Genomic DNA, 57,671 nt, shown 5'->3' on the forward strand with positions numbered 1-57,671 from the left:
TACCGCCGGGTATTTGGCGAAGATCGGGCTGGCCGCGGCGTCTTCGATATCGCCCTCGATCGCCATCATGCCTTCGCGCCGGCTCTTGTTGAGGATCTCGTAGATCAGGCCCAGCACTTCTATATAGAAGGTGTGCGAGAAGCGCGAGCCGAACATGCTCAGCGACTTCTTGATCACGTGCATGGTCATGTAGCCGGGGTTGGCCTGCAGGAACGCACCAAAGGCGGCACCGCCGATGATCAGCACCTCGAAAGGCTGAATCAGGGCCGCGATCTTGCCGTGAGAAAGAACGTATCCGCCAAGCACGCTCGCGAATACGACAATGATGCCGATAATTTTAGCCATAGATTGGAAGCACTTACTGTCGTGGTCAGGGTCGGGGGCGGAAGTTCGTAAAACTCTTCTTCTACTTATCGGCAGTTCTGCGCCAGACTATAGCCAGTCAAGGCGAAAAGCCAGTTCGGCCACCTCCCAGCATGCCTAGTGAACTCACGTGCCAACTCAAATTCCAAAGACCCTAGACGCCTGGATCAAACTGCTCGACAGCGTGCAACTGCCGGTGCCGCTGGACAGTCACGAGCGGGTAAAAGCCGCCATCGGCGACAGCCGCCGCTCGCTGCGTGACATCGCCGATCTGATGCAGGACAGCCCCGCGCTGGTGCTCAGCGTGATGCGCGAAGCCAACCGGCATACCCACGCCAGCATGGCCGAGCCGGCCGAAAGCCTGGAAATCGCCCTCAACCGGCTTGGCCTCAAGCGCGCCGAAGAACTGCTGCTGCGCCTGCCCACCGCGCCGCCGGCGCAGATCCCCAAGGCCCTGCGCCACCTGCAGATGATCAGCCTGCATGCCAGCCAGCAGGCCAGCGGCCTGTTCGCCAGCCAACTGGCGCGGCTGTGGCAGGAGATCCACTGGGGCAGCCTGCTGTTCCTCTCGCCGTTGTGGACCCTGGCCCTGGCGCACCCCAAGCTGATCGAGGAATGGGAAGTGCGCGTGGTGCACCGCGGCGAGCCGGCCCTGCGCGTGGAGCGCGAACTGTTCGGTGTACCCCTGCTGGCGCTGTGCCGCGCCCTGGCCGACTACTGGCGCCTGCCCAACTGGGTTACCCAGGGCTACCACGTGCTCAGCGAAGAACGCCGCCTGCTGGTCAAGGTCATGCACATCGCCCGCCTGCACGACAACCCGCTGCGCCAGCAACAGCTGCTGGACGCCGACCCGGCCCTGCGCCGCTGGCTCAACCAGCCGGCCAACACCGTGCTGCTGGCCAACGGCCTGGCCCTGGCGGCGCAGCACGCCTGGGACTGCCCACACAGCCAGCGCTGGCAACGCCTGACCAGCCTGTACCTGCAGGTGCCGCTGAGCGACGTGCAGCAACAGGTGCACCAGCAGGCCGCCAACAGTGCGCGCATGCACGCCGACGACGACCTCTACCACCCCGCCGAATCGCTGATCTGGCCGACCGGCTCGCACTACGTGCACCGCCGCCTGCGGCCTGCCGACGTGCCCTCGACCGAATCGCTGGGGGCCTGGCGCAAATACTGCGCCGACCTGCTGGTGGAGCCCAGTGCATTCACCAACGCCATGCACCTGACCACCTACGCCCGCGATGCCCTGGTGGCCTGCGGCATGCAGCGGGTGATGATGCTGATGGCCGACAAGGGCATGACCCACCTGCGCGTGCACCAGATCGCCGGGCTGCCCGCCGAGGCCGGCGGCCTGGTGGTGCCGCTCGCCCAGAGCAAGCTGCTGCAACGCCTGCTGACCCAGTCGGCACAACTGCGCCTGACCCCGGACAACTATGCCCAGTTCGGTGCCCTGCTGCCCGGCACCCTGCGCGTGCTGTTCCGTGGCCAGCACCTGCTGCTGCGCTCGCTGTCGAGCAACGGCAAGGTGGTGATGGTGGTGCTGGCCGACCAGGGCGGCGGCCCGTTCTCGGAGATCAGCGTGCAGGCGTTCGGCAAGACCGCCCAGTGCATCGAGCGCGCCCTCACCGCCTTCAGCAACCGCAGCACCTGACCCATGCGCTACAATCGCCCACTCTGTTCCGATCTGGAGACTCTGGATGACTGACTTTTCCGGCTTGCCCCTGGTGATTGAACCCGCCGACCTGCAAGCCCGCCTGGATGCGCCGGGGCTGATCCTGGTCGACCTGACCAGCACGAAACGCTATGGCAGCGGGCACATTCCCGGTGCGCGCTTCGTCGACCCCAAGCGCACCCAGCTGGGCCAGCCACCGGCGCCCGGGCTGCTGCCGAGCCAAGGCGACCTGGAAAAGCTGTTCGGCGAGCTGGGGCACAACCCGGACGCCGTGTATGTGGTGTATGACGACGAAGGCGGCGGCTGGGCCGGGCGCTTCATCTGGTTGCTGGATGTGATCGGCCATACCCGCTATCACTACCTCGACGGTGGCGCGCTGGGCTGGACGGGCGAGCTCTCGACCGATGTGCCCGCGCCCGCTGCCGGCAGCGTCAGCCTGACCCTGCACGAAGCCCCCACCGCCACCCGCGAATACCTGCAAAGCCGCCTGGGCGCTGCCGACCTGGCGGTCTGGGATGCGCGCAGCCCGCAGGAGTACCGGGGTGAGAAAGTGCTGGCCGCCAAGGGCGGACACGTCCCGGGCGCGGTCAACTTCGAGTGGACGGCCGGCATGGACCAGAACGATCACCTGCGCATCCGCAAGGACATGCCCCAGATCCTCGAGCAGCTGGGCATCACCCGCGACAAGGAAGTGATTACCCACTGCCAGACCCACCACCGCTCCGGCTTCACCTATCTTGTGGCCAAACACCTGGGCTACCCACGGGTCAAGGCCTATGCCGGCTCATGGGGCGAATGGGGCAACCACCCCGACACGCCTGTAGAAGTTTAAGGAAATTCAATGAAATCCCGCTTGTTCATCATCAGCCAGTACCTGCTGCCCCACCACCTGCTGTCGCGCCTGGCCGGCTGCGTGGCCGAATGCCGCGTGAAATGGTTCAAGAATGCCTTCACCGCCTGGTTCGCCAAGCGCTACCAGGTCGACATGTCCCAGGCCCAGGTCGAAGACCTGACCGCCTACGAGCACTTCAACGCATTCTTCACCCGCGCGCTCAAGCCGGATGCACGCCCGCTGGACCAGACCCCGGGGGCGATCCTGTGCCCGGCCGACGGCGCTGTCAGCCAGCTGGGCCCGATCGAGCATGGCCGCATCTTCCAGGCCAAGGGCCACAGTTTCAGCGCCCTTGAGCTGCTGGGCGGCGACCCGGCCAATGCTGCGCCGTTCATGGGCGGCGAATTCGCCACCATCTACCTGTCGCCCAAGGACTACCACCGCGTGCACATGCCGCTGGCCGGTACCCTGCGCGAGATGATCTACGTGCCGGGCCGGCTGTTCTCGGTCAACCAGACCACCGCCGAAAACGTGCCGGAGCTGTTTGCGCGCAACGAGCGCGTGGTGTGCCTGTTCGATACCGAGCGCGGGCCGATGGCCGTGGTGCTGGTGGGCGCGATGATCGTGGCGTCGGTCGAGACGGTATGGGCCGGGCTGGTCACGCCGCCCAAGCGCGAGCTGAAGACCTTCCGCTACGACGAGGCAGCGCGTGCACCGATCCACCTGGAAAAAGGCGCCGAGCTGGGCCGCTTCAAGCTGGGTTCGACGGCTGTTGTGCTATTCGGGCCAGAGCAGGTGAAGTGGGCCGAATCGCTGGGTGCGGGGTCGGTGGTGAACATGGGCGAATGCCTGGGGTTGCCGGCGCAGCACGCCTGACCCAACAAAAAGCCCGCAGCGATGCGGGCTTTTTTGTGCCTGGCTGTCGGGCCTCATCGCGGGTCAAGCCCGCTCCCACAGGGGCTGCACGGCCTTCTGGAGCGATGGCAAACCTGTGGGAGCGGGCTTGACCCGCGATGGGCCGCGCAGCGGCCCCGCTTTCTCAGTCGCGACCGTCGCGATCCCTGAAGCCCAGCAGATACAGCACCCCATCCAGCCCCAGCGTCGAGATCGCCTGCTTGGCCGACTGCTTGACCAGCGGCTTGGCCCGGAACGCCACGCCCAGGCCGGCAATCGCCAGCATCGGCAGGTCGTTCGCACCGTCGCCCACGGCAATCGTCTGCTCCATCTGCAAGCCTTCCTTGCGTGCAAGCTCGGTCAACAGGTCAGCCTTGCGCTGCGCGTCGACAATCGGCTCCACGGCCACGCCGGTCACCTTGCCGTCCACCACTTCCAGCTCGTTGGCGAACACATAGTCGATACCCAGCTTGGCCTGCAGCTGCTTGGCAAAGTAGGTGAAGCCACCCGACAGGATCGCGGTCTTGTAGCCCAGGCGCTTGAGCTCGGCGAACAGCACCTCGGCGCCCTCGGTCAGGCGCAGCGAAGCACCGATCTCGTCCAGCACGTTGACGTCCAGGCCCTTGAGCAGCGCCAGGCGCTCCTTGAAGCTGGCACGAAAATCCAGCTCGCCACGCATGGCACGCTCGGTGATTTCCGACACCTGCTCGCCCACGCCTGCCGCCTTGGCCAGCTCGTCGATGACCTCGGCCTCGATCAGGGTGGAGTCCATGTCGAACACCGCCAGGCGACGGTTGCGGCGGAACAGCGAGTCCTGCTGGAAGGCGATGTCGACGTTCAGCTCCTGCGCCACGCTGAGGAACTCGGCACGCAGGGCCTGCGGGTCGGCCGGCTCGCCACGCACGGAGAACTCGATGCAGCCCTTGCCCTGGTCGGCCGGGGTGTCCAACGCGATACGACCCGACAGACGGTCGATATGGTCGATGTTCAACCCGTACTGGGCGGTGATGGAGCTCACCCGCTGCAACTGCTCGGCAGTGACCTTGCGCGTCAGCAGGGTCACGATGTGGCGGGCCTTGCCCTGGCCGTCGACCCACTGCTGGTAGTCCTGCTCGGAAACCGGGGTGAAGCGCACCTGCTGGTCCAGCTTGTACCCGGTGAAGAGGATGTCCTTGAGCACGGCGCTGGCCTGCTCGGTGCTGGGGATTTCCACCAGGATGCCGAACGACAGCGTGTCGTGGATGACCGCCTGGCCGATGTCGAGGATGTTCACCCCGCCCTGGGCGAGCACGCCGGTAATGGCCGCGGTGAGACCCGGACGGTCCTCGCCGGTGATGTTAATCAGAACGATTTCGCGCAAAACGGGCTCCGACACAGTGACAAAACGCGCATTCTACCCACTTTCGCAGACCATCGGGCGCAGTCGATACTTTGCCGGCCCATGCCCTGTCGCTATACTGCGCAGCACCTTCTCCGACATAAAGAGCCGCGCTCTGTGAACCGGCCCACGCCAGTTAAAACCGACAATTTCTTCCTGCTGATCTTCCGTGCCCTGCGCCAGCGCCGTGTGCCGTTGGCCTTGCGGATCGCCTGCCACAACGTGTTTCTGGTAGCGCTGGCGCTGGTCATCTACGCCGGGGTCATGGGCCTGCAGTTCAAGCAGGCCATGCACGAGCAGGCCGACGCCCTGGGTCAGAGCCTGACCACGCAGACCGCCACGTCTGCCACCGAACTGCTGGTGTCCAACGACATCCTCAGCCTCAACGTGCTGCTCGGCAACCTGGTGAAGAACCCGCTGGTGGCCCATGCCGCCATCTACAGCGTCGACAACCGGATCCTCGCCGAAGCCGGCCAGCGCCCGAAAAACGGCCTGCTGGGCGAGGTCGAGGGCCTGTATCAGACCAAGATCACCTTCCAGGACGTGACGGCCGGGCAACTGCGCATCAGCCTGGACATGAGCCAGTTCCAGCAGCCGCTGACCATCAGCCTGCAGAGCATGGGCATTCTGGCGGCGATCCTGCTGGCCCTGGCCCTGGCCTTGAGCCTGCGCCTGGGGCGCTTCATTTCGACGCCGCTGCTGCAACTGCGGGTGTGGCTGCGCGACCTGGATGCCTACACCCCAGCCACCGACCGCCAGGACGAGATCGGCGACCTGGCGCGCCAGCTGCATTCGCGCTTTGCCCCGCCACCGCCGGAGCCTGAAGCAGAGCCCGAGGAAGAAGACGACTACGAGGAACACGAAGCGCAGCCGGCCTTCCAGGTGCGCAACCTGCGCGAGCCGGCGCTGGAGCCCAAGCCGGCGCTGCCCAGGCCAGTAGCGCATGATGAAGACGACGACGAGGCGTTTGCCGACCTGCGCGACGACAGCGATGCCGCGCCGCAGGCTGTAGTACCCGCTGCGCCACGCGAGCCGCAGGCCAGTGCGGTGCTGGCGGTGCAACTGGGCTCCCAGGAGCAACTGCGCCGCCTGCCTCGGGCACGTCTGACCGAACTGCTGGACCGCTACCGCGACTGCCTCGACCAGGCCGCGTCGCTGTATGAAAGCGAAGTGCACACGCTCAACGATGGCAGCACGCTGCTGTTGTTCCACAGCTCGGAAAGCGGCGAGGACTACCTGACCAACGCCATCTGCTGTGGCGAACTGCTGCGTGCCCTGGGGCATGCGTTGCAGGTGGAAGTGGCCGACAGCGGGATTACCCTGCAATTGCAGCTGGGCCTGGCGCTGGGTGAAGACCTGCACGGCCTGAGCCAGATCGACCTGCTGCTGACCGACAAGGCCCAGGATGCCCTGGCGTTGTCGCAACACAGCCGCAACCTGCTGCTGGTGGAGCGCAAGGTCAGTGATGATGCGCTGATTCGCCAGCGTGCCCGCATCCGCCCGATTGCCAGCCCTGAAGGGGCGTGCTGTGTGGAGCGCCTGATGGAGCCGTATCCGTCGATGCTGGAGCGCCAGCTGGCACGGATGCACGAGCGCCAGATCAAGACCTGAGGCCCCGTAGGAGCCGGTTTCAACCGGCCACAAAAAAGCCCGCATCGCTGCGGGCTTTTTTGTGGCCGGTTAAAACCGGAACACTTCCATCTCGGTACGAATCGGTGTCGCCATCGGAATCTTCGGCTTCTCCGGCTCCTTGCGCACCTGCTGTACCGGCGTGGCCTTCTTCGGCTGTTCCTGCACGATCGGCGGCTGATTGGCCAACGGCTTCAACGCCACGCTCAGCTGCTCGGCCAGACGCTGCAGCAGTTGCCCCTGCGCCTGTACCTGCGCCGCCGAGCTGCCTTCATGGGGCTGCTCGAAATGCACGATGCGGTTGTCACGCACCTGGCCACGACGATCAAGCAAGCGCCACTGGGCATCGAGGATCGCCGGCTGGCCAACGCCCGAGTCCAGGCGCGTGATCGACAGCAGCACCTGCACATCCGGGTTGAACCCGGTGCTGGCCGGTGCCAGCACCACACGCTGGCTGTCCAGGCGCCAGGCCAGCTGGCGCACCAGCAACTGGTCGATGTCGGCCGACAGGCTGCCCGCCCAGCGACCATCGGTCGCCGCCGTCAGGCTGCCGTCACGCTGGCGTTGCAGCAGGGTTTCGCGTTGCAGGTAGTCGGCCACCGAGACCGGCCCCAGCACCACGGCCATGCCGTTGCTCTGGCCAGGTTGCCCCGGCTCGCCACTGTCGAGCTGATACAGCGCTACCGGCTGGTGCATGCTGCACCCGGCCAAGCCCAGCACGCCACTGAGCAGTAGAACAAATGGAAGGCGCAGAAAAGTCATCATCCCATCCAGGCGGCCGCCACACGGCTTGCCGCAGTGATACTCATGAATACGTCGGGCACGCAGCTACGCTGGCACCACAAGGGGCCTATCATCCGCGAAAGTTCCGTGCGACTCCAGTGTTTAAGCCGCAAACGGTCACTAAAATACCCGTTTGCGGCCACCAGGTCGCTTATTCGACGTTTTCCACCAGCAGCGCATCGACCCGCTGGAAGCCGCGCGGCAGCTTGTTGCCACGCCGCCCACGCTCGCCCTTGTAGTGCTCCAGGTCATCGCCCTTGAGCGACAGGGTACGCTTGCCGGCCTGCAATACAAGGGTCGAACCTTCGGGAATCACTGCCAGGTCGGTGACAAATTCTTCACGACTGGCCACGCGGTCGCCCGGAATGCCGATGATCTTGTTGCCCTTGCCCTTGCCCAGCTGTGGCAGGTCACTGATCTTGAACACCAGCAGGCGCCCTTCGGTGGTCACCGCCGCCAGCCAGTCCTGCTCGCGGTTGCCCACCGGGCGCGGCAGGATCACCTTGGCGTTGTTCGGCAGGCTCAACAGGGCCTTGCCGGCCTTGTTCTTGGCCTGCAGGTCTTCGCCCTTGACCACGAAGCCGTAGCCGGCATCGGAGGCAATCACGTACAGGCCGTCATCCTCGGGCATCAGCACGCACTCGAACGAAGCACCGGGCGGCGGGGTCAGGCGACCGGTCAGCGGTTCACCCTGGCCCCGTGCCGACGGCAGGGTATGCGCCGGCACCGAGTAGCTGCGGCCGGTGGAGTCGATGAACACCGCGTACTGGTTCGAGCGCCCCGCGGCTGCGGTCTTGAAGCCGTCGCCGGCCTTGTACGAGAGCCCGGTGGCATCGATGTCGTGGCCCTTGGCCGAACGTACCCAGCCCTTCTCGGACAGCACCACCGTGACCTTTTCGTTGGGCAGCAGGTCGTGCTCGGTCATCGCACGGGCTTCGGCGCGCTCGACGATCGGCGAGCGACGGTCGTCGCCATAGGTTTCGGCGTCCTGCAGCAGTTCGGTGCGCACCAGCTTCTTGAGCTTGGCTTCGCTGCCCAGCAGCGCCAGCAGCCTGGCCTGTTCCTTGAGCAGTTCGTCCTGCTCGTTGCGCAGCTTCATCTCTTCCAGACGGGCCAACTGGCGCAGGCGCGTGTCGAGAATGTAGTCGGCCTGGATCTCGCTCAATGCAAAGCGCTCGATCAACCTGGCCCGCGGGTGCTCCTCGGTACGGATGATGTGGATCACTTCATCCAGGTTGAGGTAGGCGATCAGCAAGCCGTCCAACAGGTGCAGGCGACGCTCCACCTTGTCCAGGCGGAACTGCAGGCGACGGCGCACGGTCTGCATGCGGAACTGCAGCCACTCGACCAGCAGCGTGCGCAGGTTCTTCAACTGCGGCTTGCCGTCCAGGCCGATGATGTTGATGTTGACCCGGTAGCTGGACTCAAGGTCGGTACTGGCGAACAGGTGCTGCATCAGCGCTTCGTGGTCGACGCGGCTGTGCACCGGGATGATCACGATGCGGCACGGGTTCTCGTGGTCCGATTCGTCACGCAGGTCGGCCACCTGCGGCGCCTTGGACGGCTTGGCCTGCATCATCGCGGCGATCTGTTCCAGCACCTTGGCGCCCGACACCTGGTGCGGCAGCGCGGTGACCACGATGTCGCCGTCCTCGATGTGGTACACGGCGCGCATGCGCACCGAGCCACGGCCGGTTTCGTAGATTTTCAGCAGGTCGGCGCGCGGGGTGATGATCTCTGCTTCGGTCGGGTAGTCCGGGCCCTGGATGTGCTCGCACAGCTGTTCGACCGTGGCCTTGGGCTCGTCGAGCAGGCGCACGCAGGCGGTGGCCACTTCGCGCAGGTTGTGCGGCGGCACGTCGGTGGCCATGCCCACGGCGATACCGGTGGTGCCATTGAGCAGGATGTTCGGCAAACGTGCCGGCAACACCAGGGGCTCGTCGAGGGTACCGTCGAAGTTCGGGCCCCAGTCCGCAGTGCCCTGCCCCAGCTCGCTGAGCAGCACCTCGGAATAGCGCGACAGGCGCGCTTCGGTGTAGCGCATGGCCGCGAAGGATTTGGGATCGTCCGGCGCACCCCAGTTGCCCTGGCCGTCGACCAGGGTGTAGCGATAGCTGAAGGGCTGCGCCATCAGCACCATGGCTTCATAGCAGGCCGAATCGCCATGCGGGTGGAACTTGCCGAGCACGTCACCGACGGTACGCGCCGATTTCTTGTGCTTGGAATCGGCGTCCAGGCCCAGTTCGCTCATGGCGTAGACGATGCGTCGCTGCACCGGCTTCAAACCGTCGCCGATATGCGGCAGCGCACGGTCCATGATCACGTACATGGAGTAGTTGAGGTAGGCCTGTTCGGTGAAGTCAGCCAGTGACCGGCGCTCTACGCCATCGAGGCTGAGATCAAGGGAGTCGCTCATGCGGGCCTCATCATTTCAAGGTCTGGCGCAGCAGCAAGGTGCCGCCGCGCTGGGTAAATTCGAGTCGTTTCAGGGCACTCATGCCCAGCAGTACCTGCTCGCCGTCCAGCCCCGGCACCACCAGGGCGCGTACGTCGCGCAGCAGAATATCGCCCAGTTGCAGGCTGTCGAGGCGGGTACGATAGCCCTCGGTACGACCATTGGCGGTACTAAGGGTCACGGGCGCACCACGCTCCAGGCTGAACTGCCGGGCCAGGCTCTCGGGGATCGCCACGTCGGTGGCGCCAGTATCCAGCAGAAAATGCACGGCCTGGCCGTTGATCAGACCGTCGGCCACAAAATGCCCCTGGCCATTGCCCAGCAGCCGCACCTCGACATAGCCATCGCCGTGCTGCGAGCTGATCTGGCTGTTGGGGTTGGCCTGGCGCTGTTCCCAGTCGCCGAAAAAGCGCGTGGCCAGGAACAGCCCGGCCGCCCACGCCAGCACCAGCATCACCCGGCCGGCACGCTTGCCCGGTGCCTGGCTCACGGCTTGGCGCTCCAGCCGCCCTGGGGCGCTGCAAAGCGCCACACGATCGGGCGGTTTTCGCCATCGGCGCGTCGACCGCCGTTGTTGTCCAGGCCTATCCAGGCACCCTTGGCATCGATCACCAGGGCCTCGGCCAGGCCGAACGGCTGCGAATACTGCCGCGATTCGATCAGGGCATCGGCAGCGAACGACCAGCAGCGCTCCACGCTTCCAGTGTCGGCATCACGCCGGCAGATACGGTAGGCGTTGCGCTCCAGGGTGAACAGCTTGCCTTCGAACAGCGCCAGGTCGGCAAAATCCCGGGGCCGCTCGCGGGCGTTGGGCATCTGCACCGGCTGCATCTCGGTGCCGGCCTCGCTGAGCAGCACGCAGCCATCACCGCAGTGCCAGGTGGTCTGCTGGCGATTGATCGAAATCAGCCCGCGGCGCTCGCGCTCGGCGGCCAGCCACAGGCGATCGCCGGCCGGGTTCACGGCGATGCCTTCGAACAATGCATTGAAGTGCAGCAGCATGCCGCTGGCGCGCGCCTGGCGGACCATGCTCGGGTCGATCTTCAGCCAGCTGGGGTCGCCTGCGACCGGTACCTTGAGCACCGCCACATGGGTTTCGCTGACCAGGTAGTGATTGCCTGCGGCATCGCAACTGATGCCTTCGAAATCCAGCTCGCCGCCGCGCACGTAGGACATTGCCCAGTTGCTCGAGCGCAGGCCCCAGGGCAGGCCGCTGTCCGGCACCGGCGGCACCTCCAGGCGAATACCTTCGGCCTGCCACACCGTCTGGGTGGTGTCCAGGCGGTACAGCAGGTCGTCGTCGCGGTCCGAGACGGTCCAGAGCTCGCCGTTGCACAGGGCCAGCCCCGACAGGTTGCCGCCACGCATGCCCTCTACCGGATGCTCGCTCTGCATCGCCAGCTCCGGCCAGGTTTCGGCCAGCGCCGGCACGCCCAGCAGTGACAACAGCGCTGCCAGGCACCGAGCGATCAAGCCAGTACCTCGGCCAGGTTGCCTTTGGACTCCAGCCAGCTCTTGCGGTCGCCCGCACGTTTCTTGGCCAGCAGCATGTCCATGATCTCGCGGGTGCCTTCGAGGTCTTCCAGGGTCAACTGCACCAGGCGCCGGGTGTTCGGGTCCATGGTGGTTTCACGCAGCTGCGGCGGGTTCATCTCGCCCAGGCCCTTGAATCGGGTGACCTGCGGCTTGCCGCGCTTCTTCTCGGCCACCAGGCGGTCGAGGATGCCGTCGCGCTCGGCCTCGTCCAGGGCGTAGTAGATCTCCTTGCCCAGGTCGATGCGGTACAGCGGCGGCATCGCCACGTACACGTGGCCGGCCTCCACCAGCGGGCGGAAGTGCTGCACGAACAGGGCGCAGAGCAAGGTGGCGATGTGCAGGCCGTCGGAGTCGGCGTCGGCCAGGATGCAGATCTTGCCGTAGCGCAGCTGGCTCATGTCGGTGGCACCGGGGTCGACGCCGATGGCCACCGCGATGTTGTGCACTTCCTGACTGGCCAGCACTTCGCCGCCGTCGACTTCCCAGGTGTTGAGGATCTTGCCGCGCAGCGGCAGGATGGCCTGGAACTCCTTGTCGCGCGCCTGCTTGGCCGAACCACCGGCCGAGTCACCCTCGACCAGGAACAGCTCGGCGCGCATCGGGTCCTGCCCGGCGCAGTCGGCCAGCTTGCCCGGCAGTGCCGGGCCCTGGGTCACGCGCTTGCGCTCGACCTTCTTGCTCGCCTTGAGCCGGCGCCCGGCGTTGTTGATCGCCAGTTCCGCCAGTTGCATGCCCACTTCGGGGTGGGCGTTGAGCCACAGGCTGAAGGCATCCTTGACCACGCCGGAAACGAATGCGGCGGCCTCGCGGGACGACAGGCGCTCCTTGGTCTGGCCGGAGAACTGCGGCTCCTGCATCTTCATCGAGAGCACGAAGCTGATGCGCTCCCACACGTCCTCGGGGGCCAGCTTGACCCCGCGCGGCAGCAGGTTGCGGAACTCGCAGAACTCGCGCATGGCATCGAGCAGGCCCTGGCGCAGGCCGTTGACGTGGGTGCCGCCCTGGGCGGTGGGGATCAGGTTGACGTAGCTTTCCTGCACGCTGTCGCCGCCTTCGGGCAGCCACAGCAAGGCCCAGTCCACGGCCTCCTTGTTGCCCGCCAGGCTGCCGCAGAACGGCGCATCGGGCAGGCGCAGGAACTCGCTTACCGAGTCTTCGAGGTACGAGCGCAGGCCGTCCTCGTAATGCCACTCGACCTTCTCGCCGGTGCCTTTGTCCTCGAAGCTGACCAGCAGCCCCGGGCACAGTACGGCCTTGGCCTTGAGCACATGCTTGAGGCGGCTGATGGAAAACTTGGGCGAGTCGAAATACTTGGGATCGGGCGCGAAGTACACGCTGGTACCGGTGTTGCGCTTGCCGACGGTACCGATCACTTCGAGCTCGGTGGCCTTGAAGCCGTCGGCGAAGGTCATCTGGTACTCGTTGCCGTCGCGCTTGACCCGTACCCGTACCTGGTTGGACAGGGCGTTGACCACCGAGATGCCCACCCCGTGCAGGCCGCCGGAGAACTGGTAGTTCTTGTTGGAAAACTTGCCGCCGGCGTGCAGCTTGGTGAGGATCAGCTCGACGCCCGACACGCCCTCTTCGGGGTGGATGTCCACGGGCATGCCGCGACCGTCGTCGGACACTTCCAGCGAATGGTCTGCATGCAGGATGACCTGCACGGTGCGGGCGTGGCCGGCCAGCGCTTCGTCGACGCTGTTGTCGATGACTTCCTGGGCCAGGTGATTGGGCCGGCTGGTGTCGGTGTACATGCCCGGGCGCTTGCGCACCGGGTCAAGGCCGGAGAGGACTTCGATGGCGTCTGCGTTATAGGCGCTAGCGCTGGGATTGGCCATGGGTTCTCGTCGTCAGTCGTAGGTGAAAATAATCAGTCAAAGTACAGAAAAATCGAACGCCTGGTACACCTGCGGTGCAATGCCGGCAAAGCTCAGCATGGCCGGCAGGTGCTGCGCGAAGCCCTGGAAGCTGTGGTCGCCACCGGCCTCGATGCGTAGCGCACAGGCCCGATAGAAGGCCTGGGCACGGCGGTAGTCCAGGGTTTCATCGCCCGTCTGCAGCCATACCTGAAAGCGCTCGGGGTCGCTCGGTGCGGGCACTTCCAGCTCGGCCAGGGCCTGCACGTGGTCCAGTGTCAGCTCCCAGGTTTCCCCGGTGTAGAAATTCTGCTGCGGGCCCAGGTAGCCGTCGAACAGCTGGTGCGGATTGACGGCCGGGTTGATCAGCAGGGCCTTGAGCCCGTGGCGCTGGGCCAGGTGGGTGGCATAGTAGCCCCCGAGCGAGCTGCCGACCAGCAATGGCGAACCCAGCTCGGCGATGGCACGTTCAAGCTGCGCCACGGCCTGGCGCGGATGGTTGTCCAGCAGGGGCACGCGCAGCTGCCCGGCCAGCCCCAACTGCTGCATCACACTGCTCAGCTGGCTGGCCTTGGTCGAACTGGGCGCACTGTTGAACCCGTGGATATAAAGAATCGAACCCGACATGATCGCCCCCGATGCCCATGCAACGCCCGTCGCAACGAGCACAAAAGACGCGCAGTTTAGCCTGTTCGAGAAGCCTTGAGCGGCAACTTTCAAACATCAGGTTGCAACCGGGCGGTGATACTCGGGTTCACTTGCAGCTTGCAGCGCTCAGTACCCATTGCTGCCGTAATCGACGGTGAAGGCAAAGTCGGTCACGCGCGAGACCCCGGTCTCGAGCCTGCCGTCGTCATGCAGGCGCAGCCAGCGATACCCCGGGGCCTGGTCGCCCACCTTGAAGTCTTCACTGCCCGGCTCGAACTGAATGCAGGTGGAAGGCGAAGCGAGCAGACGCACACCGTCACGCAGCTGGTCCCACTCCTGATGGATATGCCCCCAGAGCAGCGCGCGCACCTGTGGATAACCCTTGAGCAGGTCGAACAGCGCATCGGCGTTGCGCAGCCCGATGGGCGCCATCCAGGCGCAATCGATGGAAACCGGCTGGTGATGGAAGCAGATCAGGCAATGGCGCTGCGGTGCGGCCTCCAGGGCCTGCCTGAGCAGTTGCAGCTGATCGTCTGCCAGCAGCCCCGGCACCGAGCCGCACACGGCCGAGTTGAGCATGATCACCCGCCAGGCGCCGGCATCCACCACCGGCTCGAGCAGCGCGCTGCCGCGTGCCACCTGCGCCATGGGGAACGGTTCGTCGTGATTGCCGGCCAGCCAGCGGGCTGGGGCCGGAATCCTGCCGCTGAGGGCCAGAAACTGCAGATAGGATTCGACGCTGCCATCCTGCGACAGGTCGCCGGTGGCCAGCACCAGGTCGACCACCGGCTGTTCGTCGAGTACCCGCTCGACCACACGGCGCAGGCTGTCGCGGGTATTCATGCCCAGCAGCGTGCCTTCGGCTTCGGCGAACAGATGACTGTCGGAGAGCTGCACCAGCAGCACCGAGGCGTCACGGGAAGGGATGATCGAGTGCGGCAAGGCCGTCTCCTTGGGCGGATTCTGCACGATTATGGTGGGAATGCAGGCAACGGCAAACCCCGCGCCCACGACACCGGTCACATTTTCAGCGAACCGCTTCCAGTTCGTGGCCGCAGGCCAGGCAATGGCTCAGCCACTCGCCCAGGAACAGATTGAGCTGGGCCTTTTCGTCCGGCTGGTGCATGGCCGCATTGGGGTATGGGTAGACACTGCGAAAGCGCCGCGCATGCTCGGCACTGACCACCTCGGCCATGCGCGCGTCGTGGTACACCTGCACCTCCAGCTGCGGCACCGGCAGCCACGGCAGGCTGTGCTCCTGGCGCACGCGCAGGGTGGTGGTGTAAGGGCAGGCCAGCACCACGTCGAGCACCAGCACGCCGAGCATCTGGTCACCCTGGGTCATGCCGATGCGGCGCGAGCTCTGGGTGGTGCGCATGTCGGGCAACAGGCGCATCAGGCGCGCATAGTTGGCCTCGCAGGCAGCCTGCAAGCCGACCAGATCGACCCGGTAGCGCTCGCGCAACAGATTCACGACCACAGCCCCCTGACTTCATCACGGTTCAACGCCAGCCATTGCAGGGCAATGATGCTCGCGGCATTGGCAATGCGCCCATCGCGCACGGCCTGCAACGCATCCTCGAACGCCCAGGCCTTCACGCGAATGTCTTCGCCCTCTTCTTCCAGCCCGTGCAGGCCGCCCGCGCCGTCGCTGTGGCAACGCCCCAGGTACAGGTGCACGAATTCATCGCTGCCGCCGGGCGACGGAAAGTACTTGGTCATCGGCCACAGCGCACTGAATGTCAGCCCAGCTTCCTCCTGCGCCTCGCGGTGCGCAACCTCCTCGGGCTGTTCGTCCTTGTCGATCAGACCGGCGACCAGTTCCACCAGCCAGGGGTTGTCGACCTTGCCCATGGCGCCGACACGAAACTGCTCGATCAGCACCACTTCGTCACGCTGCGGATCGTAGGGCAGCACGCACACTGCGTCGTGGCGCACGAACAGCTCACGGCTGATCTCGCGGCCCATGCCGCCGGCAAACAGCTCGTGGCGCAGGTGCAGCCGGTCGAGCCGGTAAAAGCCCTTGAAGCAGTTTTCGCGCCGCACGATCTGTACGTCGGTCGGCATGGCCTTTGGCTTGTCTGTCATGGATACCTCGTTACCCCATTACCACGTCGCGCCATCCTAACCTGCACACTGCGCGGTTTCACCCCTTTAAAACAATCGTGCGGGCTGCGAGGATAGGCGCAGCCTTTCTTGTCAGCTTAGTGGCGAACCGACGGCATTGCCGACGGTCCAAGCCCGATTACCGTTGCACTACAAGGATCATCATGTCACTTGCGAAATTAGCCTGCGTGACCGCCCTGGCCTTGACCCTGGGCGCCTGCCAGAGCCTGTTCCAGCCCAACATGCGCGTGCCGCTCGAGGTCAAGCGCGACAGGTGGGAGCACATCAAGCCGGGCTGCACCGCAGCCGACTGCCCGCTGGTGAACATCGACACGGTGCACTTCCCCACCAACCCCAAGCTCGATGCGATCGTCGAGCGCAGCCTGCTCAAGCTCACCAGCGATGGCGAGGGCGCACCGTTGCCGGCCTCGCTCAAGTCCTACGAGGACAGCTACCTGCAATCGGCCCAGAGCCGCAACAGCAGCTACCTGCAGGCCAAGGTACGCGAGCAGCATGACGGCTTGGTGATCATCGAGTTGTCCAGCTACCTGGACACCGGCGGCGCGCACGGCATGCCGGGGCGCGGCTTCATCAACTATTCGCGCCAGCAGGACAAGGTGCTGACCCTGCAGGACATGCTGGTGCCGGGCCAGGAGGCGACCTTCTGGAAGACCGTCGAAGAGGCCCACAAGGGCTGGCTGATCAGCACCGGCATGGACAAGGACGCCGAGTTCGTGAAGAACTGGCCGTTCCAGAAGTCACCGCACGTCGCCCTGACCTACGGCGCGGTGGTGGTGAAGTACGAGGTGTATGCCATCGCCCCGTACTCCATGGGCCACATCGAGCTCAAGATCCCCTACCCGCGCCTGAACGGCGTGATCAGGCCCGAGCTGTTTCCCGGCCGCGGTTGAAGCCCAGCAAAAGATGCAGCGCCCCTGCCAGCAGCAAGGCTGGCAGGGTGGCGCCAACGTCTGCGGCGTAATGCGCCAGCACATGGTAGGTCGCCACGCCACAGGCCCACGCCACCAGCGCCCCGTAGTGCAGGCCGTCGACCACACCCGGCAGGCGACGCCGGCGCAGCACGTAGTGGTCGCTCAGCACCACACCGAACAGCGGCGCGAACACCGAGCCGATCAGCAGCAGGAAGTTCTCGTACTGGCCCAGCGGCGCGAAGCAGGCGATCAGGGTGCACACCACGCCGATCACCAGTGCCAGGTGCTCGACCTTCACGCCTGACAGCAGGCTGCTGGACACCGCCGCCGAGTGGATGTCGGCAAAGGCCTTTTCCGACTCGTCGAGCAGCACCAGCAACAGCGGGATGCCAAAGCCTGCGCCGGCCAGCGCCAGCAGCAGGGTGCTGGCTTCGCCATCGGTGGCGAAGGCCAGGATGTAGGCCACCCCCAGGCTCATCATCCACAGGTTGCCGATGAAGTAGCCCAGTGCGGTACCCACGAACACCTGCCCCGAATGCCTGCCGAAGCGCGAGTAGTCGGCAATCAGCGGCAGCCACGACAGCGGCATGGCGATGGCGATGTCAAAGCCCACCCCCAGCGACATCGAGCCGTCCCCGGCGCGCGCCCACAGGGCAGCCAGGTCGGCCTTGGCGAACAGGTTCCAGGTCAGCCACAGGCAGGCGCCCAGCAGCAGCCAGATGCCCCATTTGCGCAAAATGCGGCGCACGAAGGTCAGCGGGCCGGCCACCGCCAGCGCGGTGGCCAGGGCGCCGAAGCACAGTGCCCACAGCAGCGGGCTGACCCACAGGCTGTCGGCGCCGAAGGCCCGCGCACCCAGCAGGCTGGCGGCGTCGCGCATCACGATGATTTCGAACGCGCCCCAGCCAACCAGTTGCAGCAGGTTGAGAATGGCCGGCAGCGCCACGCCGTGGCGGCCCAGGCTCAGGCGCAGGGTGCCCATGGCCGACAGGCCGGTGTCGCTGCCGATGACGCCGGCGGCGGCCAGCAGCAGAACGCCGACCAGCGTGCCGAGGGTGATGGCCAGCAGCGCTCCGGACAGGCCCAGGCCGGGGCCGAGCAAGGCGCCGGTCTGCAGCACCATCAGGCCGATGCCGAGGGAGAACCACAGGGAGAACAGGTCCCGCGCGCCGAAGACGCGCTGGCTGTCGGGAATGGGGGAATCGGGGGAGTAGTGGCTGGGTGTGCTCACGATGAAGACTCGGCAGGAAATGTGGGTTGGATGGAAGGCCCTTTCGCGGGTCAAGCCCGCTCCCACGGGGTATCGCTGATCTCTAGGGCAGCGGCATACCTGTGGGAGCGGGCTTGACCCGCGATGCTTTCAGACCTTCTGGTACAACTGGCTGCCTTCCTGGCGGAACCGCTCGGCCTGCTCGCGCATGCCCTCTTCTACCGCCACCTCGACCGGCTGGTTGGCGGCGTATTCACGCACTTCCTGGGTGATCTTCATCGAGCAGAACTTCGGCCCGCACATCGAGCAGAAGTGCGCGACCTTGGCCGAATCCTTGGGCAGGGTCTCGTCGTGGAACGAGCGTGCGGTGTCCGGGTCCAGGCCCAGGTTGAACTGGTCTTCCCAGCGGAACTCGAACCGCGCCTTGCTCAAGGCGTTGTCGCGGATCTGCGCGCCCGGGTGCCCCTTGGCCAGGTCCGCCGCGTGCGCGGCGATCTTGTAGGTGATGATGCCGGTCTTGACGTCGTCCTTGTTCGGCAGCCCCAGGTGCTCCTTGGGCGTCACGTAGCAAAGCATCGCGCAACCGAACCAGCCGATCATCGCCGCACCGATGCCCGAGGTGATGTGGTCGTACCCCGGCGCGATGTCGGTGGTCAGCGGGCCCAGGGTGTAGAACGGCGCCTCGTCGCAGCACTCGAGCTGCTTGTCCATGTTCTCCTTGATCAACTGCATCGGCACGTGGCCGGGGCCTTCGATCATGCACTGCACGTCATGCTTCCAGGCGATCTTGGTCAGCTCGCCCAGGGTCTCCAGCTCGCCGAACTGCGCCGCGTCGTTGGCGTCGGCGATCGAGCCCGGACGCAGGCCGTCGCCCAGCGAGAAGCTGACGTCGTAGGCCTTCATGATTTCGCAGATTTCGTCGAAATGGGTGTAGAGGAAGTTTTCCTTGTGATGCGCCAGGCACCACTTGGCCATGATCGAGCCGCCGCGGCTGACGATGCCGGTCACGCGCTTGGCGGTCAGCGGCACGTAGCGCAGCAGCACGCCGGCATGGATGGTGAAGTAGTCCACGCCCTGCTCGGCCTGTTCGATCAGGGTGTCGCGAAACAGCTCCCAGGTCAGGTCCTCGGCCACGCCGTTGACCTTCTCCAGTGCCTGGTAGATCGGCACCGTACCGATCGGCACCGGCGAGTTGCGGATGATCCACTCGCGGGTTTCATGGATGTGCTTGCCGGTGGACAGGTCCATTACCGTGTCCGAGCCCCAGCGGATGCCCCAGGTCAGCTTGGCCACTTCTTCCTCGATGGAGGAGCCCAGCGCGCTGTTGCCGATGTTGCCGTTGACCTTCACCAGGAAATTGCGGCCGATGATCATCGGCTCCAGCTCCACATGGTTGATGTTGGCCGGAATGATCGCGCGGCCGCGAGCGACTTCCTCGCGCACGAATTCGGCGGTGATCTCCTTGGGGATGCTTGCGCCGAAGCTGTGCCCGGCGTGCTGCTGGTCGAGCAGGCCGGCGGCGCGGGCCTCCTGCAGCTTCATGTTCTCGCGGATGGCCACGTACTCCATCTCGGCGGTGATGATGCCCTGGCGCGCGTAGTGCATCTGGCTGACGTTGGCGCCGGCCTTGGCCCGGCGCGGGTTGCGCACGTGGGCAAAGCGCAGCTTGGTCAGTTCCACGTCGTTCAGGCGCATCTGGCCGAAACTGGAGGACAGCCCGGCCAGGCGCTCGGTGTCGCCGCGCGCGTCGATCCAGGCCGAGCGCACATCGCCCAGGCCCTTGCGCACGTCGATCTGCACGGTAGGATCGGTGTAGGGGCCGGAGGTGTCGTACACCAGCACCGGCGCGTTGGCTTCGCCGCCGAAATCGGTGGGGGTGTCGTCCAGGCTGATTTCGCGCATCGGCACCTGGATATCGGGGCGCGAGCCCTGCACGTAGATCTTGCGCGAACGGGTGAACGGCTGCACGGACTGCTCGTCGACCTTGGCCGATTCACTCAGGTGCGCGGGGTATTTTTGTTTTTGGCTCATCACAGGCTCTCCAGACGGGTTGGCAGTCGGAGTGAACCTGAAAGGCACGGGCGCACCAGGGCTGGTGCTGTGCCGAAAACGGAAGATGCCACACCAGCCAAAAAGCTGAAATGACAATCCCGCAGCCGACACAAGAGGGCTCGCGGGAGACGAGCAATCTTGTTCCCTACGCAGGCGCTAACCTGATCAGGTTCAACGGGATCCGGAATTATCCGATCTCAGCCTCAACGCAAGGCACCCCGACAAGAACGCGCCCAGCATAGACCGGTGCGACGCGAAACGCCAACAGTCCAAGCACAAGCATGATAAAAGGCGCAAATAGCGGATTGTTGCAAAATGCCTGCGCAACTACACTCATCGGTTCAGAAATACTCAACCGTTCAAGGACTGCCCTATGCTGCGCAAACTTTCACTGGCCCTCGCCGTGTCGTGTGCTACCAACGGAATGGCCTGGGCAGCAGAACCGCCCCTGTCGGTACGCACCGATCTGGTCAGCGTGTATCAGGAAGCGGTGAACAACAACGCCGACCTGGCCGCTGCCCGCGCCGACTACGGCGCCCGCAAGGAAGTGGTGCCCCAGGCCCGTGCCGGCCTGCTGCCCAACCTCTCGGCCGGCGCCGAGATGATGAACAGCCGTACGAAGATCGATCACCCCTCGATCACCGCCAACCGCAGCGGCAACTCCTGGCAGGCCACCCTGGCCCAGCCGATCTTCCGCGCCGACCGCTGGTTCCAGTTGCAGGCAGCCGAAGCGGTGAACGAACAGGCGGCGCTGGAGCTGTCGGCCACCGAACAGAACCTGATTCTGCAAAGTGCCGAGAACTACTTCGCCGTGCTGCGCGCCCAGGACACCCTGGCTTCGACCAAGGCCGAAGAAGCCGCGTTCAAGCGCCAGCTCGACCAGAGCAACGAGCGCTTCGATGTAGGCCTGTCGGACAAGACCGACGTGCTGCAGTCCCAGGCCAGCTACGACACCGCACGCGCCAACCGCATCGTCGCGCAGCGCCAGGTGGACGACGCCTTCGAGGCACTGGTGACCCTGACCAACCGCGACTACAACTCGGTGCAGGGCATCGTGCACACCCTGCCGGTGCAGGTACCCACGCCCAATGACGCCAAGGCCTGGGTAGAAACCGCCGCAAAGCAGAACCTGAACCTGCAGGCCACCAACTACGCGGTCAACGCGGCCGAGGAAACCCTGCGCCAGCGCAAGGCCGGGCACGCGCCGACGGTGGACGCGGTGGCGCGCTACCAGAAGGGTGACAACGACAGCCTGGGCTTCAGCAACCCCAACCTGACGGGCCAGAACTACCGCGGCGACGTGGAGCAGACCAGCATCGGCCTGCAGCTGAACATCCCGATCTACAGTGGCGGGCTGACCAGCTCGCAGGTGCGCGAGGCGTACCAGCGCCTGAGCCAGAGCGAACAGCAGCGCGAGAGCCTGCGTCGCCAGGTGGTGGAAAACACCCGCAACCTGCACCGCGCGGTGAACACCGACGTGGAGCAGGTGCAGGCGCGCAAGCAGTCGATCATTTCCAACCAGAGTGCGCTGGAAGCGACCGAAATCGGTTACCAGGTGGGTACGCGCAACATCGTCGACGTGCTGGATGCACAGCGCCAGCTGTACACCTCGGTGCGCGACTACAACAACACCCGGTATGACTACATCCTCGACAACCTGCGCCTGAAGCAGGCCGCCGGGACCTTGAGCCCGCAAGACCTGAATGACCTGGGTCGCTACCTCAAGCCCGACTACAACCCGGACAAGGACTTCCTGCCGCCGGACCTGGCCAAGGCGGCGCAAGCCAATTTCGAAAGGCCCTGAAACAGCTTCGCCGGCAAGGCCGGCTCCTACAGGTGTTGCGCACCCCGTGTAGGAGCCGACCTTGCCGGCGAACAGGCCTCACGCCTTGAGCAGATTCCCCAGCCCATCCAGCAGGCGCTTCAACGCCCCCTGATTGGCCCGCATCACCCCGACCCCTGCCTCGCCCATCTTCAGTGCATCACTGGGTAGCTCGATCAGGCGCCGCACCTCGGCCGCCAGCCCCTGGGCATCATCCACTTCGCACAACGCCCCCGCCTCGCGCAGCATTGCCGCGATCTCGAGAAAGTTGAACAGATGCGGCCCACTCAGCACTGGCCTGGCCAGTGCAGCCGGCTCCAGCAGATTGTGCCCGCCGTTGGGCACCAGGCTGCCGCCGACGAACGCGATGTCCGCCAGCGCATACAGAAACAGCAGCTCGCCCATGGTATCGCCCAGCAATACCTGGCAATCCGCCGTCACCGGCGCCCCGCCAGAGCGGCGCACCGTGGAAAACTGCGCTGCGCACAGCCCATGCACCGCGTTGAAGCGCTCCGGATGGCGCGGTACCAGCATCAGCAGCGCGTCCGAATGGTGCGCCAGCAACTGCCGATGCGCTGCCAGGATCACCTCGTCCTCGCCCTCATGGGTGCTTGCGGCAATCCACACCGGCCGTTGCAGCGCCTGCCACTCTTCACGCAGCGCCCTGGCGCGCACCGGCAGCTGCGCATCGATGGTCAGGTCGAACTTGATCGAGCCGGTCACCTGCACGCACTCGGGCCGCGCACCGAGCTGGCGAAAACGCTCGGCCTCGGTTTCGGTCTGCACCGCGATCAGACTCATCTCGGCCAGCATCGGCCGGGTCAACCCGGCAAAACGCGCATAGCCCCTGGCCGAACGCGCCGACAACCGCGCATTGGCCAGCGCCACCGGTATGCCACGTCGGGCGCACTGATGGATATGGTTGGGCCACAGCTCGGTCTCCATGATCACCGCCAGTTGCGGGCGTGCACGCTCCAGAAACCGCGCCGCCGCCCACGGCAGGTCGTACGGCAGGTAGCAGTGCTGGATGCGTGGCTCGTTTGCGAACAGCGCCTGGATGCGCTCGGAACCGGTGGGCGTCATGCAGGTGATGGTGATCGGCAACTGTGGATAACGTTGCAGCAGGGCACGCACCATCGGCGCGGCGGCGATGCTCTCGCCCACCGACACCGCATGCACCCAGATGCCCCCCGGCTGCAGGGGCGGCAGCTTCAGGCCGAAGCGCTCGGCGATGCGCCGGGCATAGGCCGGCGCCTTGCGCGAGCGCAGGTACAGGCGCAGCGCGACCAGCGGCAGGCCCAGGTGAAACAGCAGGGTATATAGGGTTCTGTTCATGGCGCCGAAGTGTACTAGCCAATGGCGCACAAATGCACTGCGAAGCGCTCGGCCAGCCAGCGCGCGGCCGGCCCCAGCGGCTCGTCGCGGCGCCACGCCAACTCCACCACCAGCGCCGGCGGGCGCCACTCGCTGGCAAGCTCCACCATCTGCTGCTGGTAGGCCGGGTATTGCACCACATGGCGCGGCAGCCAGGCCCAGCCCAGCCCGCGCATGAGCATCTCGGCCATCACGTAGAAGCTGTCGGCGCGCCAGATCTGCGGGCTGATCGGTTCGCCGCCAGGGTAGCCGCTCTGCTGGGGCGTGATCAGCAACTGACGGTGCTGCGCCAGCTGCTGGCGATTGACGCTGGCCAGTTGCGCCAGCGGGTGATGCACCGCGCACACGGTGACCATCTCCACGCTGCCCAGCGCCTGGCGCTCCAGCGCTGCAGGCATGTGCTCGTGGTGAAACATCAGGCCCAGGTCGGCACGGCGCTCCAGCAGCTTGCGCGCCACATCGCCCTGGGCCCCGCTGGCCACCTGGATTTCCAGCAGCGGGTACTGCACGGCCAGCTCGTCGAGGCTGTCGAGCACCGGCTGGAAGGGCATGGCCTCATCCTGCGCCAGGCGCAGTTGCGCCTCCTGCCCGCGCATCAGCGCCTGCGCCCGGCCGTCCAGGCGCTCGCACTGGCGCAGCAGCTCGCGTGCCTCCTCGAGCAACGCCTGGCCGGCATCGGTCAGGCGCGGCTGACGCCCGCTGCTACGCTCGAACAGCGTGACCCCAAGGTCGGCCTCGAACAACGCGATGGCGTTGCTGACCGCCGACTGGGCCTTGCGCTGCTCACGCGCCACCGCCGAGAACGAGCGCAGTTCGGCGACCCGCACGAAGGTGCGCAGCTGTTCGAGGTTCCATTGACCGTGCATGCCAGCCTATCTCCAGAATAGATAGGTAATGACTTTACCCCATTGCGCCATCCTCTAGAATGCGCGACCAGAACAGAGGACTACCATGAACGCCTATACCTACCTGGCCATCGCCATCTGCGCCGAAGTCATTGCCACCGCCTCGATGAAGGCGGTCAAGGGCCTGAGTACGCCGCTGCCCCTGCTTCTGATGGTGTGCGGCTACATCGTGGCGTTCTGGATGCTGACCCTGGTGGTGCGCAGCATTCCGGTAGGCATTGCCTACGCCATCTGGTCGGGCCTGGGCATCGTGCTGATCAGCATCGCGGCGCTGGTGATCTACGGGCAGAAACTGGATGTGCCGGCCATGCTCGGCATGGCCATGATCGTCGGCGGCGTGGTGGTGATCCAGGTGTTCTCCAAAACCACCGGGCATTGATGAGCGACAGGGTACGAAACCTCACAGGCTGTATACTGCGCTCCTGTCTTTGCTTGTGAGGTGCGTGCATGTCATCCGTTATTTCCACCGACGTGCTGATCGTCGGCGCAGGGGTCGCAGGCCTCTGGCTCAATGCCCGCCTGCGCCGCCTGGGCTACTCGACGGTGCTGGTGGAACGCGCCAGCCTCGGTGGCGAGCAGACCCTCAAGTCCCAGGGGATCATCCACGGTGGTGCCAAGTACGCCCTGCACGGTGCGCTCACCGGCGCCTCCGAGGCCATTGCCGACATGCCGCGGCGCTGGCGCGAGGCCCTAGCCGGCAACGGCGAACTGGACCTGAGCGGCGTGCGCCTGCTGTCCGAGGCGCACTACCTGTGGTCGCCCGGCACCCTGGCCGGCAACCTCACCAGCTTCTTCGCCAGCAAGGCGGTACGCGGCCGGGTCGACCAGGTCAAGGGCGACCAGTTGCCCCCTGCCCTGCAGGACCGTGCCTTCAAGGGCAAGGTGTACCGCCTGGCCGAACTGGTGGTGGACGTGCCGAGCCTGCTCGCGCGCCTGGCAGAGCTGGCCGGCGACAGCCTGCTGGCCGGTGAACATATCGAACCGCTGCATGAAGGTGACGAACTGGTCGGCTTGCGTGTCGATGGCCGCGATATCCGCGCCCAGCGCGTGGTGCTCAGCGCCGGTGCCGGCAATGCCGCGCTGCTGCAAAGCCTGGGCCTGAGCCAGCCGGCCATGCAGCGCCGACCGCTGCACATGGTCATGGCCAAGGGCCCGAGCCTCAAGCCGCTGTACGCCCACTGCCTGGGCGGTGGGCCCAAGCCGCGCATCACCGTGACCACCCACCCGGCCGCCGACGGCCAGTGGGTGTGGTACCTGGGCGGCGACCTGGCCGAAGCCGAGGGCGTTGCCCGCGAACCCGAAGCGCAGATCGCTGCCGCCCGCAAGGAGGTCGCGGGGCTGCTGCCCTGGGTCGACCTCAGTCAGGTGCAGTGGGCCACCGTGCGTGTCGACCGCGCCGAACCCGCGCAATCGGGCCTGGTGCGCCCCGACAACGCCTTCCTCGCCGACCAGCAGCGCCTGCTGGTGGGCTGGCCGACCAAGCTGGCCCTGGCACCGGACTTCGCTGACCGCGTGCTGAACAGCCTGGAACGTGACGATATCAAGCCAGGCAATCTGCCTGCCCTGCCGCCCCTGCCAAAACCGCCCCTGGCACAACCGGTATGGGAGCAACTGCTGCCATGAGCCTGCCGACCCTGCACCCCTATCACCGCCCGCTGGGCAGCACCGGCCTGAGCGTTTCCCCGCTGGGGCTGGGCACGGTCAAGCTGGGCCGCGACCAGGGCGTCAAATACCCCAACGGCTTCACCATCCCCGACGACGACGAGGCCCGCCTGCTGCTGCGCCAGGCCCGTGAGCTGGGCATCAACCTGATCGACACCGCACCGGCCTATGGCCGCAGCGAAGAGCGGCTGGGCCCATTGCTGCGCGGCCAGCGCCACGACTGGGTGATCGTCAGCAAGGTCGGCGAAGAGTTCGACGACGGCCACTCGCACTTCGACTTCAGCGCCGCCCACACGCGCCGCTCGGTGGAACGCAGCCTCCAACGCCTTGAAACAGATTGTATCGATCTTGTACTGGTGCATTCCGACGGCAACGATCTGCGCATTCTGCAGCAGGAAGCGGTGTACGAAACCCTGGCCCGACTCAAGCAGGAAGGCAAGATTCGCGGCTTCGGGCTGTCCGGCAAAACCGTCGAAGGGGGGCTGCAGGCCCTGCAAACAGGCGATTGCGCGATGGTTACCTACAACCTCGACGAGCAGGGCGAACGCCCGGTGCTGGACTATGCTGCCGAACACGGCAAGGCCATCCTGGTGAAAAAGGCCCTGGCCAGCGGTCATGCCTGCCTGGCCCCGGGCGTCGACCCGGTCCGGGCCAGCTTCGAGCTGCTGTTTGCCCACCCCGGGGTGAGCAGTGCTATTGTCGGCACCATCAATCCCGTGCACCTGGCCCACAACGTGGGCGTGGTCGCCAAGATCCTGAGCCAGCGCTGAGCCGCCGTCGCGGCCGACCCCAACGCAAGAAGGAGCCGAGATGCCGCGCACGCTGATCCGCAAGAACCCCAGCAACTTCAAGACCCTGCCCTTGCATGTGGAAGCCGGCCCCGAGGGCCTGAGCTACCAGAGCATCGGCATGCCGCTGAACTTTGCCCAGACCCTGCAGCGGCGCAAGGCCATCCAGGTGGCCGACCCCGAGCGTTTCGCCGTGGAGCTGGCCAACCTGGGCGTTTCGGTGCGCCTCACCCTGCAGTGGCAGAACCGCGACTACTGGGTACTGGTGCGCCAGCGCCGCCAGGACCGCGGTGATGTGGTGCTCAAGCTGATCTCCGGTTACGTGCCCGCTCAGGAGCTGAACCTGCCCTTGCACACGGCCGTGCAGGAAGTGGCCGAGGAATGCCTGCTGGAGACCCCGGAAGGCTGGCTTGGCGGGCGTTTCAACGACACCTGGTTGCCGGCGCCGTACGCCGACGCGCTGCATTACCGTGAAGCGATGCCCTTCGTGCTGACCCCTCACTCGGGGGCCGCGCGACCGGTGCGCTGTGGCAACCAGCCGCTGATAGAGCGACCGCGAGCCTATGTCCACCTGCCCACGGCGTCACTGCAACTGATTTATGACCTGCGCCTGCAAGTGCCCAGGGAAGCCAAATCATTGAGCCTGTTCCATGTGGACGAGCGCCTTGAGGGCGACCAACTGGTGGCACGCCTCAACCGCAGCCGGCCAGACTTGTACCTGATGCCGCTGGAAGACGGTCAGCCGCAGGCCGAGCTGTACACCCTGAAGAAGGACCGATTGGTGCCGGCGAGTACACGTGGTATCTACCTGGCCGAAAGCTTTGCCCGACAGGATGGCTGGCTGGTGCGTGAAGAGCGGATTCGCTGGAAGGACTGGCTGAGGCAGCAGGGGCTGGTGGCGCCCAGGCCGGACTCGAAACTTAAAAGGCTGACGGGCAAGGCCCGCCAGCTGTTGGGGCTGGCGTTACAGAAGTAGGACGTTTTTGCAGGCCCTAATTGCGGGTCAAACCACTCAGTTCTTGCGGATTTTCTCCACGATCGCCGTGGTCGAGCTGTTTTCCACCAGCCCCAACACCTTCACCGTACCGCCATAGGCCTTGACGATATCGGCGCCCACCACCTGATCGATGCCGTAGTCGCCACCCTTGACCAGCACGTCGGGCTTGACCTCGGCAAGCAGGTTTTCCGGGGTGCCTTCGGAGAAGCTGATGACCCAGTCCACTGCCCCCAGCCCCGCCAGCACCGCCATGCGCCGGTCGACACTGTTGATCGGGCGACCCGGCCCCTTCAGGCGACTGACCGAAGCATCGTCATTGACCGCCACGATCAACCGGTCGCCCTGCGCACGCGCCTGCTCCAGGTAGGTCACGTGCCCGGCATGCAGAATGTCGAAGCAGCCATTGGTGAACACGATCTTCTCGTTGTGCGCCCGCGCATCGTCGATGGCCAGCAGCAACTGCTCAAGGCTCAGCACCCCGCGCTCGGAGCCTTCTTCGCGCTGGATGGCGCGGCGCAGTTCCGGCGCGCTGATGGCCGCCGTACCCAGCTTGCCGACCACGATGCCGGCGGCCAGGTTGGCCAGACCGACCGCATGGGGCAGCTCCTCACCGGCGGCGATCGCCGCCGCCAGGGTGGAGATCACGGTATCGCCGGCACCGGTCACATCGAACACTTCACGCGCCCGTGCCGGCAGGTGCATGGCCGGATGGCCCGGGCGCAGCAAGGTCATGCCGTGCTCGCCTCGGGTCACCAGCAAGGCGCCCAGTTCCAGCTCGCGCATCAGCTCGCCGCCCTTGCTGACCAGTTCGGTCTCGTCGGCGCAATGCCCGACGATGGCCTCGAACTCGCCCAGATTCGGCGTGATGACGCTGGCGCCGCGGTAGATCGAGAAATCCTTGCCCTTGGGGTCGGCCAGCACCGGAATGCCCTTGGCTCGCGCGGCCTGGATCAGGCTCTGGTGGTTCTTCAATGCGCCTTTGCCGTAGTCGGACAGCACCAGCACCTTCACCCCTTCGAGCAGGGCGTCGACTTCGGCGCCCAGCGACAGCGGGTCGGTGGCAAAGGGTTCTTCGAAATCGATGCGCAGCAATTGCTGGTGACGGCTCATGACCCGCAGCTTGACGATGGTCGGCTGATGGGCGATGCGCTGGAAGATCGAACGCACCCCCGCTGCCTGCAGGCTGTTGGCCAGGCTGTCGGCGGCCTCGTCCTGGCCGGTGACGCCCACCAGCGAGGCCGGCGCACCCAGCGCGGCAATGTTCAGCGCAACGTTGGCTGCACCACCCGGACGGTCCTCGATCTGCTCGACCTTGACCACTGGTACCGGGGCTTCAGGTGAAATGCGAGAGGTACCGCCATGCCAGTAGCGGTCGAGCATGACATCCCCGACCACCAGTACCGGAGCTTGATCGAAACGCGGCATGGACAACTTCATGGGCAACCCATATAGACAAAATGAACAGGGGCGGGATATTAGCACAGCCCTGGCACCGGCCTGTTCGGCGCCGGTAACCTGCTGTGACAACCAGGGCGCAGAACGCGCCCTGGCAGGGTGACTCAGGTGATGTCGGCCTTGGCCGGCTCATCCAGGCCCATGGCGTGCAGGCGCGCGTAATAGCCGTTTTCGGCCAGCAACTGGCTATGCGTGCCACGCTCGACGATGCGCCCCTGATCCATCACCAGGATCAGGTCGGCCTTCTCGATGGTCGACAGGCGGTGCGCGATCACCAGGGTGGTACGGCCTTTCATCACCTGGTCCAGGGCGGCCTGGATGTGCCGCTCCGACTCGGTGTCGAGGGCCGAGGTGGCCTCGTCCAGAATCAGCAGCGGTGCATTCTTGAGCAGGGCCCTGGCGATCGCCAGACGCTGGCGCTGGCCGCCGGACAGCAGCACGCCGTTCTCGCCGACCTCGGTGTCCAGCCCTTGAGGCAACTGATCGATGAACTCCTTGGCATAGGCATCGGCTGCCGCAGCCTCGATCTGCTCGCGCGGCGCACCGGCCAGGTCACCGTAGGCGATGTTGTTGGCCACGGTGTCGTTGAACAGGGTCACATGCTGGGTCACCTGGGCAATGTGCCGACGCAGGTTACGCAGGCGGTACTGCTCCACCTCCACGCCATCGAGCAGGATCTCGCCCTCGGCATGCGGATAGAAACGCGGTATCAGGCTGGCCAGGGTCGACTTGCCACTGCCCGAACGCCCAACCAGCGCCACCATCTGACCCGGCTCGGCGGTGAAGCTGATGTCATCGAGCACGCGGCGCTCGCTACCCGGGTAGGTGAAGCTCAGGTGACGTACATCCAGGCGCCCGGTAACCCGGTCGCGCTCGACGGTTCCGTGGTCGACTTCCGGCTCCACATCCAGCTGCTCGAAGATGCTCTCGGCCCCCGACACACCCTTCTGGATGGTCGAGCTGACTTCCGACAGCTGGCGGATCGGCTTGGGCAGCAGGCCGGCCGCGGTAATGTAGGCCACCAGGTCGCCGGCGGTGGAGTCGCCGCGCAGGTACAGCACCAGGAACATCAGCACGGCCATGGCCGAGTAGATCACCAGTTGCAGCATCGGTGTGTATACCGCGCTGGTCTTGGTCATGCGCAGCTGCTTCTCGGTGTTGCTCTGGCTGGCATCGGCGAAGCGCTGCTGCTCGTAGTTCTCGCCCCCGAAACTGCGCACCACGCGATAGCCCTGGATGGTCTCGGACGCGACATGCGTCACATCGCCCATGGCCACTTGGATCTTCTTGCTCTGCTTGCGGAATTTCTTGCTCGAACTGCTGACCATCAGCGCGATCAGCGGCAGGATCGCCAGCATCACGATAGTCAGCTTCCAGTTCATCCACAGCAGATAGCCGAACAGGAACACCACAGTCAGGCCTTCGCGGATCACAACCTTGATTGCATCGGTGGCGGCGCCGGTGACCATGGTCACGTTGAAGGTGATGCGCGAAATCAGGTGTCCGGAGTTGTGGCTGTCGAAATAGCGGTTGGGCAGTACCAGCAGCTTGTTGAACAACTCCACCCGCAGGTCGTGTACCAGGCCCAGGGAAACCTTGGCCAGAAAGAAGTTGCCCAGAAACGAGCCCAGGCCCTGCCAGGCGGCGATCAGCACGATCAGCAGCGGCACGGCCTGCAACAGTTGGAGGTCACGCAGGTAAGGCACGTTGGGGAACAACACCGCTTCGGGATTGCTCAGCCCATCGACGAAATACTTGAGGATGCCCGCCAGCATGGGCTGGGTCGAGGCGAATATCACGAAGCCGAGGATACTCAGCAGGAAAATGCCAATGTAGGGCTTTACGTAGGTCAACAGTCGGAAATAGATCTTCAGACTGGAGCTCTGCTGCGCCGTGCGCGGTGTTTCAGCCATCTTCGAGCTCACTGTTCAGGTTGAACGATCGATTTTATCACAGCCTGCCGATTGGGCACGCGCCCGGTCCGGCATGCTGGCGTGGTGCATTGGTGAAGTTTTCGGCATTATGCCCTGTCTTTCCTGCTCGCTACTTCGACAAGGCCATCTACATGCAATGCTCCCGGCTCCCTCAGGCCGACCTCAACCAACTGATCGTCGGTGCCCAGATACTGGAAGCTGACAGCTACGGTGCGAAAGTCTACCTGCTAGAGAACGGCAATATCCTTAAACTTTTCCGGCGCAAGCGCCTGCTGTCGTCGGCGTTGCTGCGGCCCTACTCCCGCCGCTTCATCGACAACGCCGCCAGGCTGGAGCAGTTGGGCATTCCGACTCTGCGTGTATTGGCGCATTACCGCCTGGAAAAGCCCGGCATGACGGCGGTGCTGTACCACCCCCTGCCCGGCCAGACGCTGAGCCAGCTCAGCCGCAAGGAAGGTTTCAGCTGGCAGCAGGCACTGCCGGACATGGTCCGCCTGGTACGGACCCTGCATCGATCGGGGGTGTATTTTCGCTCGCTGCACCTGGGCAACATCGTGGTGACGCCCGACCAGCAGTGGGGGCTGATCGATGTGGCGGACATGCGTTTTCTGCGCGGGCCGCTGAGCCGGCGCATGATCAAGCGCAACATACAGCACTTTGGCCGCTACCTGTCACGTGAAAAACTCGACGGGAGCTTCCCCCTCGCCGAGCTGGAGCAGGCTCTACTGACTCCCTGAGTCAGGCTTGACCGCCCACATTTCCCGCAGGGTTCGACTGAAGCACTCCCAGGCTTGCTCCGGGGCCAGCGAGCGGTGCTGCGCCTGGGCAACGGCGGTTGCCGGCAGGCTGGCGCAACGCTCGATGGCAGCGGCCCACTCCTGCACGTCACCGACCCGTGCGTAAAGACCGCTATCACCCAACTGTTCATGGAACACCGGCAGGTCACTGCACAGTACCGGCACGCCGGCAATGACTGCCTCCTGCAGTACCAGGCCCAGGCCCTCGGCCCGGGAAGGCACGAGCAACCAGTCGAACGCTTGGTACAGGCGGCCCAGAATGTCACAATGCCCTGTCAGCGATACCTTGCCCTGCAGACCCAGCGCCTGGATCTTTTGCTGCAGCAATGGCCGCTCGGGGCCTTCGCCGAGAATGACCAGGCGCAGATCGGGTTGCGTCCGGCTAGCGGCGGCAAATGCATCGATCAGGTAGTCGAACCCCTTGTCCATGACCAGGCGACCGACAGCCCCCATGATCCGCACACCGGGCTCCCTCAACCCCATGACCTCGCGCGCTTGCTGTGCTGTCAGTTGCTCGTCACAAAAACGGGTAGGTTCCAACGCGGTACGCAAGGCCGTCACCTTCAGGCCCAGCTCGGCCTGCAATGACGCCGCCAGCGTGGCCGACACCGCCACCAGTGACAGCTGCGCCGGCTTGAACCCGCACAACAGCGCCACATCCCTGGGGTGCAAACGGGTCTTGCCGTGAAACACCACAGTAGCCTTCACCTCAGGCAACCCCCTGAGAACAGGCAGTATCAGGCGCGATACCCCCAGCCCATCGAGCAGCAATGCGTCGGCTTGGGCTTCGATCAACGCCTTGCGTAGACGAGCGCGTAACCAAGGCTGCAGCAGCCCCCATACATGACGGCCCTTTATCAGGCGTTGCGGCAAGTTCCATTCTCGAGACGGCCCAGGAACACACGCCGCCCCCTGACCTTGCAACAGCCAGCTGTTCACGGAAATCTCAGGAGGCACCAATGAAAGGATCTGCTGATGGACCTTGTGCACCGAGACGAACGGCGAGCCACCAGCCCACATGATATTGATGACGTTCACTGGCCAGCCCACCTTGATTCACATATTACTGAAAAGACAGAAAACAACTCACAAAAAAAGAAGAGCAAGGCCCACTCCCACCACCAACCCCACTATTACCGCCAACGTCAACCGCACACGCTCGCGCTGCTTGCGACGTACCTTGCGCAGCCGCTCCTCAGGCACCGTGACATGATTGCCGAATCCGGTGTGCAGCACCGCATCGCCTTCAAGGGTCACAGCGGTCAGCTCAAGTTCGGCATACCGCTTTGAAAGCGACTTCTCGCCGCTATGCGCAGCGAAAGGTGCACATAGATGATAGTCACTCAGGCGTCGCAGCCCAGGGTTCAGCGAGAAAGACTGCCACTCGGGCTTGTCCGAGAGCAGCGGGTAGCAAGGGACCCCAGCGATGATCTCGCGCTCGCCCAGGTGAATGTAGGGGCTGTTGACATTGAGGTCGTAGACGAAATTGCGCAGCCATACCTGCAGCAGTTTCGGCCGCGCCTCGAGAATCACCTGCGAATCTTCGACGAAGGCCGGGCGATAGAACCGCCAGTCATCTTCGCAATGAAAGATGTACGGGGTTTTGACATGACCGTAAGCCAGATCGATCGACGCCAGCTGCCCAAGCTTGGGCTTGTTCACGAACACCGTGCAGTAAGGCTTCCAGTGCTCCGGAATGGCGTCGTGCACGGCCTCGTCACCGCTGTCTTCGGTGATGAAAACCTCACGGATAGGCGCTGTGTTGAACTGATCGAAACTGTCCAGCGTCAGCTTGAGCAGATCGAACCGCCCACAGCTGGTCACTACCAGCGTCACATCACTCTTTTCACTAAATTGCACAGCAACCCCCGGTAAATGCGTCCATGCAGTTGCAACCTCTCCAGTCCGTTCAGGCTGCACGCCCAGTGGAGTCAGACCCCCAGTTTCAGACGCAGACGCTGCCAAGCGCTCAGTGGTGGGTGAGGACGGAGTACCGGCTGCAACTGCTCGACAATACTGCGCCCGACCTGGGCGAAACTGAAACGTGAAACCGCCAGATCACGGCCGTTGGTGGCGATACGCTGCACCAGGGCCTCGTCGGCACGCAGGACCTTCAACTTGGCCTGCAACTGGGCAATGCTGCCATACAGTACGACGTTGTGCATGTCCTGCAAACCCAGCGCACGATTCTCCGCCTCGCCCTGGTCGAACGCCAGCAGCACGCAACCGCAGGCCATGGCCTCGAAGTTCTTGATCATGTACTCACCCATGCCGACGTCGGCGCTGACGAAGAAACGAATGCGGTTGAGCGTGTCGCAATACTCGGCACCCGAATTGGTACGGGTCACCACCAGGTTCTCGACTTGCCCCAGCTCGTCGAGCAACGCCTTGCGGCCGCTGTAGGCCACACTGTTGGTGCTGCCGACGAAGGCAAGTTCCATGTCCCGCTCGCGCCCCTGGTCGGCCAGCAACTGCTGGTCGTAGCCCTTGGGCACGAACACCGCGTCGAAGCCTTCCTGGCGCAGACGCTCGCTGACCATGTAACCCGAGCTGATCACCCGGGCCCAGGGCAGCTTGCGGTAATGCGCGCTGAACTTGCCGGTGTACTTGCACGGAATGTAGTTCTGGTAGGCATCGTGCTCCAGAATGACCAGATTGGGCACGGTACGGATGAAACCGACCTGACGGATCTCCTGCTTGAAGCGCAGGAAGAAGATGATGCGGTCGTACCGGGTGACGTCCACCTCGCGGCGAAAATACCCGCGCAGGTCGCGCTGTTCGGCACTGCTCAACCAGCGCAGGTCGCATTCGCAATGGGCCGCAACCCCTTCGTACAGCCGGTCAAGAATGGCCCGCTGTTCCTTCTGCACCAGAAATAGAACTTTCATTGTCTTCCTTGCGGCGCTCGGGCCACAGCTATGCATTCATGCACCGGGTTCAGAGGTCCCGGCGCCAGAACAATTCGTGTCGACGTACCGCCTTGCGGAAGAACTCGTTCTCACCGTAAGGCGAAGGCTGACGCCCGGCCAGCCAACGTTGCAGCAGGCGACGCAGGCGACGCTTGAAGGGTGCACGCGGCTGCAGGTCATGCATCATGCCCAGGGCCATGGCCTTGTCGCGCTGGGTGTCCAGCGTCAGGCTCAGGCTGTAGGGCGCCCAGGCCTGGCCAGGCTCGACCTGCGGCGGCAAGGCAATGCCGGAACCGCTGTCACCCATCGGCCAGCGATCGTTGTCATGCAGGTGGTTGGCGTAGTACAGCACGCTCTCGGGCTGCCATTGCAGGCCGTGCAACGCTTCGAGCACGGCGGCCTGGGCACACAGGTGGTCCGGATGCGGGTCCAGGGTCGGGTGCGGCATCACCAGCACCTGTGGGCGCGCCTGCATGATCAGTGCACGCAGGTCGGCCAGCAGGTTGTTCCAGGTGGGCGCGCCGTCCTGGTCGCCCGGCAGCGACAGGGCGTTGAGCTGGCGGAACAGCCGCGTATCGCTCAGGTCGGCTTCGCGTGAGGCGACGGGCTGATCCGGTGCGGCCTGCATGGCGGGCAACTGCAGGCAGAAATAGCCCAGTTGCACGCACTGCGCTTCTGGCACACCGGCCCAGCGCGGTACGGCGATACTGTCCCACGCGCGCAAGCGGCCCTTCAGGCGTGCGGCCTGCGCAGGCTCCAGGCCCATCTGCTGGTAATGCTCGGCCTCGATCTCGCCGGCCGTAAGCGTCACGACCCACGCCTCTTCGGCCTGGCTGTACAGCCCGTAGGCGGCCAGTTCCGCATCGTCGGCGTGGGGCGCAATCACCATCACCCGGCGCTGGCGCAGGTCGCTGGCGCGCACCACGATCAGCGACGCAGCCTCGACCACCCGGCAGCAACGCCCGCGGATGCGCAGAGTGCCGGCCAGCAGCGCCGGCGCCTGCCCGGTCAGATTGAGGTAGCGCAGTCCGTCGACCCCGCGCTCCAAGCCCTGCAGGTCCGCCTCCCCCTCGCCCGACACCTCGACGCCAGGGTCGCGAAAACGCCCCAGCAGCGAGCTTTTGACACGCACCTGCAGCACCAGCGTCTCATCGCCCGACAGGCTCAATGATGCCGGCGCACGCAGCACCAGGCCATCCAGCGACACCGGCACGCGCTCGCAGGGTTCAGGGAACTCGTACAGATAATCATCACCTGGCGAATAGAACAGGTGATCGGCAAACCATGCCTCGTGAGCCACCCACAACAGCGGCAACAGCATCAGCGCCAGCCACCATTTCACCAGCACGCCCAGGGCGATCAGCACCACCAGAGCGACCAGCAGGCCCACGCGCTTGTTGCGCCGATGGCGCCTGAGCAACTGCTGCTTGCGGCTCACACCTGAAACACCGGCACGGGGTTGCACCATCGGTCCTTGTACTCGCGATCGGCGCGGCCGAAGGAGAACCGCAGCGGCTTGTTCAGCGCACGCGCGGCTTCCCAGGCGCTCTGGGTGTTGAGAAAGCTCAGCACGCTGCCCGGGCTGAACGCACGCGTCTCGGGGTCGACGCCGCCGTTGACGTACTCGACGCTGACCCACTCGGGAGCCTCGACGCGGTACACCAGCTGGATCGCGATCGGCTTGTCTTCCAGAAACAGCACCGAGCCGATCAGCAACGCGCGCAGGCGTTCGACCATCTCGGCCATGCGCTCGGCACCGGTGGCCGCAAAGCCCCAGCGGCGCTGGAACAGGTCGCAATACATCGACGCGATCTCGGCACTGGTGAACTCGGTGATGGCCCGCACCTGCCCGCCCGCCTCTTCCAGCAAACGCAGTTCACGGCGCTGGTTGTAGCGAAACTTCTTCGATAGTTCTTCGGGCTGGCGTGCCATGGCCAGGGCTTCGGGCTGCGCCTTGAGGCCGCTGAAACGGCCCTGGTTGAGCTCGGACAGGTAGCGCCCGGCATGGCGCAGCGGCGCCTGTGCATCGGCAGCGGCCGGCAGAATCAGCTCGGCATTGCCCAGGTCGAACAGGCCCTTCTTGCCCCGGCGCTTGAGCACGTCCTTGGACAGTGCCAGGTAGCGGTCCCAGGTGGGTATGGCCGCCTTCAGTTCGTCACCCTGGTACCAGCCCAGGTAACGCACCGGAATATCGGCCATCTCGGCCAGTTGCGCGAGCACCAGCGGGTGGGTCGCCACACTGCCGCCAAAGCGCTGCCAGGCGTCGGCGTAGGCCGGCGCATCGATCACGCGCCAGCCGCGCTCACGCCAGCCTTGTACATAATTGAGCATCAGGCCTGCCCCGTCAGTTCGACAACCTGGGGAAGGTGCCAGAAAGTCTCGCGCACGGCCGTGTCGGAGAAGCGTTCGCGCAGGCGCTCGAGCATGCGCTCGGCACAGGCCTGGCGTTGCGCCTGGTCCAGCTCGGCCAGGTGTTGCAGGCCTTGCGCCAGACGCTCGGCATCCCCGAGCGGGAACAGGATGCCGACACCTTCGACCACTTCCTTGGCGCCACCGCAGGCGGTGGCCAGCAACGGCACGCCGGCCACCATCGCTTCGAGCAGCACCATGCCGAAAGGCTCGTGGTCCGAGCTCAGGGCAAACACGTCGAAGGCACTGAAATAGCGCCGTGCATCCGGTACCTGGCCGAGAAAGTCCACCTGTGCGGCAATCCCCAGCGCCTCGGCCTGCGCCTTGAGCGCGTGCTCCAGGCGGCCGGTGCCCAGCACCGCCAGGCGGGCGCCTGCCGGCAGTGCCGGCAGCGCCTGGGCAAACCCGCGCAGCAAGGTGGCCTGGTCCTTGTCCGGGTGCAGCCGGCCGACGTTGCCGACGATCCATGCCTTCGCATCCAGGCCCAGGGCCTGGCGCGCCTGCGCGGCGGGCACCAGGCTGGCCTGCAGGGCGTCGATGTCGATGCGGTTGTACAGCGTCTGGATACGCTCGGCCGGCCACTTGGGCAGGCACTGGCGCATGTCGTCGCGCACCGCGTCCGACACCCCGAGCAGGCTCAGGCGTTTGCTGAACAGGTTGGCGAACAGCTGGCGGGTACGCCGCTGGTAGTCGCCAAAGGCGTGGTGCACGCCGATCACCGGCAGGCGGGTGGCCAGCAGGGCGATGTAGATAGGCTTGAAGCGATGGGCGATGCAGAAGCTGAATCGGCGCGACGCGGCAATGCGGCGCAGTTCGCGAATCGCGCCCAGCTTCAAGCCACGAATGGCCTTGGAGCTGAACTCGAGAAACAGCACTTCATCGCTCGCACAGCCCGCCGCCACCTGCGGATCGGCGGCGCCGGTGAGAAACACCGTGGTGACGCGGTAGCCCTTGCCCGCGAACAGGCTGGCGTACTGACGGGCGCAATCGAGAAACGGCCCGTCATAGCCGTGGCAAAACTGCAGGACGTGCCGTTCAGCCAACGCTGTCATAAGCTTTCGCGCCGTCCTTGACCACCAGGATGTCTTCCATGATCAGGTACTGCAGGTCCGAGCCGAAGAACATGTTCAGGGCATCGGTCGGCGAGCAGATCATCGGTTCGCCACGACGGTTGAGCGAGGTATTGAGCGACACGCCGTTGCCGGTCAGCGTCTCCAGCGCCTTCATCATGTCGTAGTAGCGCGGGTTGTACTCGCGCTTGAGCACCTGGGCCCGCGAGGTGCCATCTTCGTGGACCACTTCCGGCACGCGGGTCTTCCACTCTTCAGCCACTTCGAAGGTGAAGGTCATGAACGGGGCCGGGTGATCGATCTTGATCATCTGCGGCGCCACGGTGTCGAGCATCGAAGGGCAGAAAGGCCTCCAGCGCTCGCGGAACTTGATCTGGTGGTTGATGCGGTCGGCCACGCCCGGCACGCTCGGGCAGCCGATGATCGAACGTCCGCCCAAGGCCCGCGGGCCGAACTCCATGCGGCCCTGGAACCAGGCCACCGGGTTGCCGTCGACCATGATCCGGGCGATCTGCTCGGGCATGTTGTCCAGCTTGCGCCAGGTCGGCTTGTGTTCGTGACGGGCGCAGGCGGCGATCACGTCCTCGTTGCTGTACGCCGGGCCGAGGTAGACGTGTTCCATCTTCTCGACCGGTACGCCACGGGCGTGGGACACATAGGCGGCAGCACCGACTGCGGTGCCGGCGTCGCCCGAGGCGGGCTGCACGAACAGCTCCTTCACGTCGGGACGGGCGATGATCTTCTGGTTCAGCTTGACGTTCAGCGCGCAGCCGCCGGCAAAGGCCAGCTTGCCGGTTTCCTTGAGCACGTCACCCAGGTAGTAGTCGATCATCTGCAGCGCGAGCTTCTCGAACAGCGCCTGCATGCTGGCCGCATAGTGGATGTACGGCTCGTCGGCGATGTCGCCTTCGCGCTTGGGGCCCAGCCACTCGATCAGCTTGGGCGAGAAGTAGAAACCCTTGCCCTTCTCTTTATAGCGGCGCAGGCCGATGACGTTGGCGTAGTCGGTGTTGATCTCCAGCTCGCCGTTTTCGAAGCTGGCCAGGCGCGAGAAGTCATACTTGCTGGCGTCGCCGTACGGCGCCATGCCCATGACCTTGAACTCGCCGTCGAGCATTTCGAAGCCCAGGAACTCGGTGATCGCGCCATACAGGCCGCCGAGGGAGTCCGGGTCGAAGAATTCCTTGATCTTGTGGATCTTGCCGTTTTCGCCGTAGCCGAAGAACGTGGTGGCGTACTCACCCTTGCCGTCGATGCCCAGGATCGCGGTCTTTTCCTTGAAACCCGAGCAGTGGTAGGCGCTGGAGGCGTGGGCCAGGTGGTGCTCGACCGGTTCGATCTTGATCTTTTTCGGATCGAAGCCCAGTTGCTCCAGGCACCAGACGATCTTGTTGCGGTAGCGCTTGTAGCGACGGTTGCCCATCAGCAGCGCGTCGAGGGCGCGATCCGGGGCGTACCAGTAACGCTTGGCGTAGTGCCAGCGGGCCTTGCCGAACAGGCTGATGGGGGCGAACGGAATCGCTACCACATCGACATCGGACGGCTTGATGCCGGCCTGTTCGAGGCAGAACTTCGCCGATTCGTAGGGCATGCGGTTCTTTGCATGTTTGTCGCGCACGAAGCGCTCTTCTTCAGCGGCGGCAATCAGCTTGCCGTCGATGTACAGGGCCGCGGAAGGATCATGGCTAAGGGCGCCGGACAGGCCAAGAATCGTCAATGCCAAGGGTCTAGCCTCTTCAAATCTGTAGATGTGCGCCCCGGCCTCATGGGCGGGTGGCAGCGAAAGGGCGGGATTATAGCGTAAAGCGTGGTACGGAGTGCAGGGCGCACTGCTGGCGTGGAACCCATCGCGGGTCAAGCCCGCTCCCACAAGGACATCATTGCCTCTGTGGGAGCGGGCTTGACCCGCGATAGGCCAACACATTCACAACACCCTACTCGGCAATCAGCCAGTCCATGCGCCAGCTGCCCTGGGTCTGCCCCAGCACCTGGGCCAGCCACGGCAGCAGTGCGCGCAGCTCTTCTTCCAGGCCCCATGGCGGGTTGGCGATCGCCAGGCCAGAGCCGTTCAAGCCCTGCGGGCTGTCCTGCGGGTGCACGTACAGCTCCACCCGCAGCAGCTTCGGCGCACCGGTGCTGGTCAGGTCCTGATAGAAACGCACCAGCTGGCGCTGGTCCTTGATCGGGTACCAGATGGCCGCGACCGTCTGGCGCATGCGGCCAATCGTCTCCTTCATCGCCACCGTGCAGCGCTTGAGCTCGTCGGCCTGCTCGAAGGGCGGGTCGATCAGCATCACCGCGCGCTTCTCCTGCACCGGCAGCAAGGCCCTCGGCACGTGCCAGCCCTCGCCCAGGTGCACCGCCACGCGTGGGTCCTTCTTCATGTTTTCCTTGAGCAGGCGCCCGTCTTCGGGGTGCTTCTCGTTGAGCAGCACGCGGTCCTGCTGGCGCGCCAGGCGCCGTGCCAGCTCGGGCGACCCCGGGTAGTAGCGCAGCTCGCCGTCGGGGTTCATCTTGCGCAGGATGCGCAGGTAATCGGCCGTCACCTCGGGCAGGTCGTCGCGCCCCCAGAGCCGGCCGATGCCTTCCAGCCACTCGCCGGTGCGGGTCGCCTGGTCGCCCTGCAGGTCATACAGGCCAAGGCCGGCGTGGGTGTCGAGGTAGGCGAACGGCTGCTCCTTGCGCGACATCAGCGCAATCAGCCGGGTCAATACGAGGTGTTTGAACACGTCGGCGTGGTTGCCGGCGTGAAAGGCGTGACGATAGTTCATGGCAACTCCTGCAAGGCCCGGAAGTTTACCCTGTCAGGCCCGCGCCGTCAGGTGACAGCCACCAGAATGACAACGGCCCGACCTCCAGAAGAGGCCGGGCCGTTGCCGGGCAGCATGATGCAGCCGTGTTACTTGTCGGCGTGGAACGCCGCTTCAGCGGTTTCGAAACGCTTGACCATCGCAGCCGACGGGCTGCCCGCCTTGCTCACGAAGTAGATCGCCAGCGATGCGAACAGGAAGCCCGGGATGATTTCGTACAGGCCCATGGTGTCGAACTGCTTCCACAGGATCACGGTCACCGCGCCCACCACGATACCGGCCAGTGCGCCGTCGCGGGTCATGCCCTTCCACAGTACCGAAATCAGCACCACCGGGCCGAAGGCGGCACCGAAGCCGGCCCAGGCGTAGGCCACCAGGCCCAGCACGCGGTTGTCCGGGTTGGCGGCCAGCGCGATGGCGATCAGCGCAACCGCCAGCACCATCAGGCGACCGACCCATACCAGCTCGACCTGCGAGGCGTTCTTGCGCAGGAAGGTCTTGTAGAAGTCTTCGGTCAGGGCGCTGGAGCACACCAGCAGCTGGCAGCTCAGGGTACTCATCACTGCTGCCAGGATGGCCGACAGCAGCACACCGGCAATCCACGGGTTGAACAGGATCTTGGCCAGTTCGATGAACACGCGCTCGTGGTTCTCGGTGACCGGGCCGGCCACTTCAGGGTGCGCCGAGAAGTAGGCGATGCCGAAGAAGCCCACGGCCACGGTACCGGCCAGGCACAGGATCATCCAGGTCATGGAGATGCGACGGGCATTGGCGATCGATTTCACCGAGTCTGCCGCCATGAAGCGCGCCAGGATGTGCGGCTGGCCGAAGTAGCCCAGGCCCCAGCCCATCAGCGAGATGATGCCGATGAAGGTGGCGCCCTTGAACATGTCGAAGTTGCCCGCGCCCTGGGCTTCGATGGCCAGGAAGGTGGTGTCGAAGCCGCCGGTGGCGATCAGCACGATCACCGGGGTCAGGATCAGCGCGAAGATCATCAGCGTGGCCTGCACGGTGTCGGTCCAGCTCACCGCCAGGAAGCCACCGACGAAGGTGTAGGCGATGGTGGCTGCAGCACCGGCCCACAGCGCCGTCTCATACGACATGCCGAAGGTGCTTTCGAACAGGCGGGCACCGGCCACGATGCCGGAGGCGCAATAGATGGTGAAGAACACCAGGATCACGATTGCCGAAATGATGCGCAGCAGGCCGCTATGGTCTTCGAAACGGCTGGCGAAATAGTCCGGCAGGGTCAGTGCGTCGCCGTTGTGCTCGGTCTGCACGCGCAGGCGGCCGGCCACGAACAGCCAGTTCAGGTAGGCACCGACGGTCAGGCCGATGGCGATCCAGGCTTCGGAAAGGCCCGACATGTAGATGGCGCCCGGCAAGCCCATCAGCAACCAGCCGCTCATGTCCGAGGCACCGGCCGAGAGTGCGGTCACCACGCTGCCGAGGCTGCGGCCACCGAGGATGTAGTCGGAAAGGTTGTTGGTGGAGCGATAGGCCATGAAGCCGATCAGCACCATTGCCGCGATATAGATCACGAACGTGATCGTGATTGGATTGCTAAAACTCATTGTTGCGCCCTGGCGTTTGTTTTTATGTAGTGACAGCCGCTAACGGTTGCACCCAGGCGGCGAATCCTATGCAACAACGCAAACAAGGTGCAACCAGTTTCTTCAGTCAAGTTGCACCTGGTCGGATATTTCGCATAACAACGTGTTTTTGCTCCATTTGGGAGCAAAAACCGCCGTTTACATAAGCAAATGCACCTTGAACAGCCATTTATGCTGTGGGGTTTTAGCCACCGGACGAGTTGCACTCCTCAACGCGATTATTTGGGTTGCACTAGGTTGCACCCACAAAGGCGCCCGGCTAATCTTGGCGCCAGCTTAGCCACGGCCCAGTGGCAATAATGAGGATAAGAAATGGCGACGACCACCCTTGGGGTCAAACTCGACGACCCTACCCGCGAGCGACTGAAAACGGCTGCGCAGTCCATCGACCGCACCCCGCACTGGTTGATCAAGCAGGCGATCTTCAACTACCTGGAGAAGCTCGAGGGTGGCGCCACCCTGACCGAACTCAGCGGTCAGCCCGGCAATCAGGGCGACGACGCCGGCGATGTGCAGGCCGACCACTCGCACCAGTGCTTCCTCGAGTTCGCCGAAAGCATCCTGCCGCAGTCGGTGCTGCGCGCCTCGATCACCGCCGCCTACCGTCGTCCGGAACCGGAAGTGGTGCCGATGCTGCTGGAGCAGGCACGCCTGCCCGCGCCCATGGCCGAGGCCACCCACAAGCTGGCCGCCGGCATTGCCGAAAAGCTGCGCAACCAGAAGAGCGCCAGCGGCCGCGCCGGCATCGTCCAGGGCCTGCTGCAGGAGTTCTCGCTGTCGTCCCAGGAAGGCGTGGCGCTGATGTGCCTGGCCGAGGCCCTGCTGCGCATTCCCGACAAGGGCACCCGCGATGCGTTGATCCGCGACAAGATCAGCACCGGCAACTGGCAGCCGCACCTGGGCAACAGCCCGTCGCTGTTCGTCAACGCCGCCACCTGGGGCCTGCTGCTGACCGGCAAACTGGTGTCCACGCACAACGAATCCGGCCTCACCTCCTCGCTCAGCCGCATCATCGGCAAGAGCGGCGAGCCGATGATCCGCAAGGGCGTCGACATGGCCATGCGCCTGATGGGCGAGCAGTTCGTCACCGGCGAGACCATTGCCGAAGCCCTGGCCAATGCCAGCAAGTTCGAAGCCAAGGGTTTCCGCTACTCCTACGACATGCTTGGTGAAGCCGCGCTCACCGAGCACGACGCGCAGAAATACCTGGCCTCCTACGAGCAGGCCATCCACGCCATCGGCAAGGCCTCCCATGGCCGCGGCATCTATGAAGGCCCGGGCATCTCGATCAAGCTCTCGGCCCTGCACCCGCGCTACAGCCGCGCCCAGTACGAGCGCGTGATGGACGAGCTGTACCCGCGCCTGCTGTCGCTGACCCTGCTGGCCAAGCAGTACGACATCGGCCTGAACATCGACGCCGAAGAGGCCGACCGCCTGGAGCTGTCGCTGGACCTGCTCGAGCGCCTGTGCTTCGAGCCGCAGTTGAGCGGCTGGAACGGCATCGGCTTCGTGATCCAGGCCTACCAGAAGCGCTGCCCTTACGTGATCGACTACGTCATCGACCTGGCACGCCGCAGCCGTCACCGCCTGATGATCCGCCTGGTAAAGGGCGCTTACTGGGACAGCGAGATCAAGCGCGCCCAGGTCGAAGGCCTGGAAGGCTACCCGGTGTACACCCGCAAGGTGTACACCGACGTCTCCTACATCGCCTGCGCCCGCAAGCTGCTGTCGGTGCCCGAAGCCATCTACCCGCAGTTCGCCACCCACAACGCCCACACCCTGTCGGCCATCTACCATATCGCCGGGCAGAACTACTACCCGGGCCAGTACGAGTTCCAGTGCCTGCACGGCATGGGCGAGCCGCTGTACGAACAGGTGGTGGGCAAGGTGGCCGACGGCAAGCTGAACCGTCCGTGCCGCGTGTACGCCCCGGTCGGCACCCACGAAACGCTGCTGGCCTACCTGGTGCGTCGCCTGCTGGAAAACGGCGCCAACACCTCGTTCGTCAACCGCATCGCCGACCAGTCGATCTCGATCCAGGAACTGGTGGCCGACCCGGTCGCGACCATCGAGCGCATGGCCACCCAGGAAGGCGGCTTCGGCCTGCCGCACCCGCGCATCCCGTTGCCGCGTGACCTGTACGGTGCCGAGCGCGCCAACTCCAGCGGCATCGACATGGCCAACGAACACCGCCTGGCCTCGCTGTCGTGCGCCCTGCTGGCCACCGCGCACAACGACTGGAAAGCCGAGCCGATGCTCGGTTGCGCGTCCAGCGACGAAGCTGCCGCACCGGTGCTGAACCCGTCCGACCACCGTGACGTGGTCGGCCACGTGCAGGAAGCCACCGTCGAGGACGCCGACAACGCCATCCAGTGCGCACTCAACGCCGCACCGATCTGGCAGGCCACCCCGCCGGCCGAGCGTGCCGCGATCCTGGAACGTGCCGCCGACCTGATGGAAGGCGAGATCCAGCCGCTGATGGGCCTGCTGGCCCGCGAAGCCGGCAAGACCTACGCCAACGCCATCGCCGAGGTGCGCGAAGCGGTCGACTTCCTGCGCTACTACGCGGTGCAGGCACGCAACGACTTCAGCAACGACGCCCACCGCCCGCTGGGCCCGGTGGTGTGCATCAGCCCGTGGAACTTCCCGCTGGCGATCTTCAGTGGCCAGGTGGCTGCAGCGCTAGCTGCCGGCAACCCGGTACTGGCCAAGCCTGCCGAGCAGACCCCGCTGGTGGCCGCCCAGGCCGTGCGCCTGCTGCTCGAGGCCGGCATCCCGCAAGGCGTGGTGCAACTGCTGCCGGGCCGTGGCGAGACCGTCGGTGCGCGCCTGGTAGGCGATGACCGGGTCAAGGGCGTGATGTTCACCGGTTCCACCGAAGTGGCGCGCCTGCTGCAACGCAACATTGCCGGCCGCCTGGACAGCCAGGGCCGTCCGATCCCGCTGATCGCCGAAACCGGTGGCCAGAACGCGATGATCGTCGACTCCTCGGCGCTGACCGAGCAGGTGGTCATCGACGTGGTCTCCTCGGCCTTCGACAGCGCCGGCCAGCGTTGCTCGGCCCTGCGCGTGCTGTGCCTGCAGGAAGACTCGGCCGACCGCGTGATCGAGATGCTCAAGGGCGCCATGGCCGAAAGCCGCCTGGGCAACCCGGAGCGCCTGAGCGTGGACATCGGCCCGGTGATCGACGCCGAGGCCAAGGCTGGCATCGAAAAACACATCCAGGGCATGCGCGACAAGGGTCGCAACGTGTATCAGGTGGCCATTGCCGACGGTGAAGAGATCAAGCGCGGCACCTTCGTGATGCCGACCCTGATCGAGCTGGAAAGCTTCGATGAACTGCAGCGTGAGATCTTCGGCCCCGTACTGCACGTGGTGCGCTACAACCGCAAGCACCTCGACCAGCTGATCGAGCAGATCAATGCATCCGGCTACGGCCTGACCCTGGGCGTGCACACCCGCATCGACGAGACCATCGCCAAGGTGATCGACAACGTCCATGCCGGCAACGTCTACGTCAACCGCAACATCGTCGGCGCCGTGGTCGGCGTGCAGCCGTTCGGTGGTGAAGGCCTGTCGGGTACCGGCCCCAAGGCGGGTGGCCCGCTGTACCTGTACCGTTTGCTGTCCACGCGCCCGGCCGATGCCATCGAGCAGTCGTTCCAGCGCAGCGACGCCGGCACTGCCCCGGACGTGCGTCTGCGCGAGCAGTTGCTCAAGCCGCTGCAATCGCTCAAGGCGTGGGCCGGCAGCAACCAGCAGGCCGAGCTGGCGCAGCTGTGCGAGCAGTTCGCGCAGCAGTCGCAGAGCGGCGTCACCCGCCTGCTCAACGGCCCGACCGGCGAGCGCAACAGCTACACCATCCTGCCGCGCGAGCACGTGCTGTGCCTGGCCGAGTCGGAGGCTGATCTGCTGACTCAACTGGCAGCGGTACTGGCGGTGGGCAGCTCGGCAGTGTTCGTCGACGGCGAGCCGGGCAAGGCCTTGCGTGGGCGCTTGCCGAAGGATGTGCAGGCGCGCATCAAGCTGGTGAGCGACTGGGCCAAGGACGAGGTGGTGTTCGACGCGGTGCTGCATCACGGCCATTCGGACCAGCTGCGCGCAGTATGCGAGCAGGTGGCCAAGCGTGCCGGTGCGATCGTGGGTGTGCAAGGCTTGTCGTCGGGTGAAACCGCGATTGCGCTGGAGCGCCTGGTGATCGAGCGTGCGTTGAGCGTGAACACCGCCGCAGCGGGCGGCAATGCCAGCCTGATGACCATCGGCTAACCACCGAGGCGTTGCCAATCGCGGGTCAAGCCCGCCCCCACAGGATCGATGCAGATTCTTGTGGGGGACGGCCTGGCCCGCGATTTTTTTTGCGGACACACACCTGACAACGGTTCTGACCCCTCATCACCCCCACCTATTAACCTGTCCACCTCCCGTCCGCATGCCTAGACTCGGCCCCATCCCCACCAAGGTATGGCCGCCATGTCCGACACCCTGCTCAGCGCCCGCAACCTGGCCTTCGAACTCTACGAAGTGCTTGACGCCGAGGCCCTCACCCAACGCCCACGCTTCGCCGAGCACAGCCGCGAAACCTTCGACGCCGCGCTGCACACCGCTCGCACCCTGGCCGAAAAGTACTTCGCCCCGCACAACCGCAAGGGCGACGAGCACGAGCCACGCTTCGAGAACGGCCAGGCCATCCTGATCCCCGAGGTCAAACCTGCCGTCGACGCCTTCCTCGACGCCGGATTTCTCAACGCCAATCGCGACTTCGAGGCCGGCGGCATGCAGTTGCCCACCCTGCTCTCGCAAGCCTGCTTCGCCCACTTTCAGGCCGCCAACGCCGGCACCACCGCCTACCCGTTCCTGACCATGGGCGCCGCCAACCTGATCGAGAACTTCGGCACCGACGAGCAAAAGCGCCTGTTCCTGCAACCGATGATCGAGGGCCGCTTCTTCGGCACCATGGCCCTCACCGAACCCCACGCCGGCAGCTCGCTGGCCGATATCCGCACCCGCGCCGAACCCGCCGCCGACGGCAGCTTCCGCCTCAAGGGCAACAAGATCTTCATCTCCGGGGGCGATCACACGCTGTCCGAGAACATCGTGCACCTGGTGCTGGCCAAACTCCCCGACGCACCACCCGGGGTAAAGGGCATTTCGCTGTTCATCGTGCCCAAGTTCCTGGTCAACCCGGACGCCAGCCTGGGCCAGCGCAACGATGTGGTGCTGGCCGGCCTGTTCCACAAGATGGGCTGGCGCGGCACCACCTCCACCGCACTCAACTTCGGCGACAACGGCCAGTGCGTCGGCTACCTGATCGGCCAGCCGCACCAGGGCCTGGCCTGCATGTTCCAGATGATGAACGAGGCGCGCATCGGCGTGGGCATGGGCGCGGTGATGCTCGGCTACGCCGGCTACCTGTACTCGCTGGACTACGCCCGCCAGCGCCCGCAAGGCCGCCTGCCCGACAACAAGAACCCCGCCACCGCCGCCGTGCCGATCATCCAGCACAGCGATGTGAAACGCATGCTGCTGACCCAGAAGGCCTACGTCGAAGGCGCTTTCGACCTGGGCCTGTACGCCGCCCGGCTGTTCGACGACAGCCATACCGCCGCCACCGAAGACGAGCGCCAACAGGCCCAGCAACTGCTCGACCTGCTGACCCCGATCGTCAAATCGTGGCCGTCCGAGTTCTGCCTCAAGGCCAATGAGCTGGCGATCCAGATCCTCGGTGGCCACGGCTACACCCGCGATTACCCGGTAGAGCAGTACTACCGCGACAACCGCCTGAACCCGATCCACGAAGGCACCCACGGCATCCAGTCACTCGACCTGCTAGGGCGCAAGCTGGCCCAGCACGGTGGCGCCGGCCTCAAGCAGCTGGTACGCCTGATCGCCGGCACTTGCGCCCAGGCCCAGGCCTACACCCGGCTGGACCCGTTGCGCGAACCGCTGGAACAACTGCTCAGCCGCCTGCAGCACGTGACCCTGGGCCTGCTTGGCGAGTTGTCCACAGGCCAGGTCAACAGCGCCCTGGCCAACTCGGCGTTGTACCTCAAGGCCTTCGGTCACTGCGTGATCGGCTGGCGCTGGCTGGAGCAGGCGATTCGCGCCGAACAGGGCCTGGCCCGCGGCAACCCGGCCGATACCGGGTTCTATCGGGGCAAGTTGCAGGCCGCACGGTTTTTCCTCACCTGGGAAGTACCGGCCTGCCATAATGACCTCGCATTGCTCGAGGCCCGCGACGACACCTGCCCGGGCATGCACGAGGAGTGGTTCTGAGGGGGAACCACCGTCACCCGGAGGTTCGCGCATGTTCGATTTCACCGCGCCGCTGCGCCAGCGTTTCGCTGGCCTGAACAGCGGCGCCGAGTTTTTCTCCCTGCGCTATGTGCAGGAAGCCCACCAGCACCTGTCGGTGCGCAAGAACATCGCCGAACCACCCAGCCTGACCCGCGACCAGGGCGCGATGCTCACCGTGCGCGTCAACGGCGTGGAGGCCTACGCGGCCACCGCCGACCTGTCCCAGGCCGGCCTGCAACGCGCCCTTGACCAGGCCGAGGCGCTGGCCCGCCAGATCGCGCGCCACGCCCTGCTCGACCTGCGCGAGCAACCGGTGTCCAGCGCCCGCGCCGACTACTGCTCGCCCAACCTCAACAGCACCTTCCCGGCCCTGGCCGACTGCTATGAACTGCTGGCCCGCGAATCGGCCAGTGTGCCGGGCGATTCGCGCCTGGTGAACTGGCAGGCCAGCCTGGGCCTGAGCACGGTCGAGCAGATCTACCTCAACAGTGCCGGCGCCGAACTGCGCCAGGCGCAACGCTTCGTGTTCCCCGGCATGAGCGTCACCGCCTTCGACGGCAGCGACAGCCAGAGCCGCAGCCTGGGCCGCGAGAACTTCGGCCAGCAGGGCGGCGTGGATGTGATCGAGCGCTGCGGCCTGCTCGGTGCCGGGGCCCAGGTGGCCGACCAGGCCCTGCAACTGCTGCTGGCGCCCAACACCCCGAGCGGGGTACGCGACCTGCTGCTGATGCCCGACCAGATGATGCTGCAGATCCACGAGTCCATCGGCCACCCGCTGGAGATGGACCGCATCCTGGGCGACGAGCGCAACTACGCCGGCACCAGCTTCATCAAGGCCCAGGACTTCGGCCACCTGCAGTACGGCTCGGCACTGCTCAACGTGACCTTCGACCCGGCCATCCCCGAAGAGCTGGCCAGCTACGCGCACGATGACGACGGCACCCCGGCCCACAAGCAGTTCCTGATTCGCGAGGGTGTACTGGTGCGCCCGCTGGGCGGTGCGCTGTCACAGTTCCGCTCGGGCCTGGACGGCGTGGCCAACAGCCGCGCCTGCGGCTGGAACCGCGCACCGATCGACCGCATGGCCAACCTCAACATCGAGCCGGGCGACAAGTCCCTGGCGCAACTGATCGGCGGCATCGAGCACGGCATCCTGATGCGCACCAACCGCTCGTGGTCCATCGACGATGCGCGCAACAAGTTCCAGTTCGGCTGCGAATGGGGCCAGTTGATCGAGCACGGCGAACTCAAGGGCGTGGTCAAGAACCCCAACTACCGCGGTATTTCCGCCGGTTTCTGGCGCAACCTCAGCGCCGTGGGCGACGCCAGTACCTTCCAGGTGCTCGGCACGCCCAACTGCGGCAAGGGCGAACCCAACCAGGTGGTGCGCGTGGGCCATGCCTCGCCGGCCTGCGTGTTCAGCCAGATCGACGTATTCGGAGGAGACGCCTGATGGCCGCCAGCCCTTTGCACAACTTCCAGGACCTGGTCGCATGGCTGCGCGACAACGTGCGCGCCCCCGAACAGTTCACCCTGAGCTACAGCGCCGAGCAGTCGCAATTCATCCGATTCAACCATGCCAGGGTGCGCCAGGCCGGCGACGTGCAACAGGCCGGCGCGAGCCTGAAGCTGATTGCCGACGGTCGCCAGGCCGACCTGCACCTGACCCTCAGCGGCGAGCAGGCGCTGGACCGCGAGCGCCTGCACCAGGCACTGGCCGAGCTGCGCCAGATCCTGCCACTGATCCCTGCCGACCCGTACCTGTTGCTCAACGATAGTGCCTGGCACAGCCATCAGGTACAGGACGGCCCGCTGCCGGATACCGCACGGGTGCTCGAGCAGATCGAACACGGCGCCGGCGCGCTGGACCTGGTGGGCATCTATGCCGCCGGGCCGATCAGTCGCGGCTTTGCCAGTTCGTTCGGCGCCTCTGGCTGGCATCAGGCCAACAGCTTCAATTTCGACTTCAGCCTGTTCCACGCCAACGGCCAGGCGGTGAAGGCCAACTACGCCGGGCAGGTGTGGGACAATGCCGCGTTCGCCCGGCGCCTGGCCCAGGCCCGCGAGCAGCTGGAGTACCTGGGTCGTCCACTCAAGACCCTCGCCCCCGGCCAGTACCGCGCCTACCTGGCACCGGCAGCGATGGACGAGATCATGGGCATGCTGTGCTGGGGCGGTTTTTCGGCGCAGGCCATCGCCAGCAAGGACAGCCCGCTGCAACGCCTGTATGCCGGCGATGCGGCATTGAGCCCGCTGGTGAACATCACCGAACAGGTCAGCGGCTCGCTGAGCCCGGCGTTCTCCGGCGAAGGCTACCCACGCAGCGACGTGCAGCTGGTGGACGCAGGGCAGGCGCGCGAACAGCTGACCAACGCGCGCAGCGCCGCCGAGTTCGAGCAGGTCGCCAATGGCGCCGAGGCCCACGAGTGGCCGAGCGCCTTGAGCCTGGCCGCCGGCGAGCTGGCGCTGGATGAGGTGCTCGCCAGGCTGGGTACGGGGCTGTACATCAGCAACCTGTGGTACCTGAACTACTCCGACCTGCCGGCGGCGCGCATGACCGGGCTGACGCGCTTTGCGACATTCTGGGTCGAGGACGGTCAGATCCAAGCGCCGGTCAGCACCATGCGCTTCGACGACAGCGTATACAGCCTGCTCGGCTCGCAGCTGGAGGCGCTCACGACCGAGCGCGAGCTGATCCTGTCGACCAGCACCTACGGACAGCGCCAGACCAGTTCGAGCCATTTGCCGGGGGCGCTGGTCAAACGCCTGACGCTGACATTGTGATGCCGCCATCGCGGGTCAAGCCCGCTCCCACAGGGATCACCGCCGCCCCTGTGGGAGCTGCGGTTCGACGCTTCGACTTGCCCGCGAAGGGGCCCTCAAGGACATAGAGCATGCCCAACCGCACCCCGCTGGACCCCGTCACCGCCCGCTGGATTCCCTGGGTGGTGGCCATCGCCTTCTTCATGCAGTCGCTGGACGGCACCATCCTCAACACCGCGCTGCCGGCCATGGCCCGCGACCTGGCGGAAAACCCGCTGCGCATGCAGTCGGTGATCATCGCCTACATGCTCACCGTGGCCCTGCTGATCCCGGCCTCGGGCTGGATCGCCGACCGCTTCGGCACCAAGCGCATCTTCTTCAGCGCGATCCTGCTGTTCAGCATCGGCTCGCTGCTGTGTGCACTGTCCAACAGCCTCGGCATGCTGGTCGGCGCCCGCGTGATCCAGGGCCTGGGCGGCGCGCTGATGCTGCCGGTGGGGCGCCTGGTGGTGCTGCGCGCCTACCCGCGCACCGAACTGGTGCGCATCATGAGCTTCATCACCATCCCCGGCCTGCTCGGCCCGCTGCTGGGCCCGACCATGGGCGGCTGGCTGGTGGAGTACCTGAGCTGGCACTGGATCTTCCTGCTCAACCTGCCGGTCGGCGCGCTGGGCTGCTACGCGGTGTGGAAGTTCATCCCCGACCTGCGCGGCTCCGAGCGCACACGCTTCGACGGCGTGGGCTTTGTGCTGTTCGGCGCCGCGATGGTGCTGATCACCATCGCCATGGAGGGCCTGGGCGAGCTGCACCTGCCGCACCTGCGCGTGATGCTGCTGCTGTTCGCCGGCATGGCGTGCCTGGCCGCCTACTGGCTGCGCGCCGGCAGCATCGACAACCCGCTGTTCTCGCCCCGGCTGTTTCGCACCCGTACCTTCTCGGTGGGCATCCTCGGCAACCTGTTCGCCCGCCTGGGCAGCGGCGCACTGCCGTTTCTGGTGCCGTTGCTGCTGCAGGTGGCGCTGGGCTATTCGCCGTCCCAGGCCGGCATGAGCATGATCCCGCTGGCCGCCTCGGCGATGGTCGCCAAGTCCATCGCCCGGCCGCTGATCGAGCGCCTGGGCTACCGCACCATCCTCACCGGCAACACCCTGCTGCTGGGCGTGTTGCTGTGCAGCCTGGGGCTGGTCAACGAACACACCCCGTATGCCCTGCTGCTGGTGCAACTGGGGCTGCTGGGGGCGGTGAACTCGCTGCAGTTCACGGCGATGAACACCGTGACCCTGATCGACCTGGACGACGCCAGCGCCAGCAGCGGCAACAGCCTGCTGTCGGTGGTGGCGCAGCTCTCGCTGAGCCTGGGTGTGGCCTGCGCCGGCGCACTGCTGGGCGGCTTTACCGGCGCCGGCAGCGGCGATGGGGTGGAGACCACGCTGGGCGCGTTCCAGCTGACCTTCCTGACCATCGGCCTGATGTCGATGCTGGCGGCGGCGATCTTCATGCAGCTGTCCAGGGCGGACGGAAGGCGTGCCCGTCGTCCGGAACCGGAGATCGAGGCTTAGGGCTAATGGCCACGAGGCTGGTACACTGCGCGACATTTTGTTTTGCAGGCCCGCCTCGTGACCACCATTGCCACCGAATTCGCCACCTTGCCGCTGTCCGCCGCCATGCTGGCCAACCTGGACGCCCTCGGCTACGCCCAGATGACCCCGATCCAGGCCCAGAGCCTGCCGGTGATCCTCAAGGGCATGGACCTGATCGCCCAGGCCAAGACCGGCAGCGGCAAGACCGCCGCGTTCGGCATCGGCCTGCTCAACCCGATCAACCCGCGCTACTTCGGCTGCCAGGCCCTGGTGCTGTGCCCCACCCGCGAGCTGGCCGACCAGGTGGCCAAGGAGCTGCGCCGTCTGGCCCGCTCCGAAGACAACATCAAGATCCTGACCCTGTGCGGCGGCGTGTCCCTGGGCCCGCAGATCGCCTCGCTGGAACACGGCGCGCACATCATCGTGGGCACCCCGGGCCGCGTGCAGCAGCACCTGCGCAAGGGCACCCTGGTGCTCGACGGGCTCAACACCCTGGTGCTCGACGAAGCCGACCGCATGCTCGACATGGGCTTCTACGACGCCATCGCCGACATCCTCGGGCAAACCCCGGAGCGTCGCCAGACCCTGCTGTTCTCGGCCACCTACCCGGCCGGCATCAAGCAGCTGTCGGCCGCATTCATGCGCAACCCGCAGCAGGTCAAGGCCGAGTCGCTGCATGCCGACACGCAGATCGAGCAGCGCTTCTACGAGATCTCGCCCGAGCAGCGCATGGACGCGGTGACTACCCTGCTGGCGCACTTTCGTCCGCAGTCGTGCGTGGCGTTCTGCTTCACCAAGCAGCAGTGCCAGGAAGTGGTCGATCACCTCAAGGCCAAGGGCATCGCCGCCGAGTCGCTGCATGGCGACCTGGAGCAGCGCGACCGTGACCAGGTGCTGACCCTGTTCGCCAACCGCAGCACCTCGGTGCTGGTGGCCACCGACGTGGCCGCGCGCGGGCTGGATATCGACGCGCTGGACATGGTCATCAACGTGGAGCTGGCGCGGGACTCGGAAATTCACGTGCACCGCGTGGGCCGCACCGGGCGTGCCGGCGAGAAGGGCCTGGCGGCGAGCCTGGTGGCCCCGTCCGAAGCGCACCGCGCCCAGGCCATCGAGCAGCTGCAGAAGGCGCCCCTGCGCTGGGAGCAGATCGACAGCCTCAAACCCCAGGCCGGCGGCCCGCTGGTGCCGACCATGAGCACGCTGTGCATCGGTGCCGGGCGCAAGGACAAGCTGCGGCCGGGCGACATCCTGGGTGCGCTGACCGGTGATGCCGGCATCCCGGGCACCCAGGTGGGCAAGATCGCGATCTTCGATTTCCAGGCCTTCGTGGCGGTGGAACGCGGCGTGGCCAAGCAGGCGCTGCAGCGGCTCAACAGCGGCAAGATCAAGGGGCGCTCGCTGCGGGTTCGCATCGTCTGAGTCGTTTATCGCCTATCAGGGCCTCATCGCGGGTCAAGCCCGCTCCCACAAGGACTTGCATACCTCCTGTGGGAGCGGGCTTGACCCGCGATAGCTTCAACACCTATTTGAGGATTTTGCAGTGCGTTCCACCGAAGTGATCATCATCGGCGCTGGCGCCGCCGGCCTGATGTGCGCCATCCACGCCGCCAACCGCGGCCGCCAGGTGCTGCTGCTGGACCATGCCAACAAGCCCGGCAAGAAGATCCTGATGTCCGGTGGCGGGCGCTGCAACTTCACCAACCTGTACACCGAGCCGGCCAACTTCCTCTCGCACAACCCGCACTTCTGCAAGTCGGCCCTGGCCCGCTACACCCAGTGGGACTTCATCGAGATGGTCGGCAAGCACGCCGTGCCCTATCACGAGAAAAAACTCGGCCAGCTGTTCTGCGACAACAAGTCCAGCGACATCCTCGACATGCTGCTCAGCGAGCTCCAGAGCGCCGGCGCCGAGCTGCGCATGGACACGCGCATCGAGCAGATCGAAAAGCTCGAGCCTGGCTACCTGCTCGAAACCAGCATGGGCACGCTGCAATGCCAGTCGCTGGTGATCGCCACCGGCGGCCTGTCGATCCCGACCCTGGGCGCCACCGGTTTCGGCTACCAGGTGGCCCGCCAGTTCGGCCACACCCTGCTGCCGACCCGCGCCGGGCTGGTGCCCTTCACCATCACCGAGCCGCAGCTCAAGGCCATGTGCACCGAACTGTCGGGCACCTCGGTGGACTGCGTGGCCAGCTGCAATGGCACCAGCTTTCGCGAGAACCTGCTGTTCACCCACCGTGGCCTCAGCGGCCCGGCGATCCTGCAGGTGTCGTCGTTCTGGCACAGCGGCGACAGCGTCGAGATCAACCTGCTGCCCGAGCATGACGCCCTCGCCTGGCTGCAACAGCAACAGGCCGAACGCCCCAACAGCGAACTCAAGACCCTGCTTGGCGAGGTCTTCACCAAGAAGATGGCCAACCTGCTGGCCGAGCACTGGTTCGTGTCCCGGCCGATGAAGCAGTACACCCCGGCCGAACTGGCCGAGGTCGCCGACAAACTGGCGGCCTGGCAGGTAGTGCCGGCCGGCACCGAGGGCTATCGCACCGCCGAAGTCACCCTGGGCGGGGTCGACACCCGCGAAGTGTCGTCCAAGACCCTGGAGTCGCTGAAAAGCCCCGGCCTGTATTTCGTGGGCGAAGTGCTGGACGTCAGCGGGCACCTGGGCGGGTTCAATTTCCAGTGGGCCTGGGCATCGGCCTACGCGGCCGCGCAGTTCGTCTAACCTTCGCGTTAGAATCGCGCATCACGGAACAAATTTTGCTGGTACGTGACCACGGTGACAGTTCGCTGCCACCGTGACCGGCTCAATTTCGATCATCGCCAAGCAGGCCTGCCGCCCTATCATGTCATCGTCTTCCTTGCGTCACTCGCTGCGTCGTTTGTGGGCCCTGGACAAGTTCAGCTACAGCATCCGGGTATTGATCGCGCTGACCGGCAGCATGGCGCTGTGCTGGTACCAGGACGAGATGGGGCTGCTGATCCCGCTGTTCCTGGGCATCATCGCCAGCGCCCTGGCCGAGACCGACGACAGCTGGCAGGGCCGGCTCAACGCCCTGGCCGTGACCCTGGTGTGCTTCACCGTCGCTGCGCTGTCGGTGGAGCTGCTGTTCCCCTACCCGATCCTCTTCGGCTGCGCCCTGGCGCTGGCGGCGTTCGCGCTGACCATGCTCGGCGCGCTGGGCGAGCGCTACGGCGCCATCGCCTCGGCCACACTGATCCTGTCGGTGTACACCATGATCGGCGTGGACCAGCGCGGCGGCCAGGTCACCGACTTCTGGCACGAGCCCTTGCTGCTGGTGGCAGGCGCCGCCTGGTACGGATTGCTGTCGGTGCTGTGGCAGGCGCTGTTCTCCAACCAGCCGGTGCAGCAGAGCCTGGCGCGGCTGTTTCGCGAACTGGGCCGCTACCTCAAGCTCAAGGCCACCCTGTTCGAGCCCATCCGCCAGCTGGACGTGGAGGCCCGCCGCCTGGAACTGGCCCAGCAGAACGGCAAGGTGGTGGCCGCCCTCAACGCCGCCAAGGAAATCATCCTGCACCGCGTGGGCAATGGCCGCCCCGGCTCCAAGGTGAGCCGCTACCTGAAGCTGTACTTTCTGGCCCAGGACATCCACGAGCGCGCCAGTTCCTCGCACTACCCCTACAACGCTCTCACCGAGGCGTTCTTCCACAGCGACGTGCTGTTTCGCTGCCAACGCCTGCTGCGCCAGCAGGGCAAGGCGTGCGTGCAATTGTCCGAGTCGATCCAGCTGCGCCAGCCGTTCGTCTACGACACCAGCTTTGCCGCCGCACTGGAAGACCTGCACGCCTCGCTCGAGCACCTGCGCATCCAGAGCAACCCGGCCTGGCGTGGCCTGCTGCGCTCGCTGCGGGCGCTGGCGGCGAACCTGGCAACCCTCGACCGCCTGCTCGGCGATGCCAGCAACCCCGACAACCTGGCCGACAACAGCGACTCGAGCCTGCTCGACCGCTCGCCGCGCAGCCTCAAGGATGTGTGGAGCCGGCTGCGCCAGCACCTCACGCCGACCTCGCTGATCTTTCGCCACGCCCTGCGCCTGCCGCTGGCGCTGTCGATCGGCTACGGCATGGTGCACCTGATCCACCCCACCCAGGGCTACTGGATCATCCTCACCACGCTGTTCG

The 57,671-nt window shown here is 65.5% G+C and carries 45 protein-coding genes and 1 riboswitch (2 of these 46 cut by a window edge); of the genes, 19 read left to right on the plus strand and 26 right to left on the minus strand.

The features are described from left to right. A protein-coding gene (gene motA / locus ACPRTJ_RS07820) for a flagellar motor stator protein MotA (protein ID WP_043863548.1) crosses the window boundary here: on the minus strand, positions 1–345 show its 5' end (the start). It extends 507 nt beyond the left edge of the window; 345 of the gene's 852 nt are visible here — the first part of the coding sequence; its start codon is at positions 343–345; the stop codon falls past the left edge of the window. 148 nt (positions 346–493) lie between these two features. Here motA and ACPRTJ_RS07825 point away from each other — a divergent pair, with 148 nt between their 5' ends. From ACPRTJ_RS07825 to asd, 3 genes are read left to right on the plus strand one after another with little or no spacing between them, the layout of a single operon-like run. Continuing rightward, the gene (locus ACPRTJ_RS07825) at positions 494–2,014 is read left to right on the plus strand and encodes an HDOD domain-containing protein (RefSeq protein ID WP_043863549.1); all 1,521 of its coding nucleotides are present in this window, start codon (positions 494–496) and stop codon (positions 2,012–2,014) included. A 46-nt stretch (positions 2,015–2,060) separates the two neighbouring features. Then, positions 2,061–2,867: a rhodanese-like domain-containing protein gene (locus ACPRTJ_RS07830; RefSeq protein WP_043863550.1), complete on the plus strand. Its 807-nt coding sequence runs from the start codon at positions 2,061–2,063 to the stop codon at positions 2,865–2,867. Positions 2,868–2,876: 9 nt separating this feature from the next. Continuing rightward, complete coding sequence (gene asd, locus ACPRTJ_RS07835; protein ID WP_043863551.1) at positions 2,877–3,743, plus strand: archaetidylserine decarboxylase; 867 nt, start codon at positions 2,877–2,879, stop codon at positions 3,741–3,743. Positions 3,744–3,906: 163 nt separating this feature from the next. Here the strand turns inward: asd and serB are convergent, their stop codons facing one another. Continuing rightward, positions 3,907–5,121, minus strand: coding sequence for a phosphoserine phosphatase SerB (gene serB / locus ACPRTJ_RS07840; protein ID WP_043863552.1), 1,215 nt, complete (start codon positions 5,119–5,121; stop codon positions 3,907–3,909). A 135-nt stretch (positions 5,122–5,256) separates the two neighbouring features. Here serB and ACPRTJ_RS07845 point away from each other — a divergent pair, with 135 nt between their 5' ends. Beyond that, positions 5,257–6,750 carry a histidine kinase gene (locus tag ACPRTJ_RS07845; protein ID WP_426428530.1) on the plus strand — a complete coding sequence of 498 codons (1,494 nt, stop codon included), beginning with the start codon at positions 5,257–5,259 and terminating at the stop codon, positions 6,748–6,750. A gap of 69 nt (positions 6,751–6,819) precedes the next feature. Here the strand turns inward: ACPRTJ_RS07845 and ACPRTJ_RS07850 are convergent, their stop codons facing one another. The 9 genes from ACPRTJ_RS07850 to ACPRTJ_RS07890 form a co-directional block, all read right to left on the minus strand. Beyond that, positions 6,820–7,530, minus strand: a complete 711-nt coding sequence (locus tag ACPRTJ_RS07850) for a PqiC family protein (RefSeq protein ID WP_043863554.1) — start codon at positions 7,528–7,530, stop codon at positions 6,820–6,822. 172 nt (positions 7,531–7,702) lie between these two features. After that, complete coding sequence (gene parC, locus ACPRTJ_RS07855; RefSeq protein ID WP_426428531.1) at positions 7,703–9,967, minus strand: DNA topoisomerase IV subunit A; 2,265 nt, start codon at positions 9,965–9,967, stop codon at positions 7,703–7,705. A gap of 10 nt (positions 9,968–9,977) precedes the next feature. Then, positions 9,978–10,496 carry a retropepsin-like aspartic protease family protein gene (locus ACPRTJ_RS07860; protein WP_043863556.1) on the minus strand — a complete coding sequence of 173 codons (519 nt, stop codon included), beginning with the start codon at positions 10,494–10,496 and terminating at the stop codon, positions 9,978–9,980. Next, the gene (locus ACPRTJ_RS07865) at positions 10,493–11,479 is read right to left on the minus strand and encodes an esterase-like activity of phytase family protein (protein WP_426428533.1); all 987 of its coding nucleotides are present in this window, start codon (positions 11,477–11,479) and stop codon (positions 10,493–10,495) included. The genes ACPRTJ_RS07860 and ACPRTJ_RS07865 overlap by 4 nt, the downstream gene beginning before the upstream one ends. Beyond that, the gene (gene parE, locus ACPRTJ_RS07870; RefSeq protein ID WP_043863558.1) at positions 11,476–13,380 is read right to left on the minus strand and encodes a DNA topoisomerase IV subunit B; all 1,905 of its coding nucleotides are present in this window, start codon (positions 13,378–13,380) and stop codon (positions 11,476–11,478) included. Before parE ends, ACPRTJ_RS07865 begins: the two co-directional genes overlap by 4 nt. Positions 13,381–13,416: 36 nt before the next feature. Further along, positions 13,417–14,025 (minus strand): YqiA/YcfP family alpha/beta fold hydrolase, encoded by a 609-nt coding sequence (locus ACPRTJ_RS07875; RefSeq protein WP_043863559.1) that lies wholly within the window; start codon positions 14,023–14,025, stop codon positions 13,417–13,419. A 147-nt stretch (positions 14,026–14,172) separates the two neighbouring features. Next, complete coding sequence (gene cpdA / locus ACPRTJ_RS07880; protein ID WP_253087427.1) at positions 14,173–14,988, minus strand: 3',5'-cyclic-AMP phosphodiesterase; 816 nt, start codon at positions 14,986–14,988, stop codon at positions 14,173–14,175. Between the two features lie 85 nt (positions 14,989–15,073). Continuing rightward, on the minus strand, positions 15,074–15,526 hold the full coding sequence (locus ACPRTJ_RS07885) for a DUF1249 domain-containing protein (RefSeq protein ID WP_043863561.1): 453 nt from the start codon (positions 15,524–15,526) through the stop codon (positions 15,074–15,076). Further along, complete coding sequence (locus ACPRTJ_RS07890; protein ID WP_043863562.1) at positions 15,517–16,134, minus strand: NUDIX domain-containing protein; 618 nt, start codon at positions 16,132–16,134, stop codon at positions 15,517–15,519. Before ACPRTJ_RS07890 ends, ACPRTJ_RS07885 begins: the two co-directional genes overlap by 10 nt. A gap of 182 nt (positions 16,135–16,316) precedes the next feature. Between ACPRTJ_RS07890 and ACPRTJ_RS07895 the strand changes: the two genes are divergently transcribed. Next, positions 16,317–17,063 (plus strand): RsiV family protein, encoded by a 747-nt coding sequence (locus ACPRTJ_RS07895; RefSeq protein ID WP_043863563.1) that lies wholly within the window; start codon positions 16,317–16,319, stop codon positions 17,061–17,063. Here the strand turns inward: ACPRTJ_RS07895 and cytX are convergent. Together cytX and thiC are read right to left on the minus strand one after the other, a co-directional pair. Next, positions 17,032–18,315, minus strand: a complete 1,284-nt coding sequence (gene cytX / locus ACPRTJ_RS07900; protein WP_054915741.1) for a putative hydroxymethylpyrimidine transporter CytX — start codon at positions 18,313–18,315, stop codon at positions 17,032–17,034. The genes ACPRTJ_RS07895 and cytX overlap by 32 nt on opposite strands. A gap of 129 nt (positions 18,316–18,444) precedes the next feature. Further along, positions 18,445–20,325 carry a phosphomethylpyrimidine synthase ThiC gene (gene thiC / locus ACPRTJ_RS07905; RefSeq protein WP_054915742.1) on the minus strand — a complete coding sequence of 627 codons (1,881 nt, stop codon included), beginning with the start codon at positions 20,323–20,325 and terminating at the stop codon, positions 18,445–18,447. A gap of 146 nt (positions 20,326–20,471) precedes the next feature. Next, a riboswitch (TPP riboswitch) is annotated at positions 20,472–20,577 on the minus strand. Positions 20,578–20,719: 142 nt separating this feature from the next. Between thiC and ACPRTJ_RS07910 the strand changes: the two genes are divergently transcribed. Continuing rightward, positions 20,720–22,150 (plus strand): TolC family outer membrane protein, encoded by a 1,431-nt coding sequence (locus tag ACPRTJ_RS07910; RefSeq protein WP_043863566.1) that lies wholly within the window; start codon positions 20,720–20,722, stop codon positions 22,148–22,150. A 78-nt stretch (positions 22,151–22,228) separates the two neighbouring features. Here ACPRTJ_RS07910 and waaA read toward each other — a convergent pair whose 3' ends face one another. Both waaA and ACPRTJ_RS07920 read right to left on the minus strand, forming a co-directional pair. After that, a complete protein-coding gene (gene waaA / locus ACPRTJ_RS07915) occupies positions 22,229–23,503 on the minus strand; it encodes a lipid IV(A) 3-deoxy-D-manno-octulosonic acid transferase (protein WP_236176704.1) in 1,275 nt (424 codons plus the stop codon). A 14-nt stretch (positions 23,504–23,517) separates the two neighbouring features. Then, positions 23,518–24,408: a LysR family transcriptional regulator gene (locus ACPRTJ_RS07920; RefSeq protein ID WP_043863568.1), complete on the minus strand. Its 891-nt coding sequence runs from the start codon at positions 24,406–24,408 to the stop codon at positions 23,518–23,520. Positions 24,409–24,493: 85 nt separating this feature from the next. Here ACPRTJ_RS07920 and ACPRTJ_RS07925 point away from each other — a divergent pair, with 85 nt between their 5' ends. The 4 genes from ACPRTJ_RS07925 (at position 24,494) to ACPRTJ_RS07940 (ending at position 27,873) form a co-directional block, all read left to right on the plus strand. Further along, a complete protein-coding gene (locus ACPRTJ_RS07925) occupies positions 24,494–24,826 on the plus strand; it encodes a DMT family transporter (protein WP_043863569.1) in 333 nt (110 codons plus the stop codon). Between the two features lie 68 nt (positions 24,827–24,894). Continuing rightward, on the plus strand, positions 24,895–26,070 hold the full coding sequence (locus tag ACPRTJ_RS07930) for an NAD(P)/FAD-dependent oxidoreductase (RefSeq protein WP_078479863.1): 1,176 nt from the start codon (positions 24,895–24,897) through the stop codon (positions 26,068–26,070). Further along, the gene (locus ACPRTJ_RS07935) at positions 26,067–26,879 is read left to right on the plus strand and encodes an aldo/keto reductase (protein ID WP_043863571.1); all 813 of its coding nucleotides are present in this window, start codon (positions 26,067–26,069) and stop codon (positions 26,877–26,879) included. The genes ACPRTJ_RS07930 and ACPRTJ_RS07935 overlap by 4 nt, the downstream gene beginning before the upstream one ends. Before the next feature lie 40 nt (positions 26,880–26,919). Next, on the plus strand, positions 26,920–27,873 hold the full coding sequence (locus ACPRTJ_RS07940; protein ID WP_043863572.1) for a hypothetical protein: 954 nt from the start codon (positions 26,920–26,922) through the stop codon (positions 27,871–27,873). Between the two features lie 36 nt (positions 27,874–27,909). Here the strand turns inward: ACPRTJ_RS07940 and hldE are convergent, their stop codons facing one another. Both hldE and msbA read right to left on the minus strand, forming a co-directional pair. Next, entirely contained in the window at positions 27,910–29,331 is a 1,422-nt protein-coding gene (gene hldE / locus ACPRTJ_RS07945; protein WP_043863573.1) for a bifunctional D-glycero-beta-D-manno-heptose-7-phosphate kinase/D-glycero-beta-D-manno-heptose 1-phosphate adenylyltransferase HldE, read from the minus strand. 122 nt (positions 29,332–29,453) lie between these two features. Beyond that, on the minus strand, positions 29,454–31,262 hold the full coding sequence (msbA, locus tag ACPRTJ_RS07950) for a lipid A export permease/ATP-binding protein MsbA (protein ID WP_255000631.1): 1,809 nt from the start codon (positions 31,260–31,262) through the stop codon (positions 29,454–29,456). 152 nt (positions 31,263–31,414) lie between these two features. Here msbA and ACPRTJ_RS07955 point away from each other — a divergent pair, with 152 nt between their 5' ends. Further along, positions 31,415–32,020, plus strand: a complete 606-nt coding sequence (locus tag ACPRTJ_RS07955) for a hypothetical protein (RefSeq protein WP_058541612.1) — start codon at positions 31,415–31,417, stop codon at positions 32,018–32,020. Here the strand turns inward: ACPRTJ_RS07955 and ACPRTJ_RS07960 are convergent. The 9 genes from ACPRTJ_RS07960 to putP form a co-directional block, all read right to left on the minus strand. Next, the gene (locus ACPRTJ_RS07960; RefSeq protein WP_058541613.1) at positions 32,006–33,118 is read right to left on the minus strand and encodes a glycosyltransferase; all 1,113 of its coding nucleotides are present in this window, start codon (positions 33,116–33,118) and stop codon (positions 32,006–32,008) included. The genes ACPRTJ_RS07955 and ACPRTJ_RS07960 overlap by 15 nt on opposite strands. Before the next feature lie 48 nt (positions 33,119–33,166). After that, complete coding sequence (locus tag ACPRTJ_RS07965; protein ID WP_058541614.1) at positions 33,167–33,940, minus strand: glycosyltransferase family 2 protein; 774 nt, start codon at positions 33,938–33,940, stop codon at positions 33,167–33,169. A 71-nt stretch (positions 33,941–34,011) separates the two neighbouring features. Further along, positions 34,012–34,968, minus strand: coding sequence for a glycosyltransferase (locus ACPRTJ_RS07970; protein ID WP_058541615.1), 957 nt, complete (start codon positions 34,966–34,968; stop codon positions 34,012–34,014). 49 nt (positions 34,969–35,017) lie between these two features. Further along, entirely contained in the window at positions 35,018–36,427 is a 1,410-nt protein-coding gene (locus ACPRTJ_RS07975) for a PIG-L deacetylase family protein (RefSeq protein WP_078479859.1), read from the minus strand. Then, a complete protein-coding gene (locus tag ACPRTJ_RS07980) occupies positions 36,424–37,320 on the minus strand; it encodes an antimicrobial resistance protein Mig-14 (RefSeq protein WP_043863580.1) in 897 nt (298 codons plus the stop codon). Before ACPRTJ_RS07980 ends, ACPRTJ_RS07975 begins: the two co-directional genes overlap by 4 nt. Next, positions 37,320–38,450 (minus strand): glycosyltransferase, encoded by a 1,131-nt coding sequence (locus ACPRTJ_RS07985; protein ID WP_054915750.1) that lies wholly within the window; start codon positions 38,448–38,450, stop codon positions 37,320–37,322. Before ACPRTJ_RS07985 ends, ACPRTJ_RS07980 begins: the two co-directional genes overlap by 1 nt. Then, positions 38,434–40,191 (minus strand): carbamoyltransferase family protein, encoded by a 1,758-nt coding sequence (locus ACPRTJ_RS07990; RefSeq protein WP_043863582.1) that lies wholly within the window; start codon positions 40,189–40,191, stop codon positions 38,434–38,436. The genes ACPRTJ_RS07985 and ACPRTJ_RS07990 overlap by 17 nt, the downstream gene beginning before the upstream one ends. Positions 40,192–40,402: 211 nt before the next feature. Continuing rightward, positions 40,403–41,239, minus strand: a complete 837-nt coding sequence (locus ACPRTJ_RS07995) for a 23S rRNA (adenine(2030)-N(6))-methyltransferase RlmJ (RefSeq protein ID WP_043863583.1) — start codon at positions 41,237–41,239, stop codon at positions 40,403–40,405. A 128-nt stretch (positions 41,240–41,367) separates the two neighbouring features. Continuing rightward, positions 41,368–42,852, minus strand: coding sequence for a sodium/proline symporter PutP (gene putP / locus ACPRTJ_RS08000; RefSeq protein ID WP_210013885.1), 1,485 nt, complete (start codon positions 42,850–42,852; stop codon positions 41,368–41,370). 351 nt (positions 42,853–43,203) lie between these two features. Between putP and putA the strand changes: the two genes are divergently transcribed. From putA to yccS, 8 genes are all read left to right on the plus strand, one after another. After that, on the plus strand, positions 43,204–47,157 hold the full coding sequence (gene putA, locus ACPRTJ_RS08005) for a trifunctional transcriptional regulator/proline dehydrogenase/L-glutamate gamma-semialdehyde dehydrogenase (RefSeq protein ID WP_054915752.1): 3,954 nt from the start codon (positions 43,204–43,206) through the stop codon (positions 47,155–47,157). Between the two features lie 204 nt (positions 47,158–47,361). Continuing rightward, entirely contained in the window at positions 47,362–49,164 is a 1,803-nt protein-coding gene (locus tag ACPRTJ_RS08010; protein ID WP_104573004.1) for an acyl-CoA dehydrogenase, read from the plus strand. Between the two features lie 31 nt (positions 49,165–49,195). After that, positions 49,196–50,638 (plus strand): TldD/PmbA family protein, encoded by a 1,443-nt coding sequence (locus ACPRTJ_RS08015; protein ID WP_196933008.1) that lies wholly within the window; start codon positions 49,196–49,198, stop codon positions 50,636–50,638. Beyond that, entirely contained in the window at positions 50,638–51,969 is a 1,332-nt protein-coding gene (locus ACPRTJ_RS08020; protein WP_426428542.1) for a TldD/PmbA family protein, read from the plus strand. The genes ACPRTJ_RS08015 and ACPRTJ_RS08020 overlap by 1 nt, the downstream gene beginning before the upstream one ends. 110 nt (positions 51,970–52,079) lie before the next feature. Continuing rightward, on the plus strand, positions 52,080–53,507 hold the full coding sequence (mdtD, locus tag ACPRTJ_RS08025; RefSeq protein WP_043863589.1) for a multidrug transporter subunit MdtD: 1,428 nt from the start codon (positions 52,080–52,082) through the stop codon (positions 53,505–53,507). Between the two features lie 105 nt (positions 53,508–53,612). After that, complete coding sequence (gene dbpA, locus ACPRTJ_RS08030; RefSeq protein ID WP_229589801.1) at positions 53,613–54,950, plus strand: ATP-dependent RNA helicase DbpA; 1,338 nt, start codon at positions 53,613–53,615, stop codon at positions 54,948–54,950. A gap of 121 nt (positions 54,951–55,071) precedes the next feature. Continuing rightward, positions 55,072–56,253 (plus strand): NAD(P)/FAD-dependent oxidoreductase, encoded by a 1,182-nt coding sequence (locus ACPRTJ_RS08035; RefSeq protein WP_054915756.1) that lies wholly within the window; start codon positions 55,072–55,074, stop codon positions 56,251–56,253. Positions 56,254–56,374: 121 nt separating this feature from the next. Then, positions 56,375–57,671, plus strand: partial view of a YccS family putative transporter gene (gene yccS / locus ACPRTJ_RS08040; protein WP_043863622.1) — the 5' portion only. The gene runs 884 nt beyond the window's last position; only the first 1,297 of its 2,181 coding nucleotides appear in the window; the start codon lies at positions 56,375–56,377; its stop codon lies beyond the right edge, outside the window.

It is taken from the genome of Pseudomonas palmensis, from assembly GCF_049942755.1.
Lineage (GTDB): Bacteria > Pseudomonadota > Gammaproteobacteria > Pseudomonadales > Pseudomonadaceae > Aquipseudomonas > Aquipseudomonas palmensis.

What these genes read in the sequence shown, in the direction of transcription:
- putP (WP_210013885.1), bottom strand. Translation starts at nt 42,852, where the DNA reads ATGAGTTTTAGCAATCCAATCACGATCACGTTCGTGATCTATATCGCG.
- ACPRTJ_RS07930 (WP_078479863.1), top strand. Translation starts at nt 24,895, where the DNA reads ATGTCATCCGTTATTTCCACCGACGTGCTGATCGTCGGCGCAGGGGTC.
- ACPRTJ_RS08020 (WP_426428542.1), top strand. Translation starts at nt 50,638, where the DNA reads ATGGCCGCCAGCCCTTTGCACAACTTCCAGGACCTGGTCGCATGGCTG.
- ACPRTJ_RS07970 (WP_058541615.1), bottom strand. Translation starts at nt 34,968, where the DNA reads ATGAAAGTTCTATTTCTGGTGCAGAAGGAACAGCGGGCCATTCTTGAC.
- asd (WP_043863551.1), top strand. Translation starts at nt 2,877, where the DNA reads ATGAAATCCCGCTTGTTCATCATCAGCCAGTACCTGCTGCCCCACCAC.
- putA (WP_054915752.1), top strand. Translation starts at nt 43,204, where the DNA reads ATGGCGACGACCACCCTTGGGGTCAAACTCGACGACCCTACCCGCGAG.
- ACPRTJ_RS07850 (WP_043863554.1), bottom strand. Translation starts at nt 7,530, where the DNA reads ATGACTTTTCTGCGCCTTCCATTTGTTCTACTGCTCAGTGGCGTGCTG.
- ACPRTJ_RS07955 (WP_058541612.1), top strand. Translation starts at nt 31,415, where the DNA reads ATGCAATGCTCCCGGCTCCCTCAGGCCGACCTCAACCAACTGATCGTC.
- ACPRTJ_RS07940 (WP_043863572.1), top strand. Translation starts at nt 26,920, where the DNA reads ATGCCGCGCACGCTGATCCGCAAGAACCCCAGCAACTTCAAGACCCTG.
- msbA (WP_255000631.1), bottom strand. Translation starts at nt 31,262, where the DNA reads ATGGCTGAAACACCGCGCACGGCGCAGCAGAGCTCCAGTCTGAAGATC.
- ACPRTJ_RS07910 (WP_043863566.1), top strand. Translation starts at nt 20,720, where the DNA reads ATGCTGCGCAAACTTTCACTGGCCCTCGCCGTGTCGTGTGCTACCAAC.
- hldE (WP_043863573.1), bottom strand. Translation starts at nt 29,331, where the DNA reads ATGAAGTTGTCCATGCCGCGTTTCGATCAAGCTCCGGTACTGGTGGTC.
- mdtD (WP_043863589.1), top strand. Translation starts at nt 52,080, where the DNA reads ATGCCCAACCGCACCCCGCTGGACCCCGTCACCGCCCGCTGGATTCCC.
- ACPRTJ_RS07920 (WP_043863568.1), bottom strand. Translation starts at nt 24,408, where the DNA reads ATGCACGGTCAATGGAACCTCGAACAGCTGCGCACCTTCGTGCGGGTC.
- ACPRTJ_RS07995 (WP_043863583.1), bottom strand. Translation starts at nt 41,239, where the DNA reads ATGAACTATCGTCACGCCTTTCACGCCGGCAACCACGCCGACGTGTTC.
- parE (WP_043863558.1), bottom strand. Translation starts at nt 13,380, where the DNA reads ATGGCCAATCCCAGCGCTAGCGCCTATAACGCAGACGCCATCGAAGTC.
- ACPRTJ_RS08010 (WP_104573004.1), top strand. Translation starts at nt 47,362, where the DNA reads ATGTCCGACACCCTGCTCAGCGCCCGCAACCTGGCCTTCGAACTCTAC.
- ACPRTJ_RS07985 (WP_054915750.1), bottom strand. Translation starts at nt 38,450, where the DNA reads ATGACAGCGTTGGCTGAACGGCACGTCCTGCAGTTTTGCCACGGCTAT.
- ACPRTJ_RS07935 (WP_043863571.1), top strand. Translation starts at nt 26,067, where the DNA reads ATGAGCCTGCCGACCCTGCACCCCTATCACCGCCCGCTGGGCAGCACC.
- ACPRTJ_RS07830 (WP_043863550.1), top strand. Translation starts at nt 2,061, where the DNA reads ATGACTGACTTTTCCGGCTTGCCCCTGGTGATTGAACCCGCCGACCTG.
- ACPRTJ_RS07980 (WP_043863580.1), bottom strand. Translation starts at nt 37,320, where the DNA reads ATGCTCAATTATGTACAAGGCTGGCGTGAGCGCGGCTGGCGCGTGATC.
- ACPRTJ_RS07925 (WP_043863569.1), top strand. Translation starts at nt 24,494, where the DNA reads ATGAACGCCTATACCTACCTGGCCATCGCCATCTGCGCCGAAGTCATT.
- ACPRTJ_RS07895 (WP_043863563.1), top strand. Translation starts at nt 16,317, where the DNA reads ATGTCACTTGCGAAATTAGCCTGCGTGACCGCCCTGGCCTTGACCCTG.
- parC (WP_426428531.1), bottom strand. Translation starts at nt 9,967, where the DNA reads ATGAGCGACTCCCTTGATCTCAGCCTCGATGGCGTAGAGCGCCGGTCA.
- dbpA (WP_229589801.1), top strand. Translation starts at nt 53,613, where the DNA reads ATGCTGGCCAACCTGGACGCCCTCGGCTACGCCCAGATGACCCCGATC.
- ACPRTJ_RS07875 (WP_043863559.1), bottom strand. Translation starts at nt 14,025, where the DNA reads ATGTCGGGTTCGATTCTTTATATCCACGGGTTCAACAGTGCGCCCAGT.
- waaA (WP_236176704.1), bottom strand. Translation starts at nt 23,503, where the DNA reads ATGAACAGAACCCTATATACCCTGCTGTTTCACCTGGGCCTGCCGCTG.
- ACPRTJ_RS08015 (WP_196933008.1), top strand. Translation starts at nt 49,196, where the DNA reads ATGTTCGATTTCACCGCGCCGCTGCGCCAGCGTTTCGCTGGCCTGAAC.
- thiC (WP_054915742.1), bottom strand. Translation starts at nt 20,325, where the DNA reads ATGAGCCAAAAACAAAAATACCCCGCGCACCTGAGTGAATCGGCCAAG.
- ACPRTJ_RS07890 (WP_043863562.1), bottom strand. Translation starts at nt 16,134, where the DNA reads ATGACAGACAAGCCAAAGGCCATGCCGACCGACGTACAGATCGTGCGG.